Origin of the sequence: Kluyvera huaxiensis (genome assembly GCF_040149365.1) — a bacterium.
Lineage (GTDB): Bacteria > Pseudomonadota > Gammaproteobacteria > Enterobacterales > Enterobacteriaceae > Kluyvera > Kluyvera intermedia_A.
In genome coordinates this window covers 57,672-115,342 of record NZ_JBEFLV010000013.1, presented here as the reverse complement: position 1 = coordinate 115,342, position 57,671 = coordinate 57,672, and the positions used below count along the sequence as shown (strand labels likewise).

Annotated in this window: 53 protein-coding genes and 1 other annotated feature (1 of these 54 only partly in view); of the genes, 21 read left to right on the top strand and 32 right to left on the bottom strand. The window is 55.3% G+C overall.

Annotation, left to right across the window (positions count from 1 at the left end):
• The 6 genes from ABOC97_RS14815 to ABOC97_RS14790 form a co-directional block, all read left to right on the top strand.
• On the top strand, positions 1–1,328 hold the end of the coding sequence (locus ABOC97_RS14815; protein ID WP_349599020.1) for an efflux RND transporter permease subunit. The gene continues 1,777 nt to the left of window position 1, outside the view; 1,328 of the gene's 3,105 nt are visible here — the last part of the coding sequence; its start codon lies beyond the left edge, outside the window; its stop codon occupies positions 1,326–1,328.
• A 3-nt stretch (positions 1,329–1,331) separates the two neighbouring features.
• Positions 1,332–2,711, top strand: coding sequence for an efflux transporter outer membrane subunit (locus ABOC97_RS14810; protein WP_349599017.1), 1,380 nt, complete (start codon positions 1,332–1,334; stop codon positions 2,709–2,711).
• A 146-nt stretch (positions 2,712–2,857) separates the two neighbouring features.
• On the top strand, positions 2,858–4,021 hold the full coding sequence (locus tag ABOC97_RS14805; RefSeq protein WP_349599014.1) for a multidrug effflux MFS transporter: 1,164 nt from the start codon (positions 2,858–2,860) through the stop codon (positions 4,019–4,021).
• Positions 4,022–4,183: 162 nt separating this feature from the next.
• Positions 4,184–5,083 carry an N-acetylmuramic acid 6-phosphate etherase gene (gene murQ, locus ABOC97_RS14800; protein WP_349599012.1) on the top strand — a complete coding sequence of 300 codons (900 nt, stop codon included), beginning with the start codon at positions 4,184–4,186 and terminating at the stop codon, positions 5,081–5,083.
• A 22-nt stretch (positions 5,084–5,105) separates the two neighbouring features.
• Positions 5,106–6,557, top strand: a complete 1,452-nt coding sequence (gene murP, locus ABOC97_RS14795) for a PTS N-acetylmuramic acid transporter subunit IIBC (RefSeq protein WP_349599009.1) — start codon at positions 5,106–5,108, stop codon at positions 6,555–6,557.
• A gap of 92 nt (positions 6,558–6,649) precedes the next feature.
• A complete protein-coding gene (locus ABOC97_RS14790) occupies positions 6,650–7,552 on the top strand; it encodes an EamA family transporter (protein WP_234507260.1) in 903 nt (300 codons plus the stop codon).
• A 67-nt stretch (positions 7,553–7,619) separates the two neighbouring features.
• Here ABOC97_RS14790 and ABOC97_RS14785 read toward each other — a convergent pair whose 3' ends face one another.
• The gene (locus ABOC97_RS14785) at positions 7,620–8,492 is read right to left on the bottom strand and encodes an Rpn family recombination-promoting nuclease/putative transposase (RefSeq protein WP_349599005.1); all 873 of its coding nucleotides are present in this window, start codon (positions 8,490–8,492) and stop codon (positions 7,620–7,622) included.
• A gap of 210 nt (positions 8,493–8,702) precedes the next feature.
• Between ABOC97_RS14785 and ABOC97_RS14780 the strand changes: the two genes are divergently transcribed.
• The gene (locus ABOC97_RS14780) at positions 8,703–8,996 is read left to right on the top strand and encodes a YicS family protein (RefSeq protein ID WP_349599002.1); all 294 of its coding nucleotides are present in this window, start codon (positions 8,703–8,705) and stop codon (positions 8,994–8,996) included.
• Between the two features lie 69 nt (positions 8,997–9,065).
• Here ABOC97_RS14780 and ABOC97_RS14775 read toward each other — a convergent pair whose 3' ends face one another.
• Positions 9,066–10,016, bottom strand: a complete 951-nt coding sequence (locus ABOC97_RS14775; protein ID WP_349598999.1) for a LacI family DNA-binding transcriptional regulator — start codon at positions 10,014–10,016, stop codon at positions 9,066–9,068.
• A gap of 284 nt (positions 10,017–10,300) precedes the next feature.
• On the opposite strand from ABOC97_RS14775, the gene ABOC97_RS14770 reads away from it, so the two are divergent.
• The 4 genes from ABOC97_RS14770 (at position 10,301) to ABOC97_RS14755 (ending at position 13,881) form a co-directional block, all read left to right on the top strand.
• Complete coding sequence (locus ABOC97_RS14770; RefSeq protein WP_349598997.1) at positions 10,301–10,615, top strand: PTS sugar transporter subunit IIB; 315 nt, start codon at positions 10,301–10,303, stop codon at positions 10,613–10,615.
• Between the two features lie 13 nt (positions 10,616–10,628).
• Entirely contained in the window at positions 10,629–11,951 is a 1,323-nt protein-coding gene (locus ABOC97_RS14765; protein WP_349598994.1) for a PTS sugar transporter subunit IIC, read from the top strand.
• Between the two features lie 82 nt (positions 11,952–12,033).
• Positions 12,034–12,336, top strand: coding sequence for a PTS lactose/cellobiose transporter subunit IIA (locus tag ABOC97_RS14760; RefSeq protein WP_156315689.1), 303 nt, complete (start codon positions 12,034–12,036; stop codon positions 12,334–12,336).
• Positions 12,337–12,498: 162 nt separating this feature from the next.
• The gene (locus ABOC97_RS14755) at positions 12,499–13,881 is read left to right on the top strand and encodes a carbohydrate porin (RefSeq protein ID WP_349598990.1); all 1,383 of its coding nucleotides are present in this window, start codon (positions 12,499–12,501) and stop codon (positions 13,879–13,881) included.
• Between the two features lie 53 nt (positions 13,882–13,934).
• On the opposite strand, the gene phnV is transcribed toward ABOC97_RS14755, so the two are convergent.
• From phnV to phnR, 5 genes are all read right to left on the bottom strand, one after another.
• Positions 13,935–14,732, bottom strand: a complete 798-nt coding sequence (phnV, locus tag ABOC97_RS14750; RefSeq protein ID WP_349598987.1) for a 2-aminoethylphosphonate ABC transport system, membrane component PhnV — start codon at positions 14,730–14,732, stop codon at positions 13,935–13,937.
• Between the two features lie 2 nt (positions 14,733–14,734).
• Positions 14,735–15,595: a 2-aminoethylphosphonate ABC transporter permease subunit gene (phnU, locus tag ABOC97_RS14745; protein ID WP_349598984.1), complete on the bottom strand. Its 861-nt coding sequence runs from the start codon at positions 15,593–15,595 to the stop codon at positions 14,735–14,737.
• A 2-nt stretch (positions 15,596–15,597) separates the two neighbouring features.
• A complete protein-coding gene (gene phnT, locus ABOC97_RS14740; RefSeq protein WP_349598981.1) occupies positions 15,598–16,707 on the bottom strand; it encodes a 2-aminoethylphosphonate ABC transport system ATP-binding subunit PhnT in 1,110 nt (369 codons plus the stop codon).
• Positions 16,708–16,712: 5 nt separating this feature from the next.
• Complete coding sequence (gene phnS, locus ABOC97_RS14735) at positions 16,713–17,726, bottom strand: 2-aminoethylphosphonate ABC transporter substrate-binding protein (RefSeq protein WP_349598978.1); 1,014 nt, start codon at positions 17,724–17,726, stop codon at positions 16,713–16,715.
• Between the two features lie 145 nt (positions 17,727–17,871).
• Positions 17,872–18,591: a phosphonate utilization transcriptional regulator PhnR gene (gene phnR, locus ABOC97_RS14730; protein ID WP_349598975.1), complete on the bottom strand. Its 720-nt coding sequence runs from the start codon at positions 18,589–18,591 to the stop codon at positions 17,872–17,874.
• Between the two features lie 196 nt (positions 18,592–18,787).
• Between phnR and phnW the strand changes: the two genes are divergently transcribed.
• The gene (gene phnW, locus ABOC97_RS14725) at positions 18,788–19,891 is read left to right on the top strand and encodes a 2-aminoethylphosphonate--pyruvate transaminase (protein ID WP_349598973.1); all 1,104 of its coding nucleotides are present in this window, start codon (positions 18,788–18,790) and stop codon (positions 19,889–19,891) included.
• Positions 19,892–19,900: 9 nt separating this feature from the next.
• Positions 19,901–20,710 carry a phosphonoacetaldehyde hydrolase gene (gene phnX / locus ABOC97_RS14720; protein WP_349598970.1) on the top strand — a complete coding sequence of 270 codons (810 nt, stop codon included), beginning with the start codon at positions 19,901–19,903 and terminating at the stop codon, positions 20,708–20,710.
• 75 nt (positions 20,711–20,785) lie between these two features.
• On the opposite strand, the gene nepI is transcribed toward phnX, so the two are convergent.
• From nepI to ABOC97_RS14700, 4 genes are all read right to left on the bottom strand, one after another.
• The gene (nepI, locus tag ABOC97_RS14715; protein ID WP_349598967.1) at positions 20,786–21,973 is read right to left on the bottom strand and encodes a purine ribonucleoside efflux pump NepI; all 1,188 of its coding nucleotides are present in this window, start codon (positions 21,971–21,973) and stop codon (positions 20,786–20,788) included.
• 148 nt (positions 21,974–22,121) lie between these two features.
• On the bottom strand, positions 22,122–22,634 hold the full coding sequence (locus tag ABOC97_RS14710; protein WP_349599098.1) for an SRPBCC family protein: 513 nt from the start codon (positions 22,632–22,634) through the stop codon (positions 22,122–22,124).
• Between the two features lie 114 nt (positions 22,635–22,748).
• Positions 22,749–23,201 (bottom strand): DUF1198 domain-containing protein, encoded by a 453-nt coding sequence (locus tag ABOC97_RS14705; protein ID WP_349598965.1) that lies wholly within the window; start codon positions 23,199–23,201, stop codon positions 22,749–22,751.
• Between the two features lie 52 nt (positions 23,202–23,253).
• Positions 23,254–24,588, bottom strand: a complete 1,335-nt coding sequence (locus ABOC97_RS14700; protein WP_349598962.1) for an NCS2 family permease — start codon at positions 24,586–24,588, stop codon at positions 23,254–23,256.
• 174 nt (positions 24,589–24,762) lie between these two features.
• Between ABOC97_RS14700 and adeD the strand changes: the two genes are divergently transcribed.
• Positions 24,763–26,556 (top strand): adenine deaminase, encoded by a 1,794-nt coding sequence (adeD, locus tag ABOC97_RS14695; RefSeq protein ID WP_349598959.1) that lies wholly within the window; start codon positions 24,763–24,765, stop codon positions 26,554–26,556.
• An 8-nt stretch (positions 26,557–26,564) separates the two neighbouring features.
• Positions 26,565–27,470, top strand: a complete 906-nt coding sequence (locus ABOC97_RS14690; protein ID WP_349598956.1) for a LysR family transcriptional regulator — start codon at positions 26,565–26,567, stop codon at positions 27,468–27,470.
• Between the two features lie 45 nt (positions 27,471–27,515).
• On the opposite strand, the gene uhpT is transcribed toward ABOC97_RS14690, so the two are convergent.
• From uhpT to ivbL, 7 genes are all read right to left on the bottom strand, one after another.
• Positions 27,516–28,907, bottom strand: a complete 1,392-nt coding sequence (uhpT, locus tag ABOC97_RS14685) for a hexose-6-phosphate:phosphate antiporter (protein ID WP_234505556.1) — start codon at positions 28,905–28,907, stop codon at positions 27,516–27,518.
• Between the two features lie 146 nt (positions 28,908–29,053).
• Positions 29,054–30,373, bottom strand: a complete 1,320-nt coding sequence (uhpC, locus tag ABOC97_RS14680; RefSeq protein WP_349598953.1) for an MFS transporter — start codon at positions 30,371–30,373, stop codon at positions 29,054–29,056.
• A 9-nt stretch (positions 30,374–30,382) separates the two neighbouring features.
• Entirely contained in the window at positions 30,383–31,885 is a 1,503-nt protein-coding gene (gene uhpB / locus ABOC97_RS14675) for a signal transduction histidine-protein kinase/phosphatase UhpB (RefSeq protein ID WP_349598950.1), read from the bottom strand.
• Entirely contained in the window at positions 31,882–32,475 is a 594-nt protein-coding gene (gene uhpA, locus ABOC97_RS14670; protein WP_349598947.1) for a transcriptional regulator UhpA, read from the bottom strand. The genes uhpB and uhpA overlap by 4 nt, the downstream gene beginning before the upstream one ends.
• A gap of 73 nt (positions 32,476–32,548) precedes the next feature.
• Positions 32,549–32,839: an acetolactate synthase small subunit gene (gene ilvN, locus ABOC97_RS14665; protein ID WP_052284620.1), complete on the bottom strand. Its 291-nt coding sequence runs from the start codon at positions 32,837–32,839 to the stop codon at positions 32,549–32,551.
• 3 nt (positions 32,840–32,842) lie between these two features.
• Positions 32,843–34,531: an acetolactate synthase large subunit gene (gene ilvB / locus ABOC97_RS14660; protein WP_349598943.1), complete on the bottom strand. Its 1,689-nt coding sequence runs from the start codon at positions 34,529–34,531 to the stop codon at positions 32,843–32,845.
• A 163-nt stretch (positions 34,532–34,694) separates the two neighbouring features.
• Complete coding sequence (gene ivbL / locus ABOC97_RS14655) at positions 34,695–34,793, bottom strand: ilvB operon leader peptide IvbL (RefSeq protein ID WP_072277096.1); 99 nt, start codon at positions 34,791–34,793, stop codon at positions 34,695–34,697.
• Positions 34,794–35,013: 220 nt separating this feature from the next.
• Here ivbL and ABOC97_RS14650 point away from each other — a divergent pair, with 220 nt between their 5' ends.
• Both ABOC97_RS14650 and emrD read left to right on the top strand, forming a co-directional pair.
• Positions 35,014–35,847, top strand: a complete 834-nt coding sequence (locus ABOC97_RS14650; protein WP_349598939.1) for a DMT family transporter — start codon at positions 35,014–35,016, stop codon at positions 35,845–35,847.
• Positions 35,848–36,023: 176 nt separating this feature from the next.
• Entirely contained in the window at positions 36,024–37,208 is a 1,185-nt protein-coding gene (gene emrD, locus ABOC97_RS14645) for a multidrug efflux MFS transporter EmrD (RefSeq protein ID WP_349598936.1), read from the top strand.
• Between the two features lie 34 nt (positions 37,209–37,242).
• Here emrD and dsdC read toward each other — a convergent pair whose 3' ends face one another.
• Positions 37,243–38,169, bottom strand: coding sequence for a DNA-binding transcriptional regulator DsdC (gene dsdC / locus ABOC97_RS14640; protein ID WP_349598933.1), 927 nt, complete (start codon positions 38,167–38,169; stop codon positions 37,243–37,245).
• Between the two features lie 228 nt (positions 38,170–38,397).
• Here dsdC and dsdX point away from each other — a divergent pair, with 228 nt between their 5' ends.
• Together dsdX and dsdA are read left to right on the top strand one after the other, a co-directional pair.
• Positions 38,398–39,735, top strand: coding sequence for a D-serine transporter DsdX (gene dsdX / locus ABOC97_RS14635; protein ID WP_349598930.1), 1,338 nt, complete (start codon positions 38,398–38,400; stop codon positions 39,733–39,735).
• Between the two features lie 17 nt (positions 39,736–39,752).
• A complete protein-coding gene (dsdA, locus tag ABOC97_RS14630; protein ID WP_349598927.1) occupies positions 39,753–41,075 on the top strand; it encodes a D-serine ammonia-lyase in 1,323 nt (440 codons plus the stop codon).
• Between the two features lie 84 nt (positions 41,076–41,159).
• Here dsdA and ABOC97_RS14625 read toward each other — a convergent pair whose 3' ends face one another.
• The 8 genes from ABOC97_RS14625 to ABOC97_RS14590 form a co-directional block, all read right to left on the bottom strand.
• Complete coding sequence (locus ABOC97_RS14625) at positions 41,160–42,485, bottom strand: PTS sugar transporter subunit IIC (RefSeq protein WP_349598925.1); 1,326 nt, start codon at positions 42,483–42,485, stop codon at positions 41,160–41,162.
• 1 nt (position 42,486) lies between these two features.
• Positions 42,487–43,875, bottom strand: coding sequence for a glycoside hydrolase family 1 protein (locus ABOC97_RS14620; RefSeq protein WP_349598922.1), 1,389 nt, complete (start codon positions 43,873–43,875; stop codon positions 42,487–42,489).
• Between the two features lie 9 nt (positions 43,876–43,884).
• Positions 43,885–44,199, bottom strand: a complete 315-nt coding sequence (locus tag ABOC97_RS14615; RefSeq protein ID WP_234505532.1) for a PTS sugar transporter subunit IIB — start codon at positions 44,197–44,199, stop codon at positions 43,885–43,887.
• Between the two features lie 461 nt (positions 44,200–44,660).
• Positions 44,661–45,782, bottom strand: coding sequence for an anaerobic sulfatase maturase (locus ABOC97_RS14610; protein WP_349598920.1), 1,122 nt, complete (start codon positions 45,780–45,782; stop codon positions 44,661–44,663).
• Positions 45,779–46,141: a DUF202 domain-containing protein gene (locus ABOC97_RS14605; RefSeq protein WP_349598917.1), complete on the bottom strand. Its 363-nt coding sequence runs from the start codon at positions 46,139–46,141 to the stop codon at positions 45,779–45,781. The genes ABOC97_RS14610 and ABOC97_RS14605 overlap by 4 nt, the downstream gene beginning before the upstream one ends.
• A complete protein-coding gene (locus tag ABOC97_RS14600) occupies positions 46,131–46,478 on the bottom strand; it encodes a YidH family protein (protein WP_061280453.1) in 348 nt (115 codons plus the stop codon). Before ABOC97_RS14600 ends, ABOC97_RS14605 begins: the two co-directional genes overlap by 11 nt.
• A 100-nt stretch (positions 46,479–46,578) precedes the next feature.
• Positions 46,579–48,072, bottom strand: a complete 1,494-nt coding sequence (locus tag ABOC97_RS14595; protein ID WP_349598913.1) for a sulfatase-like hydrolase/transferase — start codon at positions 48,070–48,072, stop codon at positions 46,579–46,581.
• Positions 48,069–49,784 (bottom strand): solute:sodium symporter family transporter, encoded by a 1,716-nt coding sequence (locus tag ABOC97_RS14590; protein WP_349598910.1) that lies wholly within the window; start codon positions 49,782–49,784, stop codon positions 48,069–48,071. The genes ABOC97_RS14595 and ABOC97_RS14590 overlap by 4 nt, the downstream gene beginning before the upstream one ends.
• A 173-nt stretch (positions 49,785–49,957) precedes the next feature.
• Here ABOC97_RS14590 and ABOC97_RS14585 point away from each other — a divergent pair, with 173 nt between their 5' ends.
• Positions 49,958–50,851, top strand: coding sequence for a helix-turn-helix transcriptional regulator (locus ABOC97_RS14585; protein WP_349598907.1), 894 nt, complete (start codon positions 49,958–49,960; stop codon positions 50,849–50,851).
• Here ABOC97_RS14585 and ABOC97_RS14580 read toward each other — a convergent pair.
• The gene (locus tag ABOC97_RS14580; protein ID WP_349598904.1) at positions 50,848–52,170 is read right to left on the bottom strand and encodes a 6-phospho-alpha-glucosidase; all 1,323 of its coding nucleotides are present in this window, start codon (positions 52,168–52,170) and stop codon (positions 50,848–50,850) included. The two genes, ABOC97_RS14585 and ABOC97_RS14580, sit on opposite strands and share 4 nt — an antisense overlap.
• The gene (locus tag ABOC97_RS14575) at positions 52,167–53,789 is read right to left on the bottom strand and encodes an alpha-glucoside-specific PTS transporter subunit IIBC (protein WP_349598901.1); all 1,623 of its coding nucleotides are present in this window, start codon (positions 53,787–53,789) and stop codon (positions 52,167–52,169) included. Before ABOC97_RS14575 ends, ABOC97_RS14580 begins: the two co-directional genes overlap by 4 nt.
• A gap of 298 nt (positions 53,790–54,087) precedes the next feature.
• On the opposite strand from ABOC97_RS14575, the gene ABOC97_RS14570 reads away from it, so the two are divergent.
• Positions 54,088–54,798, top strand: coding sequence for a GntR family transcriptional regulator (locus ABOC97_RS14570; RefSeq protein ID WP_349598898.1), 711 nt, complete (start codon positions 54,088–54,090; stop codon positions 54,796–54,798).
• On the opposite strand, the gene ABOC97_RS14565 is transcribed toward ABOC97_RS14570, so the two are convergent.
• From ABOC97_RS14565 to ibpA, 3 genes are all read right to left on the bottom strand, one after another.
• A complete protein-coding gene (locus tag ABOC97_RS14565) occupies positions 54,795–56,456 on the bottom strand; it encodes a putative transporter (RefSeq protein ID WP_349598895.1) in 1,662 nt (553 codons plus the stop codon). The genes ABOC97_RS14570 and ABOC97_RS14565 overlap by 4 nt on opposite strands.
• Before the next feature lie 158 nt (positions 56,457–56,614).
• Positions 56,615–57,043 (bottom strand): small heat shock chaperone IbpB, encoded by a 429-nt coding sequence (gene ibpB / locus ABOC97_RS14560; RefSeq protein WP_349598892.1) that lies wholly within the window; start codon positions 57,041–57,043, stop codon positions 56,615–56,617.
• A 97-nt stretch (positions 57,044–57,140) separates the two neighbouring features.
• A complete protein-coding gene (gene ibpA / locus ABOC97_RS14555) occupies positions 57,141–57,554 on the bottom strand; it encodes a small heat shock chaperone IbpA (protein WP_052284599.1) in 414 nt (137 codons plus the stop codon).
• Positions 57,548–57,624 (bottom strand) — a sequence feature (ROSE (Repression Of Heat Shock gene Expression) occurs in the 5'-region of heat shock genes and acts as an RNA thermometer to modulate expression.). It overlaps the preceding gene by 7 nt.
• Positions 57,625–57,671: the final 47 nt, after the last annotated feature.

Genomic DNA, 57,671 nt, shown 5'->3' with positions numbered 1-57,671 from the left:
GGTTCCTCAACAACGAAAAAGACAACACTAACGTTATCTTCACCGTTAACGGCTTTAGCTTTAGCGGCAGCGGGCAGAACGCCGGGATGGCCTTCGTGTCGCTGAAAAACTGGTCCGAGCGTAAAGGGGCAGAAAATACCGCGCAGGCCATTGCGCTGCGGGCAACCAAAGAGCTGGGGGCGATTCGCGATGCCACCCTCTTCGCCATGACGCCACCGTCGGTCGATGGCCTGGGCCAGAGCAACGGTTTTACCTTCGAACTGCTGGCCAGCGGCGGAACCGATCGCGCTGATTTGTTGAAAATGCGCGATGAACTGATCGGCAAAGCCAATCAGAGCACTACGCTACAAGCGGTGCGCGCCAACGACATGCCGCAAACGCCGCAGCTACAGGTGGATATCGACAGCAACAAAGCGGTCTCGCTGGGCCTGTCGCTGAGCGATGTTTCCGCCACGCTGTCCAGCGCCTGGGGCGGCACCTACGTGAATGACTTTATCGACCGTGGACGCGTGAAAAAAGTCTATATCCAGGGCGAGAGCGACTCTCGCGCCACGCCGTCCGATCTCGGTAAATGGTTCATCCGCGGCGGCGATAACAGCATGACGCCGTTCTCGGCCTTCGCCACCACCCGCTGGGAGTACGGTCCGGAAACTCTGGTGCGCTACAACGGCTCCGTCGCTTATGAAATCCAGGGTGAAAACGCCACCGGCGCAAGCTCTGGGACCGCGATGACCGCCATGGAAACCCTTGCCAACAATCTGCCAGCCGGTTCCTCCTGGGCGTGGAGCGGCCTGTCGTTGCAGGAAAAACTGGCCAGCGGTCAGGCAATGACCCTATATGCCCTTTCGATTCTGGTGGTGTTCCTGTGTCTGGCCGCGCTGTATGAGAGTTGGTCGGTGCCGATCTCCGTCATTATGGTTATCCCGCTCGGCCTGCTGGGCGCTGCGCTAGCGGCCTGGATGCGCGACCTGAATAACGATGTCTACTTCCAGGTGGCGCTGTTGACCACCATCGGGCTGTCGTCGAAAAACGCCATTCTGATTGTTGAGTTTGCCGAAGCGGCGGTGGCCGAGGGCTACTCCCTCCCCCGTGCGGCATTGCGCGCCGCACAAACCCGTCTGCGTCCGATAATCATGACCTCGCTGGCGTTTGTGGCCGGGGTCACGCCGCTGGCGATGGCCACCGGCGCTGGCGCAAACAGCCGTATCGCGATTGGTACCGGGATTATCGGCGGTACGTTAACGGCGACGCTGCTGGCGATTTTCTTTGTTCCACTCTTTTTTGTGCTGGTGAAACGTCTGTTCGCCGGTAAACGCCGTCAGGGGTAAGTTATGTTTCGTCTTTCCGTTTTATTTATTGCTTTCCTGAGCGTCGGCTGTGTGTCACTCGACCCCAACTATCAGCGCCCCGACGCGCCCGTCCCAGCCTCGCTCCCGGGCACGCAGGGGCAGGCAACGGCGGTTATCGGCAACTGGCAGCAGGTGGTGAAAGATCCCCGCCTGAACAAAGTGGTTAGCATGGCGCTGAACAGCAACCGCGATGTGCAAAAGGCGATTGCCGATATCGATGCCGCTCGCGCGCAGTTTGGTGAAACACGCGCCTCGCTCTTCCCAACGGTCAATGCTGAACTCACCGGTAGCCGTGGCCGCACCACTACCACCACCGGTGTCAACACGACGGCACAGGCCGATGGCGCGGTCTCCAGCTTCGAGCTGGACTTGTTTGGCCGTAACCAGAGCCTCTCGCGCGCCGCCCGGGAAACCTGGCTTGCCAGCGAATACACGGCGCAGAACACGCGCCTGACGATGGTTGCCGAACTCTCCACCGCATGGGTGACGCTGGCAGCCGATAACAGCAATCTGGCGCTGGCGCAGCAGACCATGACCAGCGCCGCCGATTCGCTGAAGATCGTCCAGCGTCAGCAGCAGATTGGCACCGCAGCCGCGACGGACGTTAGCTCGGCGATGAGCGTTTATCAGCAGGCGCGCGCCAGCGTTGCCAGCTATCAAACGTTGGTCATGCAGGATAAAAACGCCATCAACCTGCTTGCCGGGCAAACCGTTGCAGACTCCCTGCTGCCGGGTACGCTGGAAAGCCTGGGTGAAAACACCATCACCCTGGTGCCGGCGGGCGTCGCCTCGTCGGTGCTGCTCAAGCGCCCGGATATTCAGGAAGCCGAGCACAACCTGCTGAGCGCCAACGCCAATATCGGTGCCGCGCGGGCGAATTTCTTCCCTACCATCTCGCTGACCGCCAGCGCTGGCGTCGGCAGCGACTCGTTGTCATCACTGTTCAGCCACGGCATGAGCGTGTGGTCATTTGCGCCATCGATTTCGCTGCCGCTGTTTAGCGGCGGCAGCAATATGGCGCAACTGCGCTATGCCGAAGCGGAGAAAAAGGGGCTGATTGCCACCTATGAGAAAACCATTCAGAGCGCGTTTAAAGATGTGGCGGATGCGCTTGCGCGCCGCCAGACCCTGGGTGAGCAGCTTGATGCCCAGCGCCAGTACGTGGCGGCGGAACAGCAGACATTTGACGTTGCGATGAAGCGCTATCAGGCCGGAGTGGGTGATTATCTGACCGCGCTGACGGCGCAGCGCACCCTGTGGTCGGCGCAGCAGACGCTGATTGAGCTGCAACAAACCGAACTGGATAACCGCATTACCCTATGGCAGTCGTTGGGCGGCGGGGCAAGTTCGTCGGTCGGATAAACGCCGCACCATCGGGTATTTCATGCCCGCGCCGGATGGCAGCAAAAACGCGTAGGTTCGACGAGCGCAGCGCCATCCGACATTTCAGACCCCACGCCGGATGGCGGCGTAAACGCCTTATCCGGCCTACAAAAACAGGAGTTTTTATGCCACGCATCGCCCTCTCATGGGTGCTGACGCTGGGCCTGCTGACCGCTATCGGCCCACTCTGTACTGACTTTTACCTCCCCGCGCTGCCGGAAATCACCGACCAGTTGCAGGCGACCGGCACGCAAACGCAATTTTCGCTGACCGCCGCGCTGATCGGCCTCGGCCTGGGCCAGCTGTTCTTCGGCCCGCTAAGCGATCGTATTGGCCGCAAAAAACCGCTGGTGCTCTCGCTATTGCTGTTTATCTTCTCTTCGGCGATGTGTGCGGTCACTCAGGATATTCAGCTGCTGATTGTCTGGCGTTTTGTACAAGGCTTTGCTGGCGCTGGCGGTTCGGTGCTGTCTCGCTCTATCGCTCGCGATCGCTATCAGGGCGCGATGCTGACCCAATTTTTCGCCCTGCTGATGACCGTCAACGGCATCGCGCCGGTGATTTCACCGGTGATCGGCGGCTATATCATCACCGCCTTTGACTGGCGCATTTTGTTCTGGGCAATGGCCGGTATCGGCCTGGTGTTACTGCTGTTAAGCCTGGTGGTGCTGCATGAAACGCTGCCCGCCAGAAGCGCCACCGTCCACGAATCGCGTGCCAATACGCCGCTGCTGAAAAACCGCCGCTTCCTGCGCTACTGCCTGATTCAGGCCTTTATGATGGCCGGGCTGTTTTCCTACATCGGATCTTCATCGTTCGTTATTCAAAGCGAATACGGGATGAGCGCCATGCAGTTCAGTCTGTTATTTGGGCTTAACGGTATCGGCCTGATTATCGCCGCGCTGATTTTCTCCCGTCTCTCCCAGCGTATTGCCGCCGAAACGCTGCTGCGCCGGGGGCTACTGTTGGCGGTAGCCTGTGCGGTGGTCACCGTACTGCTGGCCGCACTGCATCTGGCGATTCCTGCGCTGGTTGGCCTGTTCTTTACCGTCTCATTTATGAGCGGCATCTGTAGCGTCTCAGGCTCTGAGGCCATGAGCGCCGTCAGCAGCGAACAATCGGGTACCGCGTCGGCGCTGATGGGCACGCTAATGTTCGTTTGCGGCGGCATTGCCGCACCGCTGGCCGGATTGGGTGGCGAGACGATGCTGAAAATGAGCCTCGCAATGGCGATTTCCTACGCCATTGCATTGTGTTTTGGTTTTAAAAAAGCCCAGATCGCGCAGTAAAAAACGTCGCGGTAATAAAATATTCCATTGCTATTGCCGCGACATTTCCCGCCATACCTACAAATCATCTATTACCCTTCAACACCAATCGTGATAACCTTCACATGAATGGAATAAATAATTCCTTATGCTGCCCGCCACTGTGAATGATGAGGTTTTCCGATGAGTATCGACCTGAGCAAACTGCTGACCGAACGACGTAACGCGAACAGCGCCAATATTGACACCCTTTCCACCGAAGAGATGCTGACGGTGATTAACAAGGAAGATCAGCTGGTTGCCCACGCAATCACGCCGTACATTCCGCAGATTGCACAGCTGGTCGATAGCGTCGCTGCGGCCTTCAGCAAAGGCGGGCGGCTTATCTACATCGGGGCCGGTACCTCCGGGCGTTTAGGGATCCTGGATGCCAGCGAATGCCCGCCGACCTTCGGCACTCGCCCGGAGCAGGTGGTTGGCCTGATTGCCGGTGGCCATACCGCGATTCTGAAAGCGGTGGAAAACGTTGAAGACAACGCCGCTCAGGGCGCGGCCGATCTCCAGGCGCTGAACTTTAACCAGCACGACGTTCTGGTTGGCATTGCCGCCAGCGGCCGTACGCCATACGTGCTGGGTGCCATGGAATACGCCCACCAGCAAAACGCGCTCGTGGCGATTGTCAGCTGCAACCCGCACGGTGAAATGGCGCAACGTGCCGATATCGCCATCACTCCGGTGGTTGGCCCGGAAGTCGTGACCGGCTCCACCCGTCTGAAAGCGGGTACCGCACAGAAGCTGGTGCTGAATATGATAACTACCGGCGCGATGATCCGCAGCGGCAAGGTTTACAGCAACCTGATGGTGGATGTCGAAGCCACTAACGCCAAGCTGATTGAGCGCCAGGTTTCTATCGTGATGGAAGCGACCGAATGCAACCGCGACACCGCGCAGGCCGCGCTGAACGCCTGCGGCAGCCATTGCAAAACCGCAATCGTCATGGTGCTGGCCAACCTGAGCGCCGAAGAGGCTAAAACGCTGCTGGCGGACAACAATGGCTTTATCCGCAAAGCATTACAAAAATAATCCGTCTAACAGGTAGAGTGGCATGGCAAAGATAAATAAAGAGATGATAGCGCGCCTCCTCGCTCTGGTTGGCGGGGCGCCAAACGTGGTGCAGGCAGGCAACTGTATGACCCGTCTGCGCCTGACGTTGCGCAGCGAAGAGCCGGCAGATGTTACCGCCATCCGTCAGGTCGAAGGCGTGATGGGCGTGGTGGTCAGCAACGAGCAGTTCCAGATAATCCTCGGGCCGGGTAAAGCGCAAACCGCCGCTGAGCTGATGAATCAGCTGCTGGAAGAGGCTCCGGCCGTTCAGGAAGAGAGCGCACCTGCAGCATCGCTGGCAGACATTGCGAGTGCTAAAAAACAGGAGCTGAAGGGCAAGCAGACCGGTAGCGTACAGAAGTTCCTCGCCAAGTTTGCCACCATCTTTACCCCGTTGATCCCCGGTTTTATCGCCGTTGGCCTGCTGCTAGGCTTCGCGACGCTGGCCGAGCAGCTATTCGTGCTGGAAAACGCACATCCCAACGCCACGCTGATTGATGTCATCAGCTATATGAAAGTGTTCAGTAAGGGCATGTTTACCTTCCTGAGTATTCTGATTGGCTATAACACTCAGAAAGCCTTCGGCGGATCCGGCGTCAACGGGGCGATTATCGCCGCGCTGTTTATTCTGGGCTACGACCCGAAAGCGGCGGTGGGCTTCTACTCTGGGATCTCCGATTTCTTCGGCCACACTATCGATCCGCGCGGCAATATTATCGGCGTGTTGATCGCCGCGATCCTCGGCGCATGGGTAGAAAAACAGGTTCGCCGCATCATGCCGGCCAACCTCGATATGATCCTGACTTCGGCGGTCACTCTGCTGATTATGGGTGCCATCACCTTCGTGGTGATTATGCCTATCGGCGGCTACCTGTTTACCGGCATGTCATGGCTGTTCCTGCATCTTAACGGTAATCCGTTTGGCTCTGCGGTGCTGGCCGGACTGTTCCTGCTGGCGGTGATGTTCGGCGTGCATCAGGGCTTTGTGCCGGTGTACTTCGCCCTGATGGAAGCACAGGGGTTCAACTCCCTGTTCACCATTCTGGCCATGGCGGGTGCGGGTCAAGTGGGTGCCGCGTTGGCGCTTTACTACCGCGCAAAACAGGGTTCACTGCTGCGTACGCAGATTAAAGGGGCGATCATTCCCGGCCTGCTGGGCGTGGGCGAACCGCTGATTTACGGCGTGACCCTGCCTCGAATGAAACCGTTCATTACCGCCTGTCTCGGCGGCGCCTGCGGCGGTTTCTTCATCGGCCTGGTGGCCTGGATGGGCCTGCCTGTCGGGTTGAATACGGTCTTTGGCCCTTCCGGCCTGGTGGCGATTCCGCTGATGACCTCTGCCAGCGGTATCTATGCCGGGATGGCCGTTTACGTAGCGGGTCTGGCCGTCGCCTACCTGTTCGGTTTCCTGCTCACCTGGCTATTCGGCAGCAAAAACGTCGATCTCAGCTAACCCTTTTTGCCCCCGGCACACCGCTGGGGGCAAGCCTCTCACCATGCTATGATGCCCGTCAAAATAAAATCATATGACAGGGTAGAGGAAAAATGGGCACCACCAGAAAAGGGATGCTAAACGTACTGATAGCCGCAATATTGTGGGGAAGTTCCGGCGTTTGCGCGCAGTACATTATGGAAAACAGTCAGATGCAGTCACCGTTTCTGACCATGATTCGCCTGCTCTCCGGTGGCTTTATCCTGCTCACCTTTTCCTTCCTGCACGGCGACGGTATTTTCCGTATCCTGAAAAACCGTAAAGATATCCTCAGCCTGCTGCTGTTCTCCCTCGTCGGCGCAATGACCGTGCAGCTAACCTTCCTGATGGCGATTGAAAAATCTAACGCTGCTACGGCAACCGTCCTGCAATTCCTTTCGCCAACCATCATCGTGGCCTGGTTCGCTCTTGTGCGCAAAGCCCGTCCGGGGATCTTCGTGTGCGCCGCCATCGGTACCTCGTTGATAGGGACTTTCCTGCTGGTGACTCACGGCGATCCCACCTCACTGTCCATCTCCGGTGCGGCGCTATTCTGGGGGATCGCCTCGGCGTTTGCCGCAGCGTTTTACACCACCTATCCTTCCACGCTGATCGCCCGCTACGGCACGCTGCCTATCGTCGGCTGGAGCATGTTACTGGGCGGTGCGATGCTGCTGCCGTTCTACGCAGGCGATGGGGCACAGGTGGTCATTACCGGCAATCTGCTGCTGGCATTCTTCTACCTGGTGGTGATTGGCACCTCGCTCACCTTTAGCCTGTATCTGAAAGGGGCGCAGATGATTGGCGGGCCAAAGGCCAGTATTCTGAGCTGCGCCGAGCCGCTGAGCAGCGCTTTTTTGTCGCTGCTGCTGCTCGGTATTAGCTTCACCCTGCCGGACTGGCTGGGCACGCTGCTGATCCTCTCGTCGGTTATCCTGATTTCTTTGGATTCACGGCGTCGAACCAAAACGGCCTAAACAGGAAAGCCCGATGACATGATGTTATCGGGCGCGATTAATGGCGTAATGTGGCCAGCTCTTCTGCCTAAAGGCCGGTAATCACCTGAATCAGACCGTCTTCAATACCTTTTTCCAGCATGGTCGCCGCAATACGCAGAGCTTCCTGTTGCTTGCCCTGCTGCAAGCCCTGCCAATGTCCCTCTTCCCGCAGCCTGTCCGCAATCGTCATCAATTTCTCCTTATGTTGGGGTAAGCGCTCGGCCGCGGCCTGCAAAAATTCGTGAAAGCGCAGCGCATCACCGGAACGCAACAGGTAATTAAACAGCGCTTTCAGTTGGCTGTCATTAGCACATCCAGTAACCAAGAGCATGGCAATTTGTTCCACCAGCCCAAGCAGATCGCGCTGGCGAATATGCTTTTGAACCAGTTCCAGCAGCGCTACGCGCCGGTGCTGCACAATCTCGTCATCCGGGATCACCGTGATATCTACCAACGGGAAGGCTGTGGCATAAAGCCGTCGTGCCGAGCTGGAGTCGGCAAACTCATCCAGCCAGCACAGTGAAAAGGGATAGGGGCTTTGCGTACCGTGGTAGAACAGCATCGGAATCACCAGCGGTAGCGCTTTATGCCCGGCATCCAGATGCCGCTGCATCGCCGCCAGCGCATAGCGCATCAATCGAAATGCCATATGGGCATCCGCCGTGCTTTGGTGTTCAATCACGACATAGATATAGCCATCCCCTGCTGCCGTGTTTAACGACCACAGCACATCGGAATACCGCGCGCTCAGGTCGGCTTCAATGAAGCTACCGGACTCGAGCTTGAGCGTATGCAGATTACACAACTCGCGGAGCGGCGCAGGGAGATGGATAGCAAGAAAATCCCTCGCGGTCTCCGGATGGCATAAGAACTGTTTGAACACCGCATCATGCGGCGCAGAGTGTGTCGACGTTGTCATCGCGATTCGTCATCCTTAAAGCGAATGGCGAAACTGTACGTATCAATTCGCTGAAGTGCACCCTGCACTTCTTCGCTTTACGTGCAGCGACGAGAAAGAGTCGCGGGCCTTTGCAACGCATTCATTTTCATGGAAACCGTGAAGCAAAATGACGCCGGGGGAAATGCGTCTTATAGTTAACCCAACGCGTTAACTATAAGGATATCCCTAATGAAAAAGACAGCACTTACCGCTTCCCTCTTTGCCAGTCTGATTCTGCCCGCGATCGCCATGGCCGCCCCGTTGGAAGGGCTGAAGTTTGAACAGCAAAAGCAGCAGGTGTTGAAAGACGTGAAGCTGAACTGCCCGGCACAAATCGGGCTTTCTGACACCCAATTTGCTAACCGGGTGCTGGAATCGGCCCAGAACAAAACCGCGGTGCAGAGCGCGACGCGCGCGCTGGAAAAGAACGATAAAGCGGGTTATCAGCAGGCGATTAAGCGTATTCAGTGCCCAACGAAATAACCCGTAATTGAAGGCCGGATTCAGTATTATCCGGCCCCACGCCGCTCTCGACAGCAGGGCAAGCTAACGTTAGCGCTGGCGTAAATCCGGAATGATTAAATCGCCGCGAAACGCCGTCTCGCCCGGCGTCTGCGTTTTCTCTTCCAGCCAGCGAACGATACGCGTGGCAATCGCATCCATTGAATATTCAATCGCCGGAATGGTCGGGATGCCAGGCAGATGCAGCGAACCGGCGAGGCTGAATACCATCACGTCTTCCGGTACCCGTTTGTTGAAAGCCAGCAGCTGTGGGATCACCCGCTGCGCCTCTTGTTCGTCGGCCACCAGCAGCGCATTGAAGCTGACAAGGCTGGCGTTGTTGAGTAGCTCCTGCAACGCCACCGTAGACGATGTGCTGTCCATAAATACCAGGTTGCGATTAAATGGCAGGAAGTTTTTCTCCAGCCCGTGCTTGTAGCCGAGCAGAACATCGTCGGCAAAACCGCTGCCAAACGGCTGAATTAATGCAATCTGCCGACGCCCCTGACTGGCGAGGTAATTACAGGCGGTTTCCGCAGCAAACACATGATCGAACTGAATGCTGTTGGCGGTATCCGCCTCCGGGCAATCGATCAGCACCACGTTTTCACTTTCCACTTCAAGCGGAAAACGTGCGCCGATAATCAACACATCGTCGCATAGCCCGCTACTCAACTCATCCAGCGCCGACATGACGCCCAAACGCGTGTTAGCAAAGCGCAGCAGCAGATGCTTCTGGTGCTGGCTGAACTGTTTTTCCAGCGCGTAGAGATAGCCGGTGGTTTGATTAATATTGTCCATCGCGCAGATAACGCCAATGCAGCCAGTGGACTGACTCAGCAACGATTGGGCTATCACATTTGGTCGATAATTCAGCTCATCAACTGCCCGTAAAACCGCCAGCCGACTGGCTTCTTTAACACCTCGTGAACCGCTCAACACACGTGAAACTGTGGCCTTAGACACCCCGGCCAAACGTGATACATCGTTGATTGTAGACATCTTTCTCCCCTGAAAGCCTTCTGTAAATCCTCTGTACAGCAACGGCTCAAATTATAGCTGTCGGTAGTATATCCGTTTCCCTTTTTTATGGAAACCGATTGTCCATTTGATGTCCATTTTATCCAATACAACAAAAATTATGTGAGCCAGGGCGAAATAATCAGTCCCATAAGCAGGAGAAATTGATGGGTATCACACTTCTAATTTTTATGAATAGAAACCGGTTTCAGTTTCATATCAAATCAAGCTCGCAACAACTATTTACATTTATAAGAGGGTCGTCGATGTACAAGATTATGCTGTGCTGTTCCGCCGGAATGTCGACCAGCATGTTGGTCAGAAAGATGGTGGAAGCCGCGAAGGAGCGGGATTTGCCCGTAAAAATAGATGCCTACGGCGTGTCCGAATTTGATTTCCAGTACCCGCAGTATCAGGTGGTGTTACTGGGGCCGCAGGTGAAGTACATGTTAAAAAGTTTGTCAGACAAGGCCGCCACCCAAAATATTCCCGTCCAGCCAATTGATACCATGGACTACGGAATGCAACGGGGTGACAAGGTACTGGATTATGCTCTGTCGCTGATTTCCGCGGCGAACTAACTAGGGTATCCCAATGAGTTCACTCTATCAGTCCATGATTGCCGTTATCGAGCAATCAATAACCCCGTTGGCCGGTCGTCTCGGGCAACAAAAGTACGTGATAGCCATTCGTGACGGATTTACCGCCGCGCTGCCGTTTATGATAATCGGCTCGTTTATGCTGGTGTTTATTTTCCCCCCATTCTCGCCGGATACCACCAACGGCTTTGCCCGTGGTTGGCTTGATTTTTCGGCGCAGTATCGCGAGCAGTTGATGTTGCCATTTAACCTCAGCATGGGCGTGATGACGTTCTTCATCTCTGTCGGTATTGGCGCAAGCCTCGGCCGTCAGTTTAACCTCGACCCGGTGATGTCTGGTCTGCTGGCGTTTATGGCCTTCCTGCTGGTTGCCGCGCCGTACGCCGACGGCAAGATTTCCACCCAGTATCTTTCCGGCCAGGGGATCTTTACCGCCCTTATCACCGCCATTTACTCCACCCGGGTTTATGCGTGGCTTAAGCAGAACAACGTCACGATTCGTCTGCCAAAAGAAGTGCCAACCGGCGTGGCGCGTTCGTTTGAGATCCTGATTCCGGTTTTGGTGGTGATTGGAACCCTGCACCCGCTGAATCTGTTTATTGAAGCGCAGACCGGGATGATCTTACCGCAGGCGATTATGCACGTACTGGCCCCGCTGGTTTCCGCCTCTGACTCCCTGCCGGCGATTCTGCTGTCGGTACTGATGTGCCAGATTTTCTGGTTTGCCGGGATCCACGGTTCGCTGATTGTCACCGGGATTATGAACCCGTTCTGGATGGCTAACCTTTCCGCTAACCAGGCCGCGCTGGCGGCGGGCACCGTGTTACCGCACGTTTATCTGCAAGGTTTCTGGGACCACTATCTGCTGATTGGCGGCGTGGGCTGTACTTTACCGCTGGCGTTCCTGCTGCTGCGCAGCCGCGTCACGCATCTGCGGACTATCGGTAAAATGGGCATCGTGCCGAGCTTCTTTAATATCAACGAACCGATTCTGTTCGGCGCGCCGATTATTATGAACCCGATGATGTTTATTCCATTCGTCTGCATTCCGATGGTCAATGCCGTGATTGCTTATGCCGCAACCCGTTTGGGCTGGCTGGCTCAGGTGGTTTCTCTGACGCCGTGGACAACGCCCGCACCGATTGGCGCTTCCTGGGCAGCAAACTGGGCATTAAGTCCGGTCATTATGTGCATTATCTGTATGTTAATTTCTGCCGCCATGTATTTACCGTTCCTCCGCGCTTACGAGCGTTCATTAATGAAAACGGAAGAACAGAAATTAAAAGCCGCGACACCATTAGCTGAAACGGTGAGTTAACGCAGATAGTTTTACGATTAAGTAGTCATATTATTTTCCGACCTTTATGAATAATGACTTTAACCAGTCAAGGGGCCTTATTATGGTTGGATTAGAAGACGCGGTAATGGAAATTATCATTAACGCGGGTCAGTCCAGATCGCTGTGCTTCGAAGCATTACACGCCGCACGTCAGGGTGAAATGGAAGAGGCCAGAAATCTGCTGCGGGAAGCCGACGGCTACGCCCGCCAGGCGCACCATATGCAAACTAAGCTGATTGAGCAGGATGCCGGCGAGGCACGTCAGCCGATGACCTTAATTATGGTGCATGCACAGGATCATTTGATGAACTCTTTGCTTGCGCGTGAATTATCGGAAGAGATTATTCATCTGTATCAACGTTAATATTTATTTTTACCTGGCTACGGAGAACTTCATTACGATTATTATTTAACTGTACCCTACAAAATTAAAAATAGAATCAGCTTGTTTTGGTGATGTTAATGCATTCTCACCTGAACGGGATGGTTATTGTCTGAAAATATAATTAATTAATTTGAGATAACCATGAAAACTGTAAAAAAACTTCCATTAGCTATGGCGGTTATCGCCGCGCTTTGCCCGCTTTCCTCTGTAATGGCACAAGATTTTACTCAGGACCAAATCGACGCCATCGTGGCCAAGGCCGTTGATAAAGCGCTGGCGGACCGCCAGGCCAAAATGGACGCCGCCGCCGCGAAAAAGGTGGACCTGGAGACCAACCCACAAACCGCTGCGCAGTCGCCGGATCTGGCGATTCCATTCGGCCTGAAGTTTAGCGGCTACGCCCGCTACGGCGCGCATTTCCAGACTGGCGATCAGAAATATGTCGGCGTTGATGGCTCTTACAACGGTGCCTCGGCGATTGGTCGTCTCGGTAACGAAGGCAACGGCGGCGAATTCCAGATAACCAAAGCCTTTAAGAGCAGCAAAGGCGCTATCTGGGATATTAACGTCATGTTCGATCACTGGAGTGACGAAGTTAACCTGAAAAAAGCCTACGTCGGCGTGACCAACGTGCTGGAGTCCAACCCTAACGCCTATATCTGGGCCGGTCGTGACTTCCACCAGCGTCCGCAACAGGGTATCAACGACTACTTCTGGATGAACCACGACGGCCAGGGTGCCGGGGTGAAAAACTTTGATATTGGCGGCGTGCAGTTCGACGTTGCGGGCGTTTCGCAGGTGAAATCCTGTAGTCCGGAAGTGATGGCCGATGAATCAAACCCATCGCGCATCACCTGTACCGGCAGCTCCGACACCGGGGATGACGGCCACTACGCATTGACCACCAAAACTCATAACATCAAAGCGGGCCCAATCGACGTTGAGGTTTACGCCAACTACGGCTTTGATTCTAAAGCGGTGGATAACGACGCGCAGCTGGATGCCTGGCAGGGCGGGCTGTTGCTGAGCCACACCAACGACAGCGGCGTGAACAAAGTTATCCTGCGTTACTCCGATAACTCAGATAACAGCGTCTACAACAAAACCGACGGCTTAACCGCCATCTACGCCAGCTTTGAAGGCAACTATAAGTTTACGCAGCAGGCGCAGATCGAATACCTGCTGGCCTTCCACGATTATGACAACAGCAAAGACAACACAGACAACCGTAAAAACTACGGCGCGATTGTGCGTCCAATGTACTTCTGGAATGACGTGCACTCGACCTGGCTGGAAGCGGGCTATCAGCGCGTAGATTACGATCAGGGCGGGGATAACCACGGCTGGAAGCTGACCCTGTCGCAGAACATCGCCATCGGTATGGGGCCTGAGTTCCGTCCAATGCTGCGTTTCTACGTGACCGGCGGTCAGGTCGACAACAAACGTACGGCGAAGGTGAATGGCACCGACGATCAGCAGCTGGATTCGCTGAACGTCGGCGGCATGTTCGAAGCCTGGTTCTAAGCTAAAACGCAAGCCGGTTCCCCTCTCTCTTCTTCAGGGAGGGGGGGGCCGCCTTACTTCTGCCCTAATCTCTTCGCTATTCGCTCCAGCTTCATCATCAGCAGTAACGTTATCGCCACCAGCACGATGGTCAACGCCGCGCCATCGGCAATATTTCCACGATCGGTCAGGCTAAATATGGTGACCGGAAGCGTGGTCCATCCCGGTGGATAAATCATTACCGTCGCCCCCAGTTCGCCCATCGACAGCGAGAGGCTCAGCGCCAGCGCCGACATCATCCACGGCATCAGCAGCGGTAACGTCACGTGGCGCAGGCGATACCACGGCGAGGCGCCTAGGCTTGAGGCGACGTTTTCAATATCCGCCGACACGCGCGCCAGCCCGGTTGAGACGTTGCTGAACGTGAAAGCTGACACCAGTACGAAGTGCGCCGTCAGCACAATCCACAGCGTGCCATTCATTTGCAGCGGCCCCTGGCTGAACGCCACCAGAATTCCCAAGCCGATGGATACGGAAGGGATCGCGCTTGGCAGATAAAACAGCATACTCAGCCAACGCTGTGCCTTCACGCCATACTGACGCAGCGCCAGCGCCGCCCAAGCGCCGCACAGCAGCGCGAACAGGCTGGCACAAAAGCCGATAACCAGACTGGAAAACAGCGCATCCCACGCGGCGCCGCGGAAGGCGTTGACGAAATGGATAAGGGTGAAGCCGCTTGGCAGAATTCCGTTCCACTGCTGGCTGAGGCTGGACATTAAAATCACCGCCAGCGGTAGGAAAAAGAACAGCGTAAACAACGTGGTCGCGACCAATCCCGCCGCAACGCGCCCCTTGCGTGACCAAATCAACATGGTTAGCTCCTTTTTCCACTACGCGCTGCCGCCAGCCGATACAAAGCAAACAGCCCCAGCGACAGCAGAATATTCATCAACGCAATCATGCAGGCGACGCTGTAGTCAGACTCCAGAATCGCTTTGCTGTAAACCATCATCGGCAGGGTATTCACGCCTTTGGCACCAATGAACAGCACGATGCCGAACTCGTTGGTGGTCAGCAGCAGACACAGGCTACCGCCAGCCAATAGCGCCGGCAGCGCCGCGGGGAAAATGACCTGCGTAATCACCCGCAGCGGGTGGGCACCGAGAATACTGGCGGCCTCCAGCTGACTTTTATCGATTTGCCTCAGCGCGGCCATCAGCGGGCGCATCACCAGCGGGGTAAACACGGTAATCTCCGCCAGGATCACCCCCTGCATGGAGTAGAGAAAGTTGACCGGCGGCAGTTCGAAATCAAACAGGCTCATCAACGCGCCGTTCAGCAGCCCCGCCGAGCCATAGATGAAGGTAAACGCCAGGGTGATTAAAAAGGTCGGTAGCGCAATAAAGGTATCAACCACCCGACCAATCAGGTCGCTGCCGGGAAACGGAATGAACACCAGAATCAGCGACATCACGCTGCCCAGCACTAAACACCCGGCGGTGGCCAGCAGCGCGATTTGCAGCGTGTTCATCAGCGCCATCATAAAGCGTTTCGACTCAATCACCTGCCAGAATGTTTGCAGGCCGATATTGCCGCTGTTATCGCGTAGCGCCTGCTCAACAATCAGCGACAGCGGCCAGAAGAACAGCGTTGCCAGCACCAGCAGCGGCAAAGACAGCCACAGTAACGGGCGCAGAAGCGGGGTCGATTTTTCCAGCGTTAGGGTGAGCGACATCGTTACACCTCAATCAGGACAGCGTCATCAGGCTCAAACCACAGCGCCAGCCGGTCACCGGCCTGCGGCAGCGGATTCACGTGGGTCATCACGATACGGACCGATTCCCCGCCGACATCACACAGCAGATGGGTTAAATCCCCCTGCCAGTGCACCGATTGCAGGGTGGCGTTGAAGCGGTTGCTGTTGGCCGAACGCGGCGTCAGGCTCATATGCTGCGGGCGAATGCACAGCAGTTTGTTATAACCGTGATGGCTGCCCTGGCTAAACGCGCGAATCACCGCGCCGCCGCAGCTCACATCCACCAGCCCTGGCGCATCGCTGACGCCCAGCGCGGTAGCGGAAAGAATATTGGCCCGGCCGAGGAATTCAGCGGCAAAGCGGTTAGGCGGATGCTGGTACAGCGCGCGGGTTTCACCGTGAGCAATCATCGAACCGTCTTTCATAATGCCGATTTTGTCGGCCAGCGTAAGCGCTTCGGTTTGATCGTGGGTGACGTAAAGAATGGTTAATTCCGGCATTTCACGGTGAAGACGGGCAATTTCCTCCACCATATTGTGGCGAATTTGCGCATCCAGCGCGGAGAGCGGCTCATCCAGCAGCAGCACGCGCGGGCGCACGGCAATGGCACGGGCAATCGCCACACGCTGCTGCTGCCCACCGGAAAGCTGATGCGGATAGCGGGTGGCGTAATCGCTCATCCCTACCGTTTTGAGCGCCTGCACCACGCGTTCATTGATCAACGCTTTAGGCTGCTTCTGCGCCCGCAGGCCAAACGCGACGTTATCTTCCACTTTGAGATGGGGGAACAGCGCGTAGTTTTGTACCACCATCGCCAGGCCGCGTTTGTAGGGCGGCAGATGGGTGACATCCGTATCACCAATCAAAATACGACCGCCCGCCGGCTGGGCAAACCCCGCTACCGCGCGCAGCACCGTGGTTTTTCCCGAACCGGAAGGGCCAATCAGCGCCAGAACTTCTCCGGGTTCAATGGTTAAAGAGAGCGGTTTGAGTACCACGTTGCCGTGATACGCCACGCGCAGCGAGTCGAGGACAATCCCCGATGTTCCCTGCGTTGCAGGGGGGTGAGCGGCGGTCGTTTTCATTAACATCAGGCTTACTCGCTGTCGGTCGCTTTGTGCCATTGGGCGATATCAGACGACAGCGATACCGCGACGTCATCCCAGTTTGGCTGCCAGCTTTGCACGCCCGCAAGCGCTGCGGTCGCCGCTTTATAGTGCGCATCTTCCGGCGTCACATCGCTGCGTACCGGCATCCCCCAGGAGAGCGCGCTGACGCTGGTTTGCGCCTCTTTGCTCAGCAGGAAGTTAATCAGCTTTTTGCCGTTTTCGCTCTCCGGGGCACCCTGGACTAAGCCAATCACGTAAGGGATCGCCAGCGCGCTGCGCTCGCCCTTGTCGTTGGCTGGCCAGAAGATCTTCACGTTAGGGTTACGTTCCATCTGCGCCAGGTTCATCTGCAGGTCGCCGTTGGCCACGTACAGTTCACCCTTATTGACCAGCGCGGTCAGTTTGCCGGTTGACGCCGATGGCCCAACGTTATTGGCCTGTAGCTTGCCCAGATAATCAAACCCGGCCTCTTTACCGCCGAAGCTGTGGAAGGCTTGTAGCATCACCGCGGTACCGTCTGCTGCCTGGCCCGGCGTGGAATATTGCAGTTTGTTTTTGTATTTGCCGTCGAGCAAATCTTGCCAGCTGGCGGGGGCGGTTTTCAGCAGTTTGTCGTTGTAGATAAAGCTCAGATAGTTCTTCACCAGCGGCGAGTAGGACTCGTTCGCCCCCGGAATTGACGCGGCGGATTCGGTTTTAAAGTTTGCCAGCAGCTTTTCCGCCGCCGCACGCTGAATGAACGGCGGCGCGGTGACCAGCACATCAGCCTGCGGGTTGGTGCGCTCTTTGGCCAGACGCTCAACCACCACGCCACCGCCGCCTTCAACGTAGCGTACGGTAATGCCGGTCGCTTTAGTGAACGCGTCAAACTGCGTCTGATACCAGCTGTTATCGCCATCGTGCAAACCATCGATGGAGTAGACGGTGACCACCGATTCCGCCCAGGAAGGGGCGCTGGCGAGTGCAAAAACGGACAGCAGAGCAAGTCGGGAGAGTTTCATCGTAATAGCCTCGTAGCGTATGTTTTGTTTTCTGGCCTATACCAGATTTGCTTTTTACGCTAAACGCCGATTATGACAAAACGATGAAAGGGAGAAGAAAAGTGCGAAATGTCACCGGAGGAGCACGGCGCTCCCCCGGTTTTTTTCAGTGGGTATCCACTTCAATACGCAGGCTGTCGTGACGCCAGTACTCAATATCCAGATCGAGCACACGACCATGCTGATCGTAGTTGAGGCGGCGCAGCAGCAGCGCCGGGCGCCCTTCCATCACGCCCAGCGCCTGCGCGGCCTGCGCGGGCATCGCGGTCGGATAAAACGACAGGTGCATGCTGGTATAGACAAGGTTGTAGTTGGCCTCATACACCTCGGTCAGGCTGCCGTTGAGATCGTACTTCAACAGCTCCGGCACGCGGGCCGGCAGGCAGTGGTTTTCGCAGTAGCAAACCGCGCGACCATCGGCGTAACGCAGACGCGTCAGCAGATAGATTTGGTCGAACGGCTGTAGCTGTAGCGGCTCCATCACCCCGACCGGCACGGTGGTCAACTGCCCGCTCAATAACGCGGTTTTCGGCTCGCGCCCCTGTTCGCGGCACAGCTTATGGAAGTTGGTGTTTTGGGTCGGATCCAGCCACAGGCGTTCAGGAGTGACAAACCAGCCGCGACGATCGGCTCGCCAGATAAGCCCGCTGGACTCCAGCTGCGCCAGACTTTCACGAATGGTAATGCGCGTGGTGTTGAAGATCGCGCACAGTTCACGTTCAGACGGCAGCTTATCGCCGCTTTTTAACGCGCCGCTTTGAATACGCGCCTGTAGCTGCGCCTTGATTAGCAGGTATTGGGGAATATCGCCCGGGATAGATTTCATGCTCGCTCGCTGTCACTTTTCCTGTCGTCATTATACAGATAAATACGCCAAATCCTTCGCGCTACTCACCTAGATGCTGCCTGAAGGATGACGGGAATAGATGAATTTTTTGTTGCAGCGCCATTTTCCCTTTGACCGTTTGCGAGAAAGATCGTCATGATAAATACAAATCTGGTATAGACCAAAGGTAAATAACATGACTTCACGTAACTATCTGCTGCTGACCCCTGGCCCGTTGACCACCTCACGCACCGTGAAAGAAGCAATGCTGTTCGACAGCTGTACCTGGGATGACGATTACAACCTTGGCGTCGTCGAAGAGATCCGCCATCAGCTCACGTCGCTCGCCACCAAAGTGGCAGGCTACACCTCGGTGCTGTTACAGGGCAGCGGCAGCTATGCCGTTGAAGCCGTGCTGGGCAGCACGCTTGCGCCGCAGGATAAGGTGCTGATTATCAGTAACGGCGCGTACGGCGCACGCATGGTGGAAATGGCAACGATGATGGAAATCGCCCACCACGCCTATGATTGCGGCGAAGTGACTCGCCCTGACGTCACGGCTATCGAGGAAATCCTGCTGGCTGACAAATCCATCACGCATATCGCCATGGTCCACAGTGAGACCACCACCGGGATGCTCAACCCTATCGCCGAGGTTGGCGCGCTGGCGCAGCGGTACGGCAAAACCTATATCGTTGACGCCATGAGTAGTTTTGGCGGCATCCCGATGGATATTGCCGCGCTGAACATCGACTATCTGATCAGCTCCGCCAACAAATGCATTCAGGGAGTACCGGGGTTTGCCTTCGTGATAGCCCGTGCGGATAAACTGGCTAAGTGCCAAGGCCGCTCTCGTTCCCTGTCGCTGGATCTCTACGCCCAATGGCGCTGTATGGAGGATAACCACGGCAAGTGGCGCTTTACCTCGCCGACGCATACCGTGCTGGCGTTCGCCCAGGCGCTGAAAGAACTCGCCGATGAAGGCGGCGTTTCCGCACGCTATCAGCGTTACCAGCAAAACCAGCGCCGACTGGTTGCCGGGATGCGCGAACTGGGCTTTAGCACCCTGCTGGACGATGAGCTGCATTCGCCGATCATCACCGCATTTTATTCACCGGAGAACCCACAGTATCGCTTCAAAGAGTTTTACAGCTTACTGAAAGAACAAGGTTTTGTTATCTATCCTGGCAAGGTTTCGCAAAGTGATTGCTTCCGCATCGGCAACATTGGCGAAGTCTACGATACGGATATCTCTGCCCTGCTCACCACCATCAAAAATGCCATGTACTGGACGAAATAAGGAGCCAACATGAATCGTATCAATGCAGTGATCCTCGATTGGGCCGGTACCACCGTTGATTTTGGCTCCTTTGCGCCAACGCAGATCTTCGTCGAAGCCTTTCGCCGAGCGTTTGGCGTAGAAATCACCCTCGCCGAAGCGCGGGTGCCGATGGGGCTGGGCAAATGGCAGCATATTGAAGCGCTGGGAAAACTCCCCTCCGTGGATGCACGCTGGCAGGCCAAATTTGGCCGTTCGATGACGTCTGAGGATATCGACGCTATTTATGCGACCTTTATGCCGCTACAAATCGCCAAAGTCGTTGATTTTTCTGCACCGATAGCAGGGGTTATCGACACAATCGCCGCATTACGCGCTGACAATATCAAAATTGGCTCCTGCTCCGGCTACCCTCGCGCGGTGATGGAAAAGCTGGTTCCCGCCGCCGCGCAACACGGCTATGCGCCGGACCACTGGGTCGCCACTGACGATCTGGCCGCCGGTGGGCGTCCGGGCCCATGGATGGCGCTGCAAAATGTGATCACGCTAGGGATTGATTCCGTTGCCCATTGCGTGAAGGTCGATGACGCCGCGCCGGGAATTACCGAGGGGCTTAATGCCGGGATGTGGAGCGTGGGCCTTGCGGTATCCGGTAATGAATTCGGGGCCACATGGGAAGAGTATCAGGCGATGCCGGTAGAAGAAATTGCCACCCGCCGCGAGCGCGCGGCCGGGAAACTCTACGCCGCAGGGGCGCACTATGTGGTGGATTCGCTGGCGGATTTACCGGGCGTCATTGCCGATATTAACGCCCGTATGGCGAAGGGCGAGCGCCCGTAAACGCCGCTTTTATCCAGCCTGCCGGGCAATAATGCCGCAGGCTGGATAAAGCGTTCACAAGGTTTTCCAGTCAAACTAAGACTTAATCTTCACCTTAACGGTCACCAGCAGCGCGGTGAGCAGCATCAATATGCCGGAGAGAATCAGCGGCGAAACCAGGCCCAGACGATCTAACGCAAAACCACCCACCGCCGCACCACAGGTATTCGCCAACTGAATGACTGCAACCTGAATAGAACCGGCTTTTTCCGCCAGATCGGCCAGCGAGCGGGTGATCCACGTTGACCAGCCGACCGGTATCAGCGCAAATGCCAGCCCCCAGATAATCGCAATGCCCGCCGCCACCACTTTATCGTTGCCCCACAGCACCAGCACCAGCGCGCTCAAAGCCAGCACGAAAGGAGCACCGGCCAGCGCCAGTTTGACCGAACGCTTGAGAATGACCGACGAGAACGAGGTGCCGACAAAGCTGGCGATACCAAAACTCAGCAGCACCAGCGTCAGGCCATCGACGTCAAATCCGGCCAGATTCATATACACCGGACGAATGTAAGTGAAGAAGGCAAACTGCCCGGCGAACGACATAAAGATGGCAATCATTCCAGCCATCACGCCGGGACGCTGCAGCAGGCTGAACATGTTTTGTTTCTGGTGAGCGGGTTCACCCGGCAACGAAGGCAGGGCTTTGAGCACCCAAATCGTACACAGCACGCCCATCACCGCCGCGCCGTTAAAGACGTTACGCCAGCCGATGATGCCGCCTAAAAAGCTGCCCAGCGGCGCGGCAATCACCAGCGCAATTGACACCGCGCCAAATATCACCGACAGCGCTTTCGGCACCGTCCGCGCGGGAACGAGACGCATGGTCAACGACGCCGACATGGCCCAGAACCCGCCCAGCGCCAGCCCTAAACAGGCACGGCCTAACAGCAGCAGCGTGAATGAGTTGGAGAACGACACCAGCAGACAAGAGAGCGTGAGCAGGACAGAAAACAGAATCACCACGTAGCGGCGGTTGGTGGCACCGATCGCCTGGGTAATGAACAGGCTGGCGAACATGGCGACAAATGCGGTGACTGTAACCGACTGCCCGGCCACGCCCTCAGAAATCCCCAGATCCTGCGCCATCGGCGTCAGTAGGCTGACCGGTAGAAACTCGACGGTAATCAGGCAGGCGACGCAAAACGCGACGGCAAACACTGCCGACCAGTTGGGCCGCGCGACGCCCTCAGCGCGGGTTTTTTCTTCGATATGTGTGCTCATTATTGTTACCTGCGGAGGAGTTTTTGGAGAAAAGCCACGCAGTGTAACATTTTAGATGTGACGTATTTAACGTTTTGGCAACTGCCGTCGCGGTATCGCATTTTCTCAGCGGCCCGGATAGGCGCTGAAACCTATTCGGGCGACTGAATCATTCACCGCGCGCCGATTTGACCAGACCGCTAATCCACTCCTGATGGCCGTTAATCATCGGATTCGGCAGGGTACGCGCCAGCTCCTGTGCCGGAACGCCAATCTGTGATTCCTGGGTCAGGATACGCACGCGGCCGCCAGGTAAATCTTCAAACAGCCAGGCGTGAATCACGTCGAGACGCGTGGTGGCATCGCCTTCAGCCCAACCGTGCCACGCGATACGAGCGGCCTGGCCATCAACCGGCGGCACATATTCCGTGATTTGCGCTTCAATCGGGAAACCGAAGGTGGAAAAACGGAAACGGGCGTTGGCGCTGAGTCGTGGGCCGCTGCCATCGTGGAAGTGAATATCGGCGACGTTGCTGTAATAGGTTGGCCACCGCGTGGTGTCATCAAGCTGCGCCCAGATCTGTTTGGCAGTCAGGCCGCTAACGATGATTTCATTGGAGGCAAAGTTGTCGGTGGTGCCCGGCAGATACGCTTCTGGCCAGACGATGGCGCTTTGTTGCATGGACTGTTTCATGATGAACCTCGTGAGTCATATTGTTGACGAGGTTCATCATGCATCCGTGAGTGATATAAATATAATCACCATTATAAATAACCAACATCACGTTACGTGATATCAGTGCAGCCAGTGGACACCATTTTCTTCGTGGAACAATGCGTTATAGCGATGCTGGAACGCGTTCAGCTCATTAAAATCCGGCTCCAGTTCACGCATAAAGCTCATCGCCAGACGTATCTGGGCGTCGGTTATCGGCGCCGCCAGACGGGCTTTTTGCAGCAGCCGGTGCCAGCGCACCAGCGTTTGCTCACTGCCGTCGACGATGCATACCTGCCAAATCAGCAATACCTGCGCCGCATTCTGCAAATGCGCTTCATTTGGCCGTTCCAGGTAGCGTAAATACTCATCGCCCTGCGTTTTTCCCAGCTGGTCAATCATCGATTCAACCGGCTCCGGCGTAATCGCCAATCGCTCACTTAAACGGCGAATCGCCCGTCGCGGCCCGGAAGTGAGTATCCGAAACCCGACAACAAAGACCACGACCAATGTGGCCAGCATAATCCAGACCATGAGTTCTCCTGTCTCTTTAGCGCTCATGATATCTGGAAACCACCCACCTGTACTAATCCACCAGCGTGATCTTCAGCGCAAATAACACAGCCACCGCGACCACGCACAGATTCAGCTCGCGCCAGCGTCCGGTAAACAGTTTCATAATGCAGTAGGACATAAAGCCCAGCGCGATCCCTTCGGTGATAGAGAAACTAAACGGCATCATCACGGTGGTAATAAACGCGGGCACCGATTCGGTCAAGTCATCCCAGTTGACCCGCGCCAGGCTCGATGTCATCAGCACGCCGACGAAAATCAGCGCCCCCGCCGTAGCATAGGCGGGAACCATCCCCACCAGCGGCGAGAAGAACATCACCAGTAAGAACAAGACGCCAACCACAATGGCCGTCAGCCCCGTACGGCCGCCGACCGCTACGCCGGAAGTGCTCTCAATATACGCGGTGACTGAAGAAGTGCCGATAAAGGCCCCGGCGATTGAACTGAGGCTATCGACATACAACGCTCTATTCATGCCGGGGAATTTACCATTACTATCGATTAGCCCAGCTTTATCCGTGACACCAATTAATGTCCCTGATGAATCAAATAAATTGATCAGCATAAAAGAAAAAATAATCCCGGCCAGATCAAGCGATAACGCGCCGCGTAAATCAACCTCACCGATCACGCCGCTAATACTTGGTGGAATAGAATAGACGCCATTAAAATGAACATCACCGAAAAATAACCCGCAGCAGGATGTCACCACAATGGAAACCAGCACCGCCGCATGGAAATTTCGTGATGACAGGACGGCGATAATAAAGAAGCCTAAAACACCAAGCAGTACGGAATGAGAATTTAAGTCACCAATAGCGACCAGCGTATCTTTGTTGGCGATAATGACGCCAGCATTTTTTAACCCCATTAGCGCAATAAATAAGCCAATGCCGCTGGTGATGCCGACGCGTAAATTGACGGGGATATTTGAAATCATCCAGTAACGAATCCGAAAAAGCGTCAGTAAAAATAATCCGACAGCTCCCCAGAATATGGCTCCCATCCCCGTTTGCCAGCTGACCCCGACCGCCCCTACCACGACGAAGGCGAAAAAGGCATTCAGGCCCATCGCCGGTGCCAGAGCCACGGGAAGGTTAGCAATGAGTCCCATTGCGATGCTGCCTATACCGGCAATCAGGCAGGTGGTGACAAACACCACCTTGGGGTCCATTTGCGCGGCGCCCAGTATTTGAGGGTTGACGAACACGATGTACACCATGGTTAAAAAAGTTGTCATCCCGGCAATCATTTCGGTACGCACGGTCGTACCATGTTGATGAAGTTTAAATAACCTGGCAAGACGACCTGATTTATTATTTACATCATCAACTAACTGACCTTTCATTTTTTCGTCCATTTATTCAGAGATAATGTCATCTCTTTTTAAAGTATCTACCAACCTTGATTCAGTGATTGCAATCACATTGCCAAGGTACGTTAGTCGATAGACTGAAAATAATTACCAGGAATGTTTTGTGATAAATAATAATCAAATTGATAAAATCAAAATGAGAAAAACATGAATAATCCCATTAACCATAAATTTCATTATATTAGTCGCCAGGAACAGCAGGAATTGTTAGCTGTTTCTCGTGGCGAGGCCGTTGCCGATTATATTATTGATAATGTCCGGCTGCTTGATTTAATCAATGGCGGTGAAATCGCCGGCCCTATCGTGATTAAGGGGAGACATATTGCCGGAATCGGCGTCGAGTACACTGATGCCCCCGCACGGCAGTACGTCGATGCGCACGGCGCTACGGCGGTTCCCGGCTTTATCGATGCCCACTTACATATTGAGTCCAGCATGATGACGCCGGTCACGTTTGAAACGGCGACGCTGCCGCGCGGGCTCACCACCGTTATTTGCGATCCGCATGAAATCGTCAACGTTATGGGTGAAACCGGGTTTGCCTGGTTCGTCCGCTGTGCCGAACAGGCCATGCAAAACCAGTATCTGCAGGTCAGCTCCTGCGTGCCTGCGCTGGCGGGCTGCGATGTAAACGGCGCGGACTTTCCCCTCGAAAAAATGGTGAAATGGCGCGATCACCCGTTGGTCACCGGGCTGGCGGAGATGATGGACTATCCCGGCGTAATCGCCGGACAAGACGTTCAGCTCAACAAAATTGACGCCTTCCGCCGACTGACAATCGACGGCCACTGCCCGGGATTGGGCGGTAAGGCGCTGAACGCCTACATCGCGGCCGGAGTGGAAAACTGCCACGAAAGCTATCTGCTGGAAGAGGGACGACGCAAACTCGAACTGGGTATGGCACTGATGATGCGAGAAGGGTCGGCCGCCCGTAATCTCAACGCGCTGGCTCCGCTGCTGAACGCCTTCAATAGCCCGCTGTGTATGCTGTGTACCGACGATCGCAACCCTTGGGAGATTGCCCACGAAGGGCATATCGACGCGCTGATTCGCCGTCTCATTTTACAGCATAACGTACCGCCTCACGTGGCCTATCGCGTCGCCAGCTGGTCCGCCGCGCGCCACTTTGGCCTGCATCATCTGGGCCTTGTGGCACCGGGAAAACAGGCCGATATTGTGCTGCTAAGCGATGTCCGCAACGTGACGGTGCAGCAGGTGTTTATCAAAGGTCAGCCTATTGATGCCGACACCCTCCAGTCGCAGGAGCCCACCCGGCTTGAGCAAACGGCCCCGCCGTATGGCAACACCATTGCCCGCCAGCCCATTTCCGCGAGCGATTTCGTCCTGCACTTCACGCCTGGCAAGCGCTACCGGGTGATCGAAGTGATTGCCAACGAGCTGGTGACGCCCGCCGGATCCACGCGGTACACGGAGAATGGCTTTGAACGTGAGGATATTTGCTACATCGCGGTGCTCGATCGCTATGGTCACCAGCTTCCTCCGGCCTGTGGTTTGTTGGGCCACTTTGGGTTACGCGAAGGCGCGCTGGCCTCGACTGTCAGCCATGACAGCCATAATATTGTGGTGATCGGTCGTCGCGCCGAGGAGATGGCGCTGGCGGTGAATCAGGTGATTGCCGATGGTGGCGGGCAGTGCGTGGTGCGCGAAGGCAAAGTACAAAGCCACCTGCCGCTGCCTATTGCAGGCCTTATGAGCACCGATACCGCCGACACGCTGGCGGCGAAAATCGACGATTTGAAGGCCGCTGGCCGCGCTTGCGGTTCGCTCCCGGATGAGCCGTTTATCCAGATGGCGTTCCTCTCGCTGCCGGTTATCCCGGCATTAAAACTCACCAGCATGGGGCTTTTTGACGGCGAAACGTTTACATTTACCGCTCAGGAGATCGCTGACTCGCATCAGAAAACCGCAACCGGAGAGTGAACCAGGGGATGAAAACGGATATCCGTACGCTCGACCTTAACCTGCTGAAAACGCTGGATGCACTGCTTGATGAACGCAGCGTGACGCGCGCGGCGGCACGATTGTCGCTCACGCAGCCCGCCGTCAGCGGTATGTTGACCCGTCTACGGGATAACTTCGACGACCCGCTATTTATTCGCGCACCGCACGGCATGGTGCCCACGCTGCGCGCCCAGCAGCTCGCGCCGACGGTGAAAAAGATTCTGAGCGATATCAATGCACTGCTGCAGCCCACCGAGTTTGATCCGCGCACCGCCGAACTTACTTTTACCCTCGCCGCCACCGACTACGCCCTAAAGGCGGTGGTGGTGCCGTTTATTGCCGCGCTGAAAGTGCAGGCACCGGGTATCCGCGTACGGGTGGTTCCGGTCGAACCCGAGCGGTTAGGCAGCCAGTTTGAGCAGGGAAAGATCGATCTCGCGCTGCTCACGCCCAATACCACCCCCGGCGACCTGCACAGCCGCACGCTGTACGAGGAGCGCTACGTCTGCATGCTGCGCGCCGAGCATCCGGACGCCCAACGGCCGCTGACGCTCGACCGCTTCTGCTCGCTGGAGCATATTCTGGTCTCCTATGAAGGAGAAAGTTTCTGGGGTGTCACCGACGATGCGCTGGCGAAAGTCGGCCGCAAGCGGCGTATTGGGCTGTCGGTGAGCAGTTTCCTGGTGCTGCCGGAGATGCTGGCGGTAAGCGAAATGATCGCGGTCGTGCCCAGCCGAATGGCCCGTTCACCGGCTTTGATTTGCGTCCAGCAACCGCCGGTCGAGATTCAGGGCTTCACCAAAAGCATGGCCTGGCACGAACGCAGCCACCGCGACGCGGCGCAGCAGTGGTTGCGTGAACTGCTGCATGAAACTAGCCAGCGCGAAGCATAAAAAAAGCCCGGCGCAGTGGCCGGGCAAACATTACTGCCTACATACTCAAGCGGTTTTTAACTGCTGAATTTTCTTTTCGCGGCGAATTTTACGTTCTTCAAATACCGCCACCACGGCCATCAGGCAGATACAGCCGATAGCGGCAGCATCCAGCGCGGCGAAGGTGCCCGCCCAGCCGGTCAGGCCAAAGACTGGCGTACCGTCGGCAATCATCCCGAGGCCGAGCTTAGCGAAGCTGTCACCGATAAGATAAGCGAAGGTGCCTTTAATGCCGTCTGCCGCGCCAATCGCTTTTTTCGGCACAAAACCAACCGCCGCCACGCCGATTAACAGCTGTGGACCAAACACCAGGAAACCAAGGGCAAACAGCGAAGCCAGATAAACGTACTGGTTGCTGGCGTGCTGATAGACTCCGAGGGTAGCGATGATTAACGCCAGCGCCACGCAGGCCACCAGCGCACGACGACCATTTGCCAGGTCAGAGAGCCAGCCCCACAGCAGCGTGCCGACCAGCGCACCCACTTCAAACAGGGTAAAGCCCTGAATCGCCACCTCTTTGGAGAGCTTCAGCTCCTGGAAGGCATAGACGGTAGACCACTGATCGATACCGATACGCACCACGTACAGGAAGATGTTGGAGAAGCACAGCAGCCAGATAACTTTGTTTTTCAGCACGTACTCAACAAAGATCTGCCATTTGGTCATCTCATTTTCTTCGGTCTCTTTGTCCTCTTCGCTGATCTCTTCGCCAAACAGCTCTTCCGCTTTGCCAAGGCCGTAAGATTCCGGGGAGTCGCTGCCATAGCGCAGGCCAATAAAGCCGACAATCAGGGCAATAATCGACGGGAAGACAAACATGCCGATAACGTGGCCGTCGAACAGGACGTTGGCACCAAACAGAGCCACACCCGCCGCACCCGCGCCGCCGAGGTTGTGGGAAATGTTCCACATCCCGAGATAGGAGCCGCGCTTACGGCGCGGCGTCCATTTGGTAATGGTGGAATAGCTGCACGAGCCACCGGTGCTCTGGAAGAAACCGCTCAGCGCGTAAAAGGCAATCATCAGGAACAGGCTGGTCGAACCCGCGCCCATGCTGGCGCTGAAGCCGAGCATACAGATGGCGGAGAGGATCAGCATAAACGGCAGGAACTGCTTGGTATTTTTGCCGTCGGCGTAGTAGGAAACCAGCGTTTTACCCACGCCGTAGGTGATGGAGAAGCCCAGGCCAATCATCCCCAGCTGCGTCATGCTCAGCCCATAGGTGGAGATCATGTCGTTCTGCGCGATGTTGAAGTTTTTGCGGATCAGGTACATGGTCAGGTAGCCGATGAAGACCACCAGATAGGACTGCATGAACGGCTTGAACCACATTTTACGCCGCACATCGAGCGGCAGATCCAGGGTCGGTTTACGCACCTGGTTTAAGAAGGCCAGCATGATTGGGTTACTCCTGAGCTGATTTTTATACCTGCGAATAGCAGGCATTGTAAAAATCAGCCGGGAGAGATGCCTGAGACAGCGTCCAGGTGAAACCGGGAAAATTTCCTAGTTTTAGGCCATTCAACGTAGAAAGGTGAAGCGGGTCACGCTTCGCGCGGTGCCTGAGCGTTTAAGAACGGCAGCAGTAGCAGCGCGGAAATCCCCGCCGCGATGGCGATCACCACGAAAAAGCCGGTCCAGTGCCAGACTTCCATCACCTTCGCCAGCGGCCAGCCGGAGAGCGATGCGCCAAGATAGGCGAACAGCCCAACAAACCCGGTGGCAGCGCCTGCCGCCTCTTTGTGCGAACACTCAGCCGCCGCCATACCAATCAGCATCTGCGGGCCAAAGACGAAAAATCCGGTGGTGAAGAAGCACGCCGCCTGCATCACGTAGCTGGCAAACGGCATCAGCCACAGCGAGCCCACCGAGAGTAAAATCCCGGCGGCAAAAATCAGGTTCATCGGCCCACGGTTGCCGTTAAACAGCTTGTCCGATCCCCAACCCGCTACCAGCGCGCCGATAAATCCGCCCAGCTCGAACATGGTCACCGCGGTATTGGCGGTCACCAGATCCACGCCCAGCGTCTCGGACATATACAAATTGCCCCAGTCGTTGATCGCCGCGCGCACCACGTACACCAGCACATAGCACAGGGAAAGCAGCCAGATATACGGGTTAAACAGCACGTATTTAGTGAGGATCTCTTGGCGGGTCAGCCCGGCGCCTTCCTGCTGCTGGGCGATTTCCAGCTCGTCGTGCCGCCAGTCGCCTATCGGCGGTAGACCGATGGCCTGCGGTCGGTCGCGTAGCCGCCAGCACAGGAAAATGCCGACCACTATCGCCATCGTCCCGGCCATCATCATCCCGGCGCGCCAGCCATAGTGCAGCGCCGCCGCCCCCATGACGATGGGGATCAGCGCCCCGCCGACGTTATGGGCGGTGTTCCACAGCGCCCACCAGCCGCCGCGTTCGGTACGCGAATACCACGCGGTCAATAGACGGGCGCAAACCGGCGATCCCCAGCCCTGGAAGAAGGCGTTCAGCGCCCATAGCACTGCGAAGGCCCACAGTGAGGTGGAGAAGCCGAACAGAATATTAACCACCCCGGTAGCAATCAGGCCGATGCCCATAAAATAACGGGCGTTGGAGCGGTCGCTGACAATACCGGAGACAAACTTCGACAGCCCGTAGGTGATGTAAAACAGCGTCGCCAGCAGGCCAATATCGCTGCGGGTCAGCACGCCGTTGGCGAGAATTTCCGGCACCGCGGCGTTAAAGCTTTTGCGGGTGAAATAGAACAGCGCGTAGCCGAGCCAGATGGTCAGCAGAATATGCCGCCGCCAGTAGCGATAACGGGCATCGACTTCCTGTTTATCGGTGATGAGCGGCGCATTAGCCGGGGCTCTAAAAAAGGTCAGCATCACCGCTCCTTAGACATGGCGCTGGGGCAACGACACGCTGACGCGTGTGCCGTGCATGCAGGAAATAGTCAGCGACCCACCCAGCGCAGCCACGCGTTCGCGCATCCCGGTGAGGCCAAAACCTTGTTGATTCGAACCCGGCGGCAGGCCGCTACCGTCGTCCTCAATCACCAGCATTAACCGTTCGTCCTGTTGCCAGCCCTGTAGCGTCACGGCGCTGGCACTGGCGTGCTTCACAATGTTGTTCAGCCCCTCCTGACAAACGCGGAACAGCGTGACGCGCAAACCTTCGCTGAGCGCAGACTCGTCTATCCGCCAGTCGAGATGGCTGACGATGCCACAGCTCTCCAGCTCCATTTCACGCAGCAGCGAACGGATGGCCTGTTCCAGCGTCAGGTCGTCGAGCTGGCGCGGGCGTAGACGCCCAAGCAAACGGCGCACCGAATCGTAGACTCCCAACGACAGCTGCTCGATATGCGCCCCGCTTTGCTTCACGCCGGTATTTTCCGGCGCCAGGCGCTGCACGATGCCTGCCTGAGTACGAATCGCGGTGATGGTCTGGCCGATATCGTCATGCAGTTCACGCGCCACGTCGCGGCGCACGCTCTCTTCAGTTTCCAGCAGCCGTTCCGCCAGCCGATGGTTACGCGCCAGCTCATTTTGCAGCGATTGGTTCAATTCGCGCAGACGCTGAATGCCTGCCCCCAGCAGCAGCCCGGTGAGGCTTTGCGCTAATAGCGAGAGCAGTAAATCCACCGGGTGATCGTGCCAGGTCTGGCTGGCAATCAGCGCGATGGCGTTCATCAGCGTCGCAATCAGAGCCCCCTGCCAGCCGTAGTGCCAGGCAAGCGCAATGATCGGCAGGGCGAGACAAAACGGCGTGAAGCGAGACAGTTCATCCGGCAGGCCAAGCTGGAGCCACAGGCTGACGCTAAACAGCAGCAGGTACCAGACCAGATGACGCCCGCGCCAGTTGACCGGCTGAGAAACCACCGCAGGGCCTAGCGGCAGCCAGGTGGTGCTGGTCAGATAGTGCCAGAAGACAAGGCAGATGGGTGCCAGCGTCAGCCCACCGGTAAGGGTCAACAGCAGCGCGTTGAGCGCTTCTTCCCCCTGCCCCAGCCACGGCAGCGATTGCAGCAGCGCGGCAGCGGTGAGCGCAGCGCCTTGTAACAGCAAAGTGCGCCAGTCGCGCTGATGCCGGTACCGCGAAATGAGCGCTACCGGCAGCAACGTCAGCAGACTTCCGATCATCAATATTGGCAGATGCGTCAGCGCCACTTCCTGCGCCAGCCAGAACAGCAGCAGCCATTCCGCCCCCAGCAGCACCGGCCAGTAACCGCGCGGGCATTGCAGCATCAACCCCAGACGCAGGCCGAACGGGAATAGCAGCACCGCCAGATCGGGCCGCTCGACCAGGTGCAGGCTGATACTCCACAGGCAGAACCATGCCGCCGAGAAGATAAAAAAGCAGGCAATAACGGTGATCAGACGGGAGAGGAGCGTTTTCATTGCCAGCCGTCAAACATCCGGCGGGCCAGCTCAACGTCGTTGCTGACGTTAAGCTTTTCCATCAAGTTAGCGCGATGTACGTGTACCGTCTTAGGCGACAGGCCTAGCTCGGCGGCGATCTCTTTCACTGCCATCCCCTGCGCCAGTTTTTCCGCCACCTGCCGCTCGCGCTTGGTCAACGGGTCCTGACGTCCAGCGGCCAGTTTGACGGCGATATCCGGCGTTAAATAGCAGCCGCCGGTGGCCACCGTATGGACCGCCGCGATCAGCTCGTCCGGGCTACAGCGCTTGGAGAGAAACCCGCGCGCACCGGCGTTTAGCGCCTGCTCTACCAACGCCGGGCTGTCGTGAACCGACAGCATGATCACCGCCATGCCTTTCGGTAGCTGGCTTAACAACTCGAGTCCGGAGATATCCGGCATTGAAATATCGCAGATACAGACCTGCACGCCGCGTCCGGGCAGCCCCGCCAGCGCCTCACGACCGGAACCGAATTCGGCGATCACCTGCAAGTCAGGCTCAAGCCCCAGCAGCTGCGCAAAGCCGGAGCGGACGATAAGGTGGTCGTCAATAAGGGCAACGGTGATCATGAATTCTGTCCTGGCGGGTAAAAAACGCGCTTACCTTAACCATAAGCGCGCTGGCGTTCAAGCTTTGAGCGGGTTACTCGAAGAAGACGGTGATTTTGTTAAACATCGACGGGTCAGATTGGTTACGCGCCACTTTCACCACGTCTTCCAGCTTGTCTATCTGGCTCATCATCTGCTCCAGACGCTGGTCATCGTTGACCAATAGCCAAATGCGGCTGTGGTCGCTGCCATGAATCGGTAGACATAGAATGCCTTCCACGTTGAACGCACGGCGGGCGAACAGCCCGCAGACGTGAGTCATAACGCCGGGATGGTTACGCACGGTGAGTTCGAGAATGACGTTGTCATGAGTCTGTTGTTGCATGGCTTATTCCCCCACCATTTCGGTATTTGCCGCACCCGGCGGCACCATCGGATACACTTTTTGCTGCGCGTCGATGCGCACGTGAATCAGCGCCGGACCTGGACGATTGATAATCGCCTGCAGCGCGGCCTGCGGGTCCGCTTCGTTGTTCAAATCGCAGGTATCGAGACCGAACCCTGCGGCAATTTGCATAAAGTTAATCATGCCGGGATAGGTGGCGGCAAACACACCCTGCGGGTAGAACAGGCTCTGCTGTTGATGCACCAGGCCCAGCGCTTCGTTGTTCATCAGGATGATTTTCACATCCAGCTGGTTTTCCGCGGCCGTCGCCATCTCCTGAATATTCATCATCAGGCTGCCGTCGCCGGAGAAGCACAGCACCTTTTTATCCGGGTTCGCCAGCGCAGCGCCAATCGCCGCAGGCAGACCAAAGCCCATGGTACCGAGGCCGCCGGAGGTCAGCCACTGGCGCGGACGGTTCAGCGGATAAGCCTGAGCGGTCCACATCTGGTGCTGGCCCACGTCGGTGGTGATAATGGCATTGTCGTCAACGCAGGCCGCAGCGGCGTTGATCAGGCCGTAATGGCTGAGCGGGTCGCCCGCTTCAGGGATCGCGCCCGGGAACTCTTGTTGCAGCTCGGCCACTTTGCCGCGCCATTCATCGCGCGGCTGCGCTTCAATCTGCGGCAGCAGTTGTGCCAGCACATCATCAACGTCCGCCTGAATCGCTACGTGCGCCTGCTTGATTTTACCCAGCTCGGCGCGGTCGATATCGACGTGAATAATTTTCGCATCCGGGCAGAACTCCGCCACTTTACCCGTCGCTCGGTCATCAAAACGCGCGCCTAAAACAACCAATAAATCAGACTGTTGCAAAATAAAGTTGGTGCTGCGCGCACCGTGCATCCCCAACATGCCTAACGACAGCGGGTGCGCTTTGGGCAACATCCCCAGCGCCATCAGCGTCATGGTGGTCGGCAGATTGGCTTTTTCGGCCAGCTCGCGAACGCGCGCCGGGGCGTTAATCACGCCACCGCCCAGATACAGCACCGGACGCTGGGCCGCGTTAATCATCGCCGCCGCTTCACTCACGCTTTCGGCGCTAAATTCCGGGGTCGGCGCACGGCCACCGGGTTCCGGCAGTTCGCTGATTTCAATTTCGGCGGTCTGTACATCCTTAGGAATGTCTATCCACACCGGTCCAGGACGTCCCGACTGCGCAATCCGGAAAGCATCAGCAATGACCTGCGGTAATTCATTGATGTTGCGGACTAAGTAGTTGTGTTTGGTGATGGGGATAGAGATACCGTAGGTGTCGACTTCCTGGAAAGCGTCGGTGCCGATTAACGAGGAGGCAACCTGACCGGTGATACACACCAGCGGAATGGAGTCGAGGCGCGCATCGGCAATGGCGGTCACCAGGTTGGTGGCGCCTGGGCCGCTACAGGCCATACAAACCGCCGGTTTGCCGTGGGTTCGCGCCATGCCCTGAGCGATAAAACCTGCGCCCTGCTCGTGGCGCGCCAGAATATGGCGGATCTGTTTGCTTTGGCTTAATGCGTCGTACAGCGGTAACACCGTACCGCCGGGAATGCCGGTGACCATGGTGATCCCCTGACGTTCCAGTAAATGAACGATCAATTGTGCGCCGGTAAAGCGCTGTGTTTGTGTTGTTGTGCCCGAACTTGCCATGCTCCAGTCCTTTTATTCTGGGCCGACTTTACGCTAAGGACTTCAAGTTGCAGGTGCGTTAACGGCAACTTGAGCCACTTCGCGTTTCCGGGCGGGGGGCTAGAAACTAAAAACCCCGCTCGGTTTGCGCCGGCGGGGTTTGGAATCGTGTGTGTTCCTGACCCTACGGCGCATTGCCGACGACCACCACCACACGCACGACGACAACCGCGGCTGGTAGCGCGGTTTTTAGTAGCGTCGAGGTCATCATGGATGGAGTCATTAAGGGTCTATCTCGAATTCATTAAGTGAATTCATACAAACACAGCTTTTTCATACTGACAATGGAAATATTTTCATCCGCGCAAAAATGCAGCAAAGATCACATTTCTACCGTCAGGAAAATAATCCAATCTGTCCCTTTTTCCCGCTATTTCTGGCCTTGGTTGCCGCCCGTCGGTTGTGTTACGTTTTGGTGAAATATCCCTGAGCAACGCATTATCATGACGCTTTCTGTTTTCTGCATTTTGCTGTTCGCCGCCCTACTGCACGCAACCTGGAACGCTATCGTCAAAGCGGGAAACGACAAGCTTTACTCGGCCATTGGCGTCACCGGCTCCGCCGCGCTGATTGCGCTACTGCTGCTGCCCTTCGCCCCCGCGCCCTCAAGCGCCAGCGTTCCGTTCCTGATTGCCTCGACGATTTTGCAGGTTATCTACACCGTGCTGGTGGCGAAGACCTATCAGATTTCAGATATGAGCCAAACCTATCCGCTGATGCGCGGCACCGCACCGCTGCTGGTCGCTATCGTTAGCGTGCTGCTGCTGGGCGACCATCTCTCGGCAATGGCCTGGTTCGGCATTGCGGTGATCTGTACGGCGATTTTGGGGATGGCGTTAAATGGCCGCTCAGGCTCGCAGTTGGGTGTTGTTTTGGCGCTGTTCAACGCCTGTATTATTGCCGGTTATACGCTTATCGACGGCACTGGCGTGCGCCTTTCAGGTTCCGCTTTTGGCTACACGGTGTGGTCATTTTTCCTTAACGGCAGCAGCCTGCTGGCGTGGGCAATGATGACCCGCCGCCGGGAGGCATCGCGCTATCTGACGCAGCACTGGAAGAAAGGTTTACTGGGGGGAATGGGCACCATGGGCTCTTATGGCCTGGCGCTGTGGGCGATGACTCAGGCCCCGCTAGCGGTGGTTGCGGCCCTGCGCGAAAGCTCTATTTTGTTCGGTGCCATCATCGCCTGGCTGCTGCTCAAAGAGCGCGTTTCCGGCCTGCGTTTCTTTGCTGCCTTCGGCATCGCCGCCGGTGCCATTTTGCTGCGCCTCTCCTGAAAATACTGGCAACTATTGTTGCCGTTTAACGTGTATAAATCCTGCCTGCATCACACATTTCATTTACATGATAGATGGTTAAATCATCATCTCGTTATGGTAGATTCCTCTCGCTTTTAGCGTATTAGCTAGACATTTATTCTTATAAACCTAATTTTTATAAAGTTATCAGCGAAATGAAAAGAGACAGAAACGTCAATATCCTGGTGATGCTGGTGTTGCTTGTGGCCGTCGGACAGATGGCGCAAACCATTTATATCCCGGCGATTGCTCAGATGGCGAACGATCTTAACGTCCGTGAAGGGGCGGTGCAGAGCGTGATGGCGGCCTATCTGCTGACCTACGGCGTTTCCCAGCTGTTCTACGGCCCGCTGTCCGACAGAGTCGGACGCCGCCCGGTTATCCTGGTCGGGATGTCGATTTTTATGCTGGCCACGCTGGTCGCTATCACCACTCACAGCCTGACGGTACTGATTGCCGCCAGCGCCATGCAGGGCATGGGGACCGGCGTCGGCGGCGTGATGGCACGTACGCTGCCGCGCGATCTGTATGAAGGCAGTCAGCTTCGCCACGCCAACAGCCTGTTAAACATGGGTATTCTGGTGAGCCCGTTGCTGGCTCCGCTGATTGGTGGCGTGCTCGAAACATTGATTAACTGGCGCGCCTGCTACGGCTTCCTGCTGGTGCTGTGCGCGGGCGTAACCTTCAGCATGGCACGCTGGATGCCGGAAACCCGTCCGACCGGAGCGCCAAAAACGCGGCTTATCAGCAACTATAAAACGTTGTTTGGTAACAGCGGCTTTAACTGTTTCCTGCTGATGCTGATCGGTGGGCTGGCAGGAATTGCGGTATTCGAAGCCAGCTCCGGCGTCCTGATGGGCGGCGTGCTGGGGCTTAGCAGCATGACGGTAAGTATTCTGTTTATTCTGCCAATTCCGGCGGCGTTCTTCGGCGCATGGTTTGCCGGGCGGCCAAATAAACGCTTCCCCACGATGATGTGGCAGTCAGTGATTAGCTGCCTGCTGGCAGGATTGATGATGTGGATCCCGGGCCTGTTTGGCGTGATGAATATCTGGACGCTGCTGGTGCCTGCCGCACTGTTCTTCTTCGGCGCAGGGATGCTGTTCCCGCTGGCGACCAGCGGTGCAATGGAGCCGTTCCCATTCCTCGCCGGGACCGCCGGGGCGCTGGTGGGCGGCCTGCAAAATATCGGTTCCGGCGTGCTGGCCTGGCTATCGGCGATGATGCCGCAAACCGGGCAGGCCAGCATTGGCCTGCTGATGACGCTGATGGGGCTGCTGATTTTCCTCTGCTGGCTGCCGCTGGCGTCGCGCATGTCGCAGCAGGGACAGGCTGTCTAAAACGCAGGCAAGCGTCCTCTGTCGCTTGCCGCCGCTATTTCACCTGTTCCTGCAGCCAGCCAATAAACGCCTCGATTTTCGGCCACTGCCGACCGGGCAACGTGGTGATGTAATAGCGCTGATGACATTTCAGCGCCATATCGCCAAACGGCGCGACCAGTTCTCCGCTATCGAGGCGTTTTTGCACCAGCCGTTTACGCCCCATCGCGACGCCGATATGGTTCATCGCAGCAATCACTGCTAAATCTGAACGATCGAAGCCAATGCCCGACGATGTCGGCAAATTCACCGCATAATGCTGCGCCCAGCTGTGCCATTCGTCCGTACCGGAATCATTACTCCACGCCTGTCGGTCATGCAGTAAGGTACAGTGCGGCAAGTTCACCAGCCTGTCGGTGAGGTCGTAGCGGCGTGCGTACTCCGGGCTGCATACGGGCACAATCTCTTCATCCATCAGGACATGATGCGCCAGCTGCGCAGAGGGCGCGTCGTCAAAATAGATGGCCAGATCGACCCCGGCTCGTTGCAAATTGACGTTGTCATTGCCGGTCAGGATGGTCAGTGAAATCGACGGATAGCGGCGGGTAAAGTCACCCAACGCCGGAACCAGCCAGCACTGAGCAATAGAGGGGCGCGAGTAGACCGTTAGCGTGCCGGACAGCTCCTGATTCTTAATGTCGAGAATTTCCTGATTCAGCGTATCCAGCGACGACTTCAGCGCCCAGAACACCCGCTTTCCCTCGTGGGTCAGCTCCACTTTTCGGTGCGAACGGACAAAAAGCTGAATGCCCAGCTCCTCTTCAAGCTGATTAATCCGGTGGCTGACGGCGCTGGGGCTCAATGAAAGCTCATCGGCCGCCAGCGCAAACGACTGGTGTCTTGCCGCCACTTCAAAGGTATAGAGCTTTGATAATTGCCAGCCATTGAGCAGCCGATTTCTGACCTCACGAACGGGATCCATACTCACCTCTCTCCTCCTGATTTATTCGTCAGAGTGTAAAAAAAGTCGCGGTAAAAATCAGCGCAAAGATGAATTAGAATGATTCATATCGCATTAGCACACCACATTTAGACGTAAATCACTCATTTGATGCAATCTAGCTCATGTGAAAGGCGATTTTTATCGTTTGTCAGACCGTGCCCTCTTTTTGTCCAATAGACCCATATTAATCACAGGGCAAGGTGAGTTATGCACTCTCAAATCTGGGTTGTGAGCACGCTGCTGATAAGCATCGTGTTAATCGTTTTGACCATCGTGAAGTTCAAATTCCACCCGTTTCTGGCACTGCTGTTAGCCAGCTTCTTTGTGGGCACCATGATGGGCATGGGCCCGCTGGATATGGTGAATGCCATTGAGAGTGGTATCGGCGGTACGCTGGGCTTCCTCGCCGCCGTCATTGGCCTCGGCACCATTTTGGGCAAGATGATGGAAGTGTCCGGCGCGGCAGAACGCATTGGCCTGACGCTGCAGCGCTGCCGCTGGCTTTCGGCCGATGTCATTATGGTGCTGGTCGGGCTGATTTGCGGGATCACGCTGTTTGTTGAAGTTGGCGTGGTGCTGTTGATTCCACTGGCCTTTTCGATTGCCAAAAAAACCAATACCTCATTACTGAAGCTGGCAATTCCGCTGTGTACCGCGCTGATGGCGGTGCACTGCGTCGTACCGCCACATCCAGCGGCGCTGTTCGTGGCCAATAAGCTGGGTGCGGATATCGGCACCGTGATTGTCTATGGTTTACTGGTGGGCCTAATGGCATCACTCATCGGCGGGCCGCTGTACCTGAAATTCATCGGCAACCGCCTGCCGTTTAAGCCGGTACCGGCTGAGTTTTCTGACCTTAAGGTTCGCGATGAAAGCACGCTGCCGTCGCTTAGCGCCACGCTGTTTACCGTGCTGTTGCCGATTGGCCTGATGCTGGTTAAAACCGTCGCTGAGCTGAATATGGCCAAGGGCAGCCTGGTCTATACGTTGCTGGAGTTTATCGGTAATCCGATAACGGCCATGTTCATCGCGGTTTTCGTGGCTTATTACATTCTCGGTCTGCGCCAGCACATCGGCATGGGGGCGCTGCTGACCCACACCGAAAACGGTTTTGGCTCTATTGCTAACATTCTGCTGATTATCGGGGCTGGCGGCGCTTTCAACGCGGTCCTGAAAAGCAGCGGGCTGGCGGATACCCTCGCGCTCATTCTCTCCAACATGCACATGCACCCGATTCTGCTGGCCTGGCTGGTAGCGTTAATTCTGCATGCGGCGGTGGGGTCTGCCACCGTCGCCATGATGGGCGCGACGGCGATTGTTGCGCCGATGCTGCCGCTCTATCCCAACGTCAGCCCGGAGATCATCGCCATTGCCATCGGTTCCGGCGCAATTGGCTGCACAATCGTTACCGATTCCCTCTTCTGGCTGGTGAAGCAATACTGCGGCGCGACCCTGAATGAGACGTTTAAATACTATACAACGGCAACATTTATCGCCTCTGCGATTGCACTGGCCTGCACATTCCTGCTTTCCTTTATTATCTAAGCGCAAAGAGACTGACTATGGAAAACATTCAAACACTTATCGCCCAGTATCCTTTAGTGAACGATCTGGTCGCTCTTAAGGAAACGGCCTGGTTTAACCCTGGCACCACCTCTCTTGCGGAAGGTTTACCGTATGTTGGCCTGACGGATAGTGATGTTCAGGATGCCCACGCCCGCCTGACGCGCTTCGCGCCGTATCTGGCAAAAGCGTTTCCAGAAACCGCGGCCACCGGCGGCATTATCGAGTCTGAACTGGCCGCTATTCCGGCCATGCAGAAACGGCTGGAAAAAGAGTACGGCCGGCCTATCCACGGCGAAATTCTGCTGAAGAAAGACAGCCATCTGCCCATTTCTGGGTCAATTAAAGCCCGAGGCGGCATTTATGAAGTGCTGACCCACGCGGAAAAACTGGCGCTGGCAGCCGGTTTACTGACCACCGAAGATGACTACAGCGTTCTGTTATCCCCTAAGTTCAAACAGTTCTTCAGCCAGTACAGCATCGCGGTAGGCTCCACCGGCAACCTGGGGATGTCGATAGGTATTATGAGCGCGCGCATTGGCTTTAAGGTGACGGTGCATATGTCCGCCGACGCCCGCGCCTGGAAAAAAGCCAAACTGCGCAGCCACGGCGTGACGGTAGTGGAATACGAAGAGGATTACGGCGTGGCGGTTGAACAGGGGCGCAAGGCGGCGGAGTCCGACCCGAACTGCTTCTTTATCGACGACGAAAACTCCCGCACGCTGTTTTTAGGCTATGCGGTCGCGGGCCAGCGTCTGAAAGCACAGTTCACGCAGCAAGGGCGCGTGGTGGATGCCGACCATCCGCTGTTTGTCTATCTGCCGTGCGGCGTTGGCGGCGGTCCTGGCGGTGTGGCATTTGGCCTGAAGCTGGCGTTTGGCGACAACGTTCACTGCTTCTTCGCCGAACCGACGCATTCACCATGCATGCTGCTGGGGGTTTATACCGGGCTGCACGATAACATTTCCGTGCAGGAGATTGGCATCGACAACCTGACGGCTGCGGATGGGCTGGCGGTGGGCCGTGCGTCGGGCTTTGTGGGCCGCGCGATGGAACGCCTGCTCGACGGCCTGTATACCCTGGATGACCAGACGATGTACGACATGTTGGGCTGGCTGGCGCAGGAAGAAAACATCCGTCTTGAGCCTTCTGCGCTGGCGGGGATGGCCGGTCCTCAGCACGTTTGCGCCTCTGCGGACTACCAGCAGATGCATGGCTTTAGCGCGGAGCAGCTCAATAACGCCACCCACCTGGTGTGGGCGACGGGCGGCGGTATGGTGCCGGAAGCCGAAATGGCGCAGTACCTGGCAAAAGGACGTTAATCGCCGCTGGAATTGATTGATGTAGCGGGATAAAAACGAGAATGCGCCAGCTGGGACTCCGGCTGGCGCACTGAGCATGACGGATTATGCGTCCGCCAGCTGTTTGGCTTTTTGCTCTTCTTCCTGCTGAGCCTGCTCGGTTTCCAGCATCTTCTTCTCGTAGACCTTAAAGAACGGGTAATAGATCGCGAGCGAGATAAAGAAGCAGACAAACACCAGCCCGCAGGCAATCAGGTTCCAGTTGGTGGTAATCAACGCCCCCAGCGGCGCGGGGATGGTAAACGGCGGCTTGACCATCATGCGCGGAATCAGTCCACTGATGGTAAACAGATACACCACTACGGTGTTCACCATCGGCGCGAGGATAAACGGCACCGCCAGAATCGGGTTCATGACGATCGGCGCGCCAAAGATCATCGGTTCATTGATGTTAAACAGCCCCGGAATAAACGACAGCTTACCCAACGATTTCAGATAGATAACCTTAGAGCGGATAAACAGCACCACCAACGCCAGCGTGGAGCCGGTGCCGCCCATCTGGGCATACCACTGGAAGAACTGTTCGGTAAAGATATTCGGCAGATCGTAGGCGCTGGTTCCGGCCTGGAACAGCTCCATATTCTGCACAATTGCCTGATCCCACAGCGGGCGAATCAATGGCCCCATGACCGCGTGGCCATGAATCCCAAACACCCAGAACAGGTCGATAAAGAACTGCGTGACGATACCACCAAACAGATTGGTGCCCGTCATAAAGCCCTTCAGCGGCATGATGATGTAACTGATGATGGCGTTAATATCGATATTTAAAAAATGCCGAGGGATCCAGAATATCAGCACCACCGCCAGCGTTGGGAACAGCGCCGAGAATGAACTAGCGACCACCGGCGGTACGCCTGCCGGCATTTTAATTTCAATATTGCGGACTTTAATAAAACGGTAGACCTCTATAGCAATGAGCGAAGAGATAATCGCGCCAAACAGCCCCTGCGAACTCAGCGAAGCAACCGGAATATAGCGCCCGGAGATAGCATCACCGGCAACGGTAACGCCCTCTTTAATGTTGACCGGAACAATCATCAGCAGCGTTGCTAACATCGCCAACAGGCCGCTGGTAATATCGTTGAGCTTGTAGCTTTTTCCTAAAAACGAACCGATGGTAAACGCGGCGTACAGCGACATTAAGCCAACGGTAAAGCGGAACGGCACGTCGAGGATATCGCGCCACGGCGCGATAAAATCCATATAACCTTTGATCGGGATATTAAGCAGAATAACGAAAAATGAGCCGACAATGGTCAGCGGCAAAATAGAAATTAAGCCGTTGCGTATCGCCTGCATATGACGCTGGTTACCGATGGCATTAGCCACCGGCAGCATTTTTTCAGCCAACCGTTCAAAGTAAGACATGTTATTCCCCCGTAAAACCGTTATTGGCAATCACCGTTGAGAACCATTGCCCGGACTTTTTCAGCGAGCGCTGCTGGGTGGCTAAATCCAGACGATAGAAGCCATAGCGGTTTTTATAGGCGTTTTGCCATGACCAGCAGTCAATAAAGGTCCACATGTGGTAGCCCAGACAATTGCTGCCGTCGGCCATCGCCTTGTGGAGATAACTCAGGTGCTCTTTCAGGAATTCAATGCGGTAATCATCCTGCACCTGGCCGTTGACCATAAACTGCTCTTCATCCTGAATACCAATACCGTTCTCCGACACAAACCACGGCAAATTGCCGTAGCGCTCTTTGACCACCATCGCGATGTCATAAAGCGCCGCTGGGTAAATCTCAATGCCGCGCGAGGTATTCATGCGACGCCCAGGCATAATGTATTCTTCAAAAAAGCGTTCGGGCACAAAACCGTGCGGCTCATCCAACGGCGTTTCCCGCGCTTTCACCCGTCGTGGACGGTAGTAATTAATCCCCAGCAGGTCGATGCGCGTATTGGCAATTAACGCGCAGTCTTCGGGTAGCGATTCCGGCAGTTGATTGTGTTCTTGCAGAATATCGATAAGTTCCTGCGGATAGCGGCCCAGTAAAATAGGTTCGTTGATGCTGCGGGTATAGAAAAGATCGGCCATCGCGGCGGCCTGCATATCTTCCGGGGTATCGCTGCGTGGATAGACTGGAATCACATCCATAATAATGCCGATCTGTCCGTCGAGTTTCAGCTCGCGCCACGCCGCCACCGCTTTACAGTGCGCCAGCACAATATGGTGCAGCACCTGCGCCGCACGACGAAAATCGGTGACGTAGGGGTAATGGCGAGGATGTAAATATCCGGCTTCGGCTGGGATTAACGGTTCATTGAAGGTAAACCAGTAGCGCACGCGATCGCCAAAGAGTTGATAGCAAATCCGCGCGTAGCGGGCAAACGCCTCCACCACTTCACGGTTCTCAAAACCGCCCTTTTCCTGCAACGCCATCGGCATATCGAAGTGGTAGAGATTGATAAACGGCTCAATCCCCTGAGCGCATAATTCATCAATCACCGCATTATAGAACGTCACCGCCTGCGGATTGACTTCACCATCGCCATCGGGAATTAAGCGAGACCAGGAGAGCGAGGTGCGAAATGAATTCAGGCCAATGTCCTTGGCGCGCTGAATATCTTCCCGATAGTGCTGGTAAAACGTCGAGGTATCATCGGACGTGACGCCCTGATAAAAGCGGTCGTTAAACTCATGTGAGGCGTGGTCCCAGATATTCTTACCTTTGCCATCGCCAGAAATATGTCCTTCGGACTGGGTGGCACTGGTGGCGGTCCCCCACCAGAAGTTATCAGGAAAATGATATTTCATAACCTGTCCTTATTGTGCTTTCGGTAATAAAGACAGCGCGTGATCCAGCACCTTATCGCCCTGCATCGAGCCATATTGCATCATATCGATGGCGGCAACAGGGACACCGTGAGGTGCTGCGGCGGTAGATAAACTCTGCAGCTGAAATTTAACCTGCGGGCCTAATAAAATAACATCGGCCTCTTCGACTATCTGACCAAATTCAGAAACTGGAACGGCGGTAATTTCCACCGCAATATCGCGACTGGCGGCTGACTGTTTCATTCTTTCCACTAACATGCTGGTCGACATGCCTGCTGCGCAGCATAAAAAGATCTTTTTCATCATTTTCCCCTGACGTAATAAGCGTGGTATTCCGCGAGATGCGGCAGAATATATTTTGCGTAGTATGGTAGATAGCGGCAAGAGAGGGGCGACACAAAACCGAGTTATATCGCTGGTACTTTTATCAACAACTCTGAAATAAAATAATAAATACCAACCACAAACAACAACATAGGAATGTTACTTTTAATATCAGTAGTGTTATTTTTATTCGTTTTTATGTCCTGGCTCGCACTCTAAGCAGGTTAACGACACTGATTCGACAAGAGGCCAAACTGGCGACGAAAAGTGGGTGAAAAGTCGCTAACATCAGCAAACCCACTGCGTACGGCAATATCATTGACGGTGTCGTGGGCGAAACGTAGCGGGTAACATGATTGCCGCAGACAAGCACGCGCCAGAAATTCAGCGCGTGCAGCACTTCGAGAAACACAATTTATTGATGTCTTTCAGCCCAAAACTTATCGGCTCTGATTTAGCATCGCCATTAATTCCATCGGCGAACGCCGCTGTTTAAGCAGATCGCGCATCGCTTTCATGTGCGGTGCGCTGTAAGTGAAGAACTGGCGATAGCCGGCACATAGCGCACTCTTGCCTCCAGAGATGCGATGCTTTGGACAGTCTCCGTGGCAAAAACGGAGTACCGGGCACTGGCGGCACTCTGACGTCAGGGCGGCTGATTTTTGCTGACCAAATGCCGCGGCCTCCGGCGTGGCATTCAGCGTCGTAATCGTCCGCTGATGGATATTGCCCAGCCGATATTCCGGGAACACGTAGTGGTCACACTGATATAAATCGCCGTTGGCCTCCAGCGCAAAAGCGTGGCCGCAGGTTTCACCTAAGGCGCACATCTGTGAGGCATAGCCGCTCCAGATGCCCAGCGTGGAGTCAAACAACTGAACGTAGACCCGGCCAATATCTTCGCGCACCCAGACATCGAAGACACCGTTAAGGAACGCGCCCCACGCCTGCGCCGTCACCGACTCCGCGCTCAGGCCCCCGCTCTCATCGCACTCAACCAGCGGGATAAACTGCAAAAATGGCGTCCCCAGGCCGCGAAGATAGCGATACAGATGCTGAGGGTGCTGGCTGTTAAGGCGGTTCACAACCACCAGCAGGTTGAACTCCACCTGATGCGTTACCAGCATGTCGATAGCGTTCATCACCTTGTGATGCGTCGGCTTACCGCTGCGGCTAACGCGGTAGGTATCGTGGAGATCGGCGGGGCCATCCAGCGAAAGTCCCACCAGCCAGCCATTGTCGTGAAAGAAGCGGCACCATGCCTCATTCAACAAGATGCCGTTCGTCTGGAAAGCGTTGTGAATTTGCTTCCCGTCTGCGTACTGCTTTTGCAGCACCAGAACGCGTTGGAAGAAGTCCAGACCACACAGTGTTGGCTCCCCACCTTGCCACGCAAAGGTGACTTCCGGCCCCGGCTGCGCGGCAATATGCTGGCTGATAAAGGCCTCCAGCGTGGCATCGTCCATCATCGGTTGTTGGGGTTTTTCAATGTAGAAACAGTAGCGGCAGTTGAGGTTACAGCGAGAGCTGGCCGGTTTGGCCATCACCTGACATCCCGTCATGCTAAATCCCTGATAAAAATAATAAGTTGGCGTATGTGGGTAATAGCAAACAATATTGCGAGGGATAACACCGCGAGGGAGATCATAAATTTGTCACGAACCGCGCGCGGTTGGACAAAATCATTTTGCGTCACATCCATAACGTTACGATTGCGGGTGTATTGCCAGAGGATGGCAGCAACTATCGCCAGTACCGCCAATGAAATCCAGAACAGCGCCCCGGCCTGATGCCAATTGTGTTTTAACGCCAGCGCCATCAGTGCACCGTAGCCAAGCAGCGTTCGAAGCCACGCCAGCGAGGTGCGTTCCGGCTGCAGCCCTGGGTCAGCCTGACGCCGGGCTTTGCGGCTATCCGGCATAGAACACCAATATCATCACGACCGCCGCGACTAGCGTGAGGATCAGGCTAATCACCAGCAAACTGCGAGTGTAAGGAAGATCCTCTTTCAGGCGCATCGCCTTTTCATTTCGCAGCCAGCGCAGGTATCCGTAAATCGCCAGCCCACCGGCAAAGAGGCACAGCATCAGCGCTAACGCCTCACGGATAACCGGGGTCGCGAAATCTGGTGCCAGCTGATCAAGCCCAACGCCTGCCGCCAGGAAACCGAGCGAGGTACGAATCCAGGCTAAAAAAGTACGTTCGTTGGCCAGCGAAAAGCGGTAGTCCGGCGCTTCACCGAGGCGGGAAATTTTCATGACGATTCCTGTTATCCATAATGGTCAGCGGCTTAACATTATCGTAATTGCCTGTTTTTCGCCGCTGAGTTTTCCAAAAATCATACCGAAGGCGTAAGCATCAGAACTTCTGCTTTTTCTCCTCCACCTTCACGCCCTGCGTCGGCATTCCGGTGTCGTAATCGCGTACAACCGGCGAGTAGCCATCTTCTGGCCGAGGACGGAACGCGCCCATCCAGCGCGGCTTAGCGTTCTTGCGCCACGGCCGCAGGCTCCACTGATAGGAACGAAACGGATCGCGAATGTGGTCCATATAATCCAATAGCGCGTCATGCAGCCCGTCGCGGGTTGGCACATATCTCTCGTCGTTTATCAGATTATGCATCTCGTCGGGGTCGTTGTGGCGGTCGTAAAGCTCATCGCTGGTAAACAGATTCAGCACCAGCTTATAGCCATCAGTGACCCAGGCACGCACCGGAATAAAGCCGCCAAAGCTGTCGTGTTCGATTTCATAGCGGTTAAATTCCACCATCACGCCGCGTTCTGGTGCCATCTGCAGCAGGTTGCCGCCGGGTAAAATATCCGGTTTATCGATCCCCGCCAGCGCCATCATCGTCGGCAGTAAATCGATATGACTCACCGGCGTATCCACCTGCCTAGGCGAGCCCTGAGGCCCCCGCATAATCAGCGGAATGCGGGTGATATCGTCATACATGGCCGCCCCTTTGCTGATAAGCCGATGTGCCCCCATCATCTCACCGTGATCGGAGGTGTAGATAACCCAGGTATTTTCGCGCTGCTCGGGGGTAAGCGCATTCACCACCCGACCAATCTGGTCATCGACAAAGTCGTTGCAGGCAAAATACATCGGATGATGGTAGCGCCCATCTTCCCCCACCGGCGACGGCATGGCCTGCGCCCATAGCCGATGATGTTCGGGTTTATTCGCAAGCGTATCCTGTGCTTTTTCGCCCAGCGGATAGTAAAAGTCCTGATACTTCTCCAGGTACTCCACCGGACAGGTAAAGGGATGGTGCGGTTCGTCATAAGAAATCACCATCAGGAATGGCTCATCGCGCTGCGGCGCTTTAGCCAGATAATCAACGGCCCGATTGCTGATGCGATGCGCCCAGGTAAAGGTTTCATCAATGCCGTGCTGCTGTAGGTCTTCGATGCAATTCAAACCATTGCGCCACAGGCCAATCTGCTCCTCACTCAGCTCGCTTAAATAATTCGCGCCGTCGTACCAGTAATCCGCATCCCACTCGGCAGGACATTCACCGGTACCGAAATAGTCATGACCATCCAGATGCCACTTGCCAATAAAACAGGTGCGATAGCCGGCATCCTTAAAATAACGCCCCATCGTGGAAATATTTTTTCCCGGCGCGACGTTATTAGTCCACGGACCGGACTGGTTGGCATAAATACCGGTAAACAGCCCCGCGCGTGCGGGTGTACACACCGGCGAGCAGGTATAAGCGGAATTAAAGCGGATACCTTCGGCAGCCAGCGCATCAATATTTTGCGTATTCAGCGGTTTACCGCTGTAGCAGCCCACCATATTGGTAGCCTGGGTATCGGTCATAATGAACAGGAAATTCGGACGACTCATGATTTTTCCTTAGCGTCAGCAGAACAAGGTACCGGCGCGGAATGACGCTCCCGCCAGCCGCTGTAAATCAGATAAATAACCACGGCGGCGGTAACACCGTAGCTGAGGAACATCAGCCAGCGCGTTTGATAGCCACCAAACTGCGCCAACGCCGAATAAACGCCAATCATCGCAAACAGGATGCCAACAGAAGCAATCTTCACGTTTTTGTAGGGGGTCATGTCGACGGCAAAAGCATCCTGGAATTTAAACGGCGTGGCGCGCGGTTTGATGATGCCAATAATCAGCATCACCATCACGTTGATGCAGAAAGTACAGGCCAGCACGTAGAGGAAATGAAAATCGAACTTCACCAGATAGTTAATGGTGATGTAGCTGACAATGCCGAGCCCCATCGCCACTTTGGCTGCAATGGCCGGAATACGAGGGAAGAAAAAACCCATGATGATAATGGTGACCAGCGGGACGTTATAAATACCGTTGAGCTGCTTCATCCAGCTATATAAACCTTGAGGCGCATTGGCTATCCACGGTGCCACCAGCACTGAAATTACCGCAATAAACAGACCGAACTTACGGCCCACACGCACCAGCTGCGACGGTTCGGCATTTTCGTTTATCAGGCGGCGATAAATCCCCATGCTAAACAGAGTACTGGCGCTGTTAAGAAAACCATTGAACGTACTGATCACCGCACCGAAAAGTATCGCGCCAAAAAAGCCGACCAGCGGAAGCGGCATCACTTTATTGACCAGCGTAGGGTACGCCATGTCGGCACTGGGTAAATCCTGATACAGATGGAACGCAATCAGCCCCGGTAGTACCAGAATCAGCGGGTCGAGCATCTTCAGCACCGCCGTCAACAGCGCGCCTTTCTGCCCTTCCGCCAGGCTTTTCGAAGCCAGCGTGCGCTGGACAATGCCCTGGTTCGTACACCAGTAGAAGGTATTCACCAGAATCAGGCCGGTAAACGCCGCACCAATAGGAAGCGGGTCGCTGCTACCGCCAATAGAGTTGAGCTTGTCCGCATGCACGGTCGTTAATTGCTTAATACCTTGCAGAAAGCTGCCGTCTCCCATCGCCATCAGGCCAAATACCGGTACCATCAGCCCGCCGATTACCAGCCCAATACCGTTGATGGAATCCGCAACCGCCATCGCCCGCAGGCCACCAATCACCGCATACATAATTCCGGCGATACCTAACAAAATCACCAATAGCCAAACAGCCGCGCCCTGGGTAATCCCGAGCGATTCGCCAACATGAAACAGGCTGTTCAGCGCCAACGCACCGGAGTAGAGAACGATAGGTAAAAAGCAGATCCCAGTGGCGATAAGAAAACAGAAGTCGATGATAATACGGGTCGTTTTATCGTAACGTTCTTCAAGAAAATCGGGGATAGTGGCAATTCCACGCTTCAGATAGCGCGGCAGGAAGATTAGCGCCAGGAAAATCAGCGTGATGGCGGAGGTGACTTCCCAGCCCATCACCGACATGCCGCTTTTATAGGCCTGCCCGGATAACCCCACCAACTGTTCGGTTGAGAGGTTGGTTAACATCAGCGAAGCGGCAATGATCGGCGCTTTCAGCGAGCGGCCCGCGAGAAAATAACCTTGCTGCGATCCCGTATCCACTTTACGCACTTTCCACCAGGTGATTACCGCCACCAGCAGCGTAAAGCCAACAAAACTCACTATTTGTATCATATTCATCTTGTAGCCCTTTTCATTATATCCCGATGCCACGCAGGTCAGAGGAATAGCGTTTATTTCGGGTTAAGGCGATGAGATTCATAAAATAAGAAGCAATGTATCCCTGAGCGATTCTTTTTTTGCTAAATTCCACATCTCAGGTTGCTGGCATCATTTGCCGAAGGGAAATTAAAATGAATGGAAAAACGCACATTTCGCATGTAAAAAACGAAACCACGTATAATATTCCGTTAGTTCTGGAAGAAAATGTGATCTCAAGCGGAATTTCCCTGATCTCGCTTTGGCATACCCTGGCCGATGAGAGCTACCGTGTAAGCTGGCCTCGCGATAAGAAAAAACCGCTTATCGCTAACTCATGGGTTGCAATATACACCTTACAAGGGTGCGGAAAAATATATCTCAAAGACAATTCAGAAATCACCCTCAACGGAAACTGTATTATATTTATTAAACCAATCGAAATAAAATCCTATCATTGCGTTGGTTTGATCTGGGAGCAATACTGGATGGAGTTTGTTCCGACCACCTTAATGCCAATCCCTATATTACAGCCGGGTGTTATCTACAATGGCGATATATATAATAAAGAAATGAGTGAAGTCGCAACGCTTATCACCAGTCACGATCCTTTGAAAAATAATCTGGCGGTTGCCTACTTAACAAAGATTATTTATCAATGGATTTGCCTTATTGCTGAAAGTGACAATAAAGACCGGCAACTGATTAAGCTGGAGCAGCTTATCGCAACCTTGCACGCCAACCCACAGCAACGCTGGAGCGTCGCCGATATGGCAAAAATGATGCAGTGCAGTGAACCCTGGCTGCGGCGATTGTTTTTACGTTATACCGGGAAAACGCCTAAAGAGTATTACCTGGATGCCCAGCTCAATTTAGCGCAATCATTATTAAAACAGGAGGGAAACTCAGTGAGTCAGGTGGCAGGAATGCTTAATTTTTTTGACTCTTTCCACTTCAGCAAAGCGTTTAAGCGTAAGTTTGGCTATGCCCCTTCCGCGGTGTTGAAAATAGGCGACCGGCACCCAGTGGATGCCGGTCAGAAAAGTTAGTGCAGTTCAGGCCAGTAATCCTTATTGGCCTCAATCAGGTCATCCAGAATCGCTTTCGCGACCGACGCGCTCGGTACGGTTTTCGACAACGCAATGGCCTGCCACAGCTTGTGGTAAGAGCGATGTTCCCACGCATCCACCACCAGTTTTTCAACCGCCACCTGCTGGCCCATCATCCCTTTCTGGAAGTTTGGAATATCGCCTACCGTCAGCGGTTCCGGCCCGTTATGGCCCACCAGACATGGGATCTCTACCATCGCATCGGCGTCAAAGTTATGGATAGCACCGTTGTTCGGCACAATCAGCAGCATGCGTTCCTGAGTGTTGAAGGCAATCGCCGCTGCCAGATCGACGATATAGGAAGCATGCTCATCGATTTCCAGATCGCCCGCTGAGGATTTACCCGCCGCGATAATCGCCCGACAGGCGCTGAAGACATTCTTCTCACGGTGATCCATCACTTCGTTGGCACGCGTACGCTCTGGGTTGGAGTGTGCGACCACGTAGTCCGGGAACAGATAATATTTCAGGTAGGTGTTCGGCATAGTATCCGGATCCAGCGCCTGTACATCTTTTGCCTTGGCAAAAGTATCGTTCCAGCTAGCTTCCGTATGCGGGTCGTTAGATGGCGGTACATAACCATATTTAGCGACATGTTCGCGTAACTTCGGCATCAAATCATTCCCCTGGAGATCCTCAATAGAAGTCCACCAGCCAAAGTGATTCAGCCCGTAGTAGCGCACGCGCATCTGTTTGCGGTCCTGTAGACCCACAATTTGCGCCATACGCCCTTCAATGCCGATGGGCATATCGCAGATGTTGAGAATTTTGGCGTTCGGGCGCAGACGGTGGGTCGCTTCCGCCACGATTGCCGCCGGGTTGGAGTAGTTCAGCATCCAGGCGTTCGGCGAATATTTTTCCATGTAATCCACCAGTTCCAGTACACCGCCAATCGAACGCATGCCGTAGGCAATCCCGCCCGGCCCGCAGGTCTCCTGGCCCAATACGCCGTGGCGCAGCGGAATTTTTTCATCTTTTTCGCGCATCGGGTATTTGCCGACACGGATATGCGCCATCACGAAATCCACATCGGTGAACGCCGTCTGCGGGTCCGTGGTGTAGCTAAACTCAATCTCTGGCGCCTGCTCTTTCATGATGATTTTGCACGCTTCGGCGATGGTCTCCTGACGCGCGCCGTCGTTGTCGTAAAATTTCAGCGACCGCAGTGGGAACCGGTCCTGGTTTGCCAGCAGCATTAAAACGATACCTGGGGTAAATGTGCTGCCGCCGCCTGCGATAACAACTGAGAATTTTTTCATGATACTGCCTCCGTCATGGTGGTTTGTTCGGTCGGTAGAGAATGTTTCATTAAGCTTTCCAACTGGTCGCGAACCTGCGGAACGTGCAGCCCAACAATGACCTGTATGCCATTGCCGCGTCGCACGACGCCGTGTGCGCCCAGTGCTTTAAAGACGTCGTCACTTTCGGTCTTCGCCATATCAACCAGCGCGATACGCAGCCTGGTGGCGCAGTTGTTGATGCTCTCAATGTTGGCGGCCCCGCCCAGCGCCTGAAGAATGCCTGCGGCCTGGCTCGGTTTCGCGCCAGCAGCGCCTTCACCGGTGGTTTTGCCACGTGAAGCCTGATAATCCGCTTTGCTGTAGAGTTTGATTTCGCTGTCTTCGCGGCCCGGCGTTTTCAGGTTGAATCGAAGGATAAGCGCGCGGAAGACCACGAAGTAGAGCGCGGTGAAGCACACCCCGATGCCTATCTGGATGAACATCATTGAGGCGTGGTTATGGAACATCGGTATCCAGTTTTGCGGCAGGAACTGATCCAACAGGCCGCCGCCAAAATTCCCCACCACGCCGCACATGTACATCACAGTGGCCATCGTCGCTGCCAGCACCGCATGGATGGCAAACAGCAGTGGGGAGATGAACAGGAAGGTGAATTCCAGCGGTTCGGTGATCCCGACTAACATCGCCGTCAGCGTGGCGGGAATGAGCAGGCCAGCCACTTTGACCCGGTTTTCCGGTGCCGCAGTAAAGTACAGCGCTAAGGCAATGCCCACGGAGCCAAACACTTTAGAGTTACCGTGCAGGGCGAATCCGCCTTCCGGGAACAGTGTTTTCAACGGCTCGGTGCTTTGGCTGAATGCCTGCAAATGCTCCGCCCAGTAAACCTGAATTCCGCCTTCAACCGCCGCCGGGCCAAAGATGAACGGGCCGTAGACAAAGTGGTGTAGACCGGTTGGGATCAAAATGCGTTCAAGGAAGGTGTAAACCCAGACGCCCAGCGCCCCGGCACTGCGTAAGAATGTTTGAAGAGACTCAATGCCCAGTTGTACTTTCGGCCAACCGAGGAGCGTAAGCCAGGCACAGGGGATCATGGCCAGGAACGCCACAATCACGACGAAAGAAGAACCCTGGAATATCCCAAGAAATACCGGGAGCGGTTTGTCGAAATAGCGGTTATGCAGGGCCGTCACCAGACCAGAAATCACGATCGCACCGATGATGCTGGTATCGAGCGTCTTAATTCCGGCAATCATCGTCAGGCCACTGCCTGTTGTTGGATCGGCAGAGAAGTCGACGCCAAAGAAGTGGCCCCAGGTCATCCCCATCGCATTAATAAAGTAGTTCCAGGTGAGGAAGCTGACCAGAGCGGCCAGACAGGCTCTGCCCTGTGCTTGTTTTGCCAGGCCAATCGGCAGGCCGACGGCAAAAATCAGCGGCATATTACGGAATACCGTCCAGCCGCCCTCTTCAATAATGTGAACAATCTGAGCGAATAAACTATCGGAAGCGGTGAGCGCTTCACCAACGAACAGCGGGTTGCGCAGCATGATTGCGATACCCACCACGATCCCAGCAAATGGAAACAGTAAAACTGGGGTAAACATTGCGCCGCCAAAGCGTTGTATTTGACTGAGCATTTGAGAATCCTCATTTAACAACTCGTAGGGTGAGTGGCCTTATTTATCTTTATCTCCGGCCTGATACGAGAATAGGAATTTGCCCGCCCAACAACATGTTATAGCGTTGCGATTCGTGATCGCATTCATGGTTTTAATTAGTGCAATGTTGTCTACTTTTTAGATAAAAAATAGACATGTTTAAAATCACTTTTTTTTCACTCTCAAGAAAGACTCTGTATTCAGCTGTAATAAGTTAGTTTTTAATAAGAAACACCGGTTCAATAATTTCCCTTCTTAAGCGATAAGAGGTCTAGTTGTGATCTACAAATCAATTGCCGATAGATTGCGTTTGCTGCTGAATTCATCCGATTTCAATATCGGCAGCCCGTTACCCGGTGAGAAAACGCTGGCACAAGAGTTTGGGGTGGCGCGCATGACCATCCGTAAAGCCATCGATCTGCTGATTGAATGGGGGCTGGTGGTCAGAAAGCACGGCAGCGGCACCTACGTGGCGCACAAAGATATTCATCACGAAACCACTAACCTGACCGGGTTGGCGGAAGTGCTGCGCCAACAAGGTAAAGAGGTGGTCAGCAAGGTGCTGGTGTTTGAAATGATGCCCGCCCCACCCGCTATCGCCAGCCAGCTCAGAATTCAGATTAACGAGCGGATCTACTTCTCGCGCCGGGTACGCTATGTGGACGGCAAGCCGCTGATGCTGGAAGACAGCTATATGCCGGTCAAACTGTTTCGCACGCTGTCGCTGGTGCATCTGGAGGGGTCTAAATTTGATTATATTGAGAAAGAGTGCGGCATCACCATCAGCGGCAACTATGAAAGCCTGACGCCGGTGCTGGCGGACAAACAGCTGGCGCTGTCGATGAATCTACCGGAGCAAACGCCGCTGCTGCGTATCACCTCCCTTTCCTACAGCGACAGCGGCGAGTTTCTTAACTATTCCGTGATGTTCCGTAACGCCAGCGAATACCAGGTGGATTACCACCTGCGCCGGGTCAAAGAGCGCTAACTCATTCCCCAGAACAACACAGCTAAAAGCTGCGGGGTGATGATGCGCAAAAACATCACCAGCGGATAAACCGTGGCGTACGAGAGCGCGGCCGCGCCGCTAGTCGCATGCAGGTTGTTAGCGAAGGCCAGCGCCGGTGGGTCAGTCATCGAGCCTGCCAGCATGCCGCACAACGTCAGGTAATTCATCTTCGTGAAGATGCGGGCCAAAATGCCCACCGTCAGCAGCGGAATAGCGGTAATAACAATCCCGTAACCAATCCAGCTTAGCCCTTCGCCGTGCAGCAGCGTTTCAACGAAATCACCGCCAGATTTCAGCCCCACCACCGACAAGAACAGTACAATCCCCAGCTCGCGCAGCGCCAGGTTGGCGCTCGGCGGCATGAACCAATAGAGCTTACCAATGCTGCCAATACGCCCCAGAATCAGCGCCATAATCAGCGGCCCACCGGCCAGCCCCAGCTTCAATGCTACCGGGAAGCCAGGAATAAACAGCGGGATAGAGCCCAACAGCACGCCCAGGCCAATACCGATAAACACCGGTAGCATCTGCACCTGCTGGAGTTTCTGCTGCGCGTTCCCAAGGTCAGACGCCACCGCTTCAATCGCCGCTGGACGGCCTACCAGATTCAGGATATCGCCAAACTGCAGGCTGGCATTGCTGCTGGCGACCAGTTCAACCCCGGCGCGGTTTAAGCGGGAGATCACCACGTCATAGCGCTGCTTATAGTGCAGATCGCGGATTTTTTTGCCTAAAACCTTCTCGTTGGTAACGACCACCCTTTCGACTTTCATGTCGGTTCCACGCGTCGACAGCGAGGTTTCCACCTCTTTGCCAATCACCAGCTGCGCATTGTGCAGATCCGCAGCTTCTCCGACCAGGTGCAGCAGGTCGCCGGTTTCAATAATGGTGGTGGGCGACGGCACCATCAGGGTTTCACCCCGTTTCAGGCGTGAGCAGATAATTTTATCGCTGTTAATCACCGGCACGTCCTGAATCGCCATGCGGTTCAGGTTGGGGTTTTCAACGCGGATATTGATGGTTTTAAGATGCGAATGCCCTGAGCCAGCCTGCTCATCGAACTGCTGAGCCTCTTTTTCGACATTGATACGAAAGAACAGGCGTACCAGCCACATGGTCAGCAAAATACCGCAGATACCAAATGGATAGGCCATGGCATAGCTCATACCCATTTGGTCGACCACGTTGAACGGCTCACCGAGATCGCGCAGGATTTGCTGACCAGCCCCCAGGGCGGGCGTATTGGTGACTGCACCGGAGAAAATACCCAGCACCACCGGAAGCGGGATAGCGAAGATTTTATGCAGCAGCGTCGTGACCAGACCGCCAAGAATAACAATCAGAATGGCAAACAGATTTAGCCGCAGGCCAGAGACCCGCAGCGAGGCAAAGAACCCCGGCCCCACCTGGATGCCGATGGTATAGACGAACAGAATCAGGCCAAATTCCTGAATAAAGTGCAGCATCGGTCCACTCAGGGTGATACCAGCCTGATCGACAAAGTGGCCAACGATAATTCCGCCAAACAGCACGCCACCGATGCCAAAGCCAATACCGCGGATTTTGATGTTACCAATCCACAGCCCTACGACTGCAACCAGCGCCAGAACGCTAACCGTCAATGCTATATCACTCATCGTCTTATCCCTGTGAATAACATTATTAACATCAGGGATTATGACCGAAGGATTGGGGGATTGTATGCAGTGCGGCGCACAATAATCGGTAACGGAGGATAGCGAAGATCGGATACAAAAAAGCCCCGAAAACTCGGGGCTTGGTCTGCACGCTATTGTTAGCTATTCAACGCCGGGCGTTCGCTAATGGCGATACGCTGCGGCGCGATGGCTTCCGGCACATTGCGGGTTAAATCGATATGCAGCAGACCATTGGTGTAGGTCGCGCCGGTGACTTCCATATTTTCAGCCAGGGTAAAGCTCAGGCTAAAGGCCTGTGTGATCAGCCCCTGATGGAGCCATTGGGTCTCTTTTTCCTGCGGCTGCGGCGTACCTTTGACGGTCAGGCGCGTACCTTCAAGCTGAATATCCAGATCTTCCTGACGGAACCCAGCTAACGCGAGGGTAATGCGATAGTGGTTATCGTCACTTTTTTCGATGTTATACGGTGGGAAAGTCTGGCTTTCAGTGGTGCTTTGCAGCGCGTTCGCCAGTTTGTCAAAACCGATCCATTGACGCAGCAGTGGGGATAAATCGTAGTTACGCATTGTGTTTCTCCTTCTAAGAAGCGAGTAAGTACCTTTCGGCTCCCTGACGGCAAGCCTACTGATGATTAACCAGGGCCGCGCGAGCGGCCCGGCAGAATTAGTTAATTTCGATACGGCGCGGTTTGTTCGCTTCTGGAATCACGCGTTCCAGTTCGATATACAGCAGACCGTTGACCAGGTTAGCGCCACGCACGTGGATGTTTTCCGCTAACTGGAATTTGCGTTCAAAGTTGCGCTCGGCAATACCTTGATAGAGATAGGTGCGTTCTTTCTGATCCGCTTCATGAGCGCCTTTCACCACCAGCACGTTATCCTGCGCGGTAATTTCCAGTTCGCTTTCCGCAAAACCGGCCACGGCAATCGCAATGCGATAGTGGTTTTCATCGACCAGCTCGACGTTGTACGGAGGGTAGCCACCGTTACTTTGTGTTTGATTGTTTTCTAACAGGTTGAACAGGCGGTCAAAACCAATGGCAGAACGGTACAGCGGAGATAAGTCAAAGTTACGCATAATCAAATAGCTCCTGAAAATCAGCGAGAAATTAAAAACCTTCCATCATGGACAGGTCGGTGAAGCCCGAACACCCCGCAGGCATGTTCTCTTCGGCTACACCTATAAAATGAGGGG

Bases quoted from the DNA above. Each gene is read 5' to 3' on its own strand.
- ABOC97_RS14650 (WP_349598939.1), top strand. From the start codon at position 35,014: ATGACGCTTTCTGTTTTCTGCATTTTGCTGTTCGCCGCCCTACTGCAC.
- ABOC97_RS14690 (WP_349598956.1), top strand. From the start codon at position 26,565: ATGAAAACGGATATCCGTACGCTCGACCTTAACCTGCTGAAAACGCTG.
- ABOC97_RS14590 (WP_349598910.1), bottom strand. From the start codon at position 49,784: ATGAATATGATACAAATAGTGAGTTTTGTTGGCTTTACGCTGCTGGTG.
- ABOC97_RS14770 (WP_349598997.1), top strand. From the start codon at position 10,301: ATGTACAAGATTATGCTGTGCTGTTCCGCCGGAATGTCGACCAGCATG.
- ABOC97_RS14775 (WP_349598999.1), bottom strand. From the start codon at position 10,016: ATGTCTACAATCAACGATGTATCACGTTTGGCCGGGGTGTCTAAGGCC.
- dsdC (WP_349598933.1), bottom strand. From the start codon at position 38,169: ATGGATCCCGTTCGTGAGGTCAGAAATCGGCTGCTCAATGGCTGGCAA.
- uhpB (WP_349598950.1), bottom strand. From the start codon at position 31,885: ATGAAAACGCTCCTCTCCCGTCTGATCACCGTTATTGCCTGCTTTTTT.
- ABOC97_RS14600 (WP_061280453.1), bottom strand. From the start codon at position 46,478: ATGAAAATTTCCCGCCTCGGTGAAGCGCCGGACTACCGCTTTTCGCTG.
- ABOC97_RS14610 (WP_349598920.1), bottom strand. From the start codon at position 45,782: ATGACGGGATGTCAGGTGATGGCCAAACCGGCCAGCTCTCGCTGTAAC.
- ABOC97_RS14565 (WP_349598895.1), bottom strand. From the start codon at position 56,456: ATGAGTGATATAGCATTGACGGTTAGCGTTCTGGCGCTGGTTGCAGTC.
- murQ (WP_349599012.1), top strand. From the start codon at position 4,184: ATGAGTATCGACCTGAGCAAACTGCTGACCGAACGACGTAACGCGAAC.
- murP (WP_349599009.1), top strand. From the start codon at position 5,106: ATGGCAAAGATAAATAAAGAGATGATAGCGCGCCTCCTCGCTCTGGTT.
- ibpA (WP_052284599.1), bottom strand. From the start codon at position 57,554: ATGCGTAACTTTGACTTATCTCCGCTGTACCGTTCTGCCATTGGTTTT.
- ABOC97_RS14605 (WP_349598917.1), bottom strand. From the start codon at position 46,141: ATGCCGGATAGCCGCAAAGCCCGGCGTCAGGCTGACCCAGGGCTGCAG.
- ivbL (WP_072277096.1), bottom strand. From the start codon at position 34,793: ATGACTCCATCCATGATGACCTCGACGCTACTAAAAACCGCGCTACCA.
- nepI (WP_349598967.1), bottom strand. From the start codon at position 21,973: ATGAGCACACATATCGAAGAAAAAACCCGCGCTGAGGGCGTCGCGCGG.
- ABOC97_RS14585 (WP_349598907.1), top strand. From the start codon at position 49,958: ATGAATGGAAAAACGCACATTTCGCATGTAAAAAACGAAACCACGTAT.
- dsdX (WP_349598930.1), top strand. From the start codon at position 38,398: ATGCACTCTCAAATCTGGGTTGTGAGCACGCTGCTGATAAGCATCGTG.
- adeD (WP_349598959.1), top strand. From the start codon at position 24,763: ATGAATAATCCCATTAACCATAAATTTCATTATATTAGTCGCCAGGAA.
- ibpB (WP_349598892.1), bottom strand. From the start codon at position 57,043: ATGCGTAACTACGATTTATCCCCACTGCTGCGTCAATGGATCGGTTTT.
- dsdA (WP_349598927.1), top strand. From the start codon at position 39,753: ATGGAAAACATTCAAACACTTATCGCCCAGTATCCTTTAGTGAACGAT.
- ilvN (WP_052284620.1), bottom strand. From the start codon at position 32,839: ATGCAACAACAGACTCATGACAACGTCATTCTCGAACTCACCGTGCGT.
- ABOC97_RS14780 (WP_349599002.1), top strand. From the start codon at position 8,703: ATGAAAAAGACAGCACTTACCGCTTCCCTCTTTGCCAGTCTGATTCTG.
- ilvB (WP_349598943.1), bottom strand. From the start codon at position 34,531: ATGGCAAGTTCGGGCACAACAACACAAACACAGCGCTTTACCGGCGCA.
- ABOC97_RS14580 (WP_349598904.1), bottom strand. From the start codon at position 52,170: ATGAAAAAATTCTCAGTTGTTATCGCAGGCGGCGGCAGCACATTTACC.
- uhpA (WP_349598947.1), bottom strand. From the start codon at position 32,475: ATGATCACCGTTGCCCTTATTGACGACCACCTTATCGTCCGCTCCGGC.
- phnT (WP_349598981.1), bottom strand. From the start codon at position 16,707: ATGTTAATGAAAACGACCGCCGCTCACCCCCCTGCAACGCAGGGAACA.
- ABOC97_RS14575 (WP_349598901.1), bottom strand. From the start codon at position 53,789: ATGCTCAGTCAAATACAACGCTTTGGCGGCGCAATGTTTACCCCAGTT.
- ABOC97_RS14615 (WP_234505532.1), bottom strand. From the start codon at position 44,199: ATGAAAAAGATCTTTTTATGCTGCGCAGCAGGCATGTCGACCAGCATG.
- ABOC97_RS14700 (WP_349598962.1), bottom strand. From the start codon at position 24,588: ATGAAAGGTCAGTTAGTTGATGATGTAAATAATAAATCAGGTCGTCTT.
- ABOC97_RS14705 (WP_349598965.1), bottom strand. From the start codon at position 23,201: ATGGTCTGGATTATGCTGGCCACATTGGTCGTGGTCTTTGTTGTCGGG.
- ABOC97_RS14785 (WP_349599005.1), bottom strand. From the start codon at position 8,492: ATGACAACGTCGACACACTCTGCGCCGCATGATGCGGTGTTCAAACAG.
- ABOC97_RS14595 (WP_349598913.1), bottom strand. From the start codon at position 48,072: ATGAGTCGTCCGAATTTCCTGTTCATTATGACCGATACCCAGGCTACC.
- ABOC97_RS14710 (WP_349599098.1), bottom strand. From the start codon at position 22,634: ATGCAACAAAGCGCCATCGTCTGGCCAGAAGCGTATCTGCCGGGCACC.
- ABOC97_RS14790 (WP_234507260.1), top strand. From the start codon at position 6,650: ATGGGCACCACCAGAAAAGGGATGCTAAACGTACTGATAGCCGCAATA.
- uhpT (WP_234505556.1), bottom strand. From the start codon at position 28,907: ATGCTGGCCTTCTTAAACCAGGTGCGTAAACCGACCCTGGATCTGCCG.
- emrD (WP_349598936.1), top strand. From the start codon at position 36,024: ATGAAAAGAGACAGAAACGTCAATATCCTGGTGATGCTGGTGTTGCTT.
- ABOC97_RS14765 (WP_349598994.1), top strand. From the start codon at position 10,629: ATGAGTTCACTCTATCAGTCCATGATTGCCGTTATCGAGCAATCAATA.
- ABOC97_RS14625 (WP_349598925.1), bottom strand. From the start codon at position 42,485: ATGTCTTACTTTGAACGGTTGGCTGAAAAAATGCTGCCGGTGGCTAAT.
- phnS (WP_349598978.1), bottom strand. From the start codon at position 17,726: ATGAAACTCTCCCGACTTGCTCTGCTGTCCGTTTTTGCACTCGCCAGC.
- ABOC97_RS14620 (WP_349598922.1), bottom strand. From the start codon at position 43,875: ATGAAATATCATTTTCCTGATAACTTCTGGTGGGGGACCGCCACCAGT.
- phnV (WP_349598987.1), bottom strand. From the start codon at position 14,732: ATGTTGATTTGGTCACGCAAGGGGCGCGTTGCGGCGGGATTGGTCGCG.
- phnW (WP_349598973.1), top strand. From the start codon at position 18,788: ATGACTTCACGTAACTATCTGCTGCTGACCCCTGGCCCGTTGACCACC.
- phnU (WP_349598984.1), bottom strand. From the start codon at position 15,595: ATGTCGCTCACCCTAACGCTGGAAAAATCGACCCCGCTTCTGCGCCCG.
- ABOC97_RS14755 (WP_349598990.1), top strand. From the start codon at position 12,499: ATGAAAACTGTAAAAAAACTTCCATTAGCTATGGCGGTTATCGCCGCG.
- uhpC (WP_349598953.1), bottom strand. From the start codon at position 30,373: ATGCTGACCTTTTTTAGAGCCCCGGCTAATGCGCCGCTCATCACCGAT.
- ABOC97_RS14760 (WP_156315689.1), top strand. From the start codon at position 12,034: ATGGTTGGATTAGAAGACGCGGTAATGGAAATTATCATTAACGCGGGT.
- phnR (WP_349598975.1), bottom strand. From the start codon at position 18,591: ATGAAATCTATCCCGGGCGATATTCCCCAATACCTGCTAATCAAGGCG.
- ABOC97_RS14810 (WP_349599017.1), top strand. From the start codon at position 1,332: ATGTTTCGTCTTTCCGTTTTATTTATTGCTTTCCTGAGCGTCGGCTGT.
- ABOC97_RS14805 (WP_349599014.1), top strand. From the start codon at position 2,858: ATGCCACGCATCGCCCTCTCATGGGTGCTGACGCTGGGCCTGCTGACC.
- phnX (WP_349598970.1), top strand. From the start codon at position 19,901: ATGAATCGTATCAATGCAGTGATCCTCGATTGGGCCGGTACCACCGTT.